A 54,378-nucleotide genomic window follows, 5' to 3' on the forward strand; every position below is an offset into this window, starting at 1 on the left:
GTTGTTCTTTAGTTTGGATTTTAAATAGTGTCATTCGTTGTCATCCAGCGAATGAGTGCGTATTATACGCCAGTTTTATTTAATGTCAAGCATTTTTTTCAATTTTTTTTAAAGTTTTTTTTAAAATGTTTTTGAGAACGATTTTAAGAACTTTAACTTTAAAAACTTTGAATGAAATGGTTAAATCAAAAGTTGCTTAAGTTATTGAATTTAAACAAGTTTTGTTTGCCTGTCTGCTTGAGTGGGGTGTATTATACGCTAATATTTTATTTTGTAAAGGGGGGTTTTATTGATTTTATAAAAATTTTTACAACTCATTGTTTATTTTATATTTTTTATCACTTGCACACGCCTTCGTTCATGGTATTGTTTTAAGTTTTAGGGGTTGTTTGCTCATATCTGACAATCAGATCTTTTTTTTGGTTGGATTATGTATGATATTTTGTTATATTCTATGATGAACACAATGGGTATTTTGGTATTCAATTTTTCATGATGCCAAAGATAATGGCTAACCACGATGAACGATTTTTTATACGACTCACTAAATTTAGAAAATTTAGATTCACAACCCTATTTTATTGGCATGATGAGTGGGACAAGCCTGGATGCACTGGATGCTGTGCTGTGTAGGTTTGACGAACGGCCGGTAGTGATCGCAAGTCATAGCATTTCCTTTCCTAGCAACTTAAAGGCCGCTTTGGCTGCCTTGACCATGCCAAACGGTGTTGATGATTACATAAAACAAGCCGCAGTTGACTTTGAAAGCGAGCTTGATGTGTTTGGCTGGGCAAGTGTTGAATATGGTGAACTTGCAGCCGTAGTGGTGCATGAACTATTAAATAAGGCGGGTGTTGGCAGCGAGTCTGTTTGTGCGATTGGCTGTCATGGTCAGACGGTACGCCATCGCCCACAGTGGCGTTTTAGCTTACAATTATTAGACCCGAATGTCTTAACAGAACGCACCAACATTGCCGTTGTCAGTGATTTTCGTCGTCGAGATATGGCGGTAAATGGGCAGGGGGCACCACTTGCACCTGCATTTCATGAAGCGATTTTTAATAGCGATTATGATGATACCAATCATCGAGCATTACTTAATCTTGGTGGCATCGCCAACATCACGGTATTATCCCATGGCGAGCGTGAGGTGATTGGCTTTGATACTGGCTGCGCCAATCTCTTGCTTGATGGCTGGATAAAGCGGCATACAGGAGCAGATTTTGACAAAAATGGCAACTGGGCAAAATCTGGCCAAATCATCATGCCACTGCTTGAACAATTACTCACTCACCCATTTTTTGAAAAACCTTATCCAAAAAGCACAGGGCGAGAGGAATTTAACTTAGCATGGCTTGATCAGGAGTTGGAAAAATTTAACAAAAATTATAACAGCACTCACACTCCTGCTGATGTTGAGGCGACACTTGTAGAACTGACCAGCGTCAGTGTTGCTCGTGCATTATCAAAAATCATGGCGTTTGGTGATTTGTTCGTTTGTGGAGGTGGGGCATTGAATGGTTATTTAATGACACGCCTTGCTCACAACCTACCAACTTGGCACATTCAATCCACCCAAACCCTTGGCATACCACCCACCCTGGTTGAAAGTTTGGCTTTTGCTTGGCTGGCACAACAAACCATGCTATCCCAACCCAACAATCTACCCAGCGTAACTGGTGCAAAGAAATCAGTCGTTTTAGGGCAAGTTTGTTTTCCTTAATTAATACACCTTAGACACTTTATTAGCGTCTCAATCGTCAATCATGACTAAAGACACATGCTTGATAAGGCATTTTGCCATATTTTAATCAGTTAATCTCAATAAACTGTTGGTTAAATTGGTCAAGTTATCATACAAATGACATGATGAACTGAATGGCGAGTATTTTTAAAACATCTGTAAACTTTTCATCATATAAAAATCATGCTAATATAAGCTAATTTGTAACAAAAAATGAATGGATGTATATCATGCAAAAAATACCGCACTCTGACCGACCAGACCACGCTCGAATTGTCATCACTGGTATGGGGGCAATTACCCCTGTGGGCAACGACTTAGATACCATATGGAACAATCTGATAAATGGCGTTAGCGGCATCACCAAGCTTGAAGGGCTTGATGGTTTACCTTTTGATGAGTTTCGTTCAAAAATTGCAGGGTTGATTAAGGATTTTAATGCCAAAGACTTCTTAAACCCAAGAGAAATCCGTCGTTATGACGAATTCATACATTACGCTCAAGTGGCAGCCGCACAAGCATTGTACTCGGCTGGATTAGTTGAAGATGTGAAAGGCGATAGTCTGCCCATCAATGTCAATGGAGATCGTTTTGGCGTAGTAATGGGATCAGGCATTGGCGGTATTGGAACCATTGAAAACAGTCGGGATATGCTAAAATCATATGGTGCCAAAAAAGTCTCTCCTTTTATCATTCCAGGTGCCATCGTCAATATGTCAGCAGGCTTAATTGCCATCAGACATGGTCTAAAAGGAGCGAACCTTGCCACAGCAACTGCATGCACCACCTCAACCCATGCTATCGGCATCGGAGCGCGACTGATTGCACATGGCGATCTTGATGCCGTCTTGGTAGGTGGTAGTGAAAAAGCCTCCACACCACTTGGCATGGCAGGATTTGGAGCAATGCACGCACTCTCAACCAGAAATGACGAACCAACCAAAGCCAGTCGCCCCTTTGACAAAGATAGAGACGGTTTTGTGTTGGGTGATGGTGCTGGTGCTTTAGTACTTGAAAGCCTAGCCCACGCCAAGGATCGTGGCGCAACAATCCTAGCAGAACTGGTTGGCTTTGGCATGAGTGATGATGCCAGCCATATCACCGCACCCCCCCAAGATGGCGGCGGTGCAAAAAGAGCCATGCAAAACGCCCTAGCAGATGCAGGCATCAGTGCCAATCAAGTAGGGTACATTAACGCACATGGCACCAGCACACCTGCTGGCGATGTCGCCGAAAGTCGGGCGATTGCCGCTTTGTTTGATGATGACATTTTGGTCAGCTCTACCAAGTCCATGACAGGGCATTTGCTTGGGGCTGCTGGGGCGATTGAGGCAATTTTTACCGTACTGGCATTACAAAACCAGACTCTACCACCAACCATTAATTTGGATCATCCAGATGAAAACTGCACCCTAGACTACATTGCCCATAATGCCCGTAAGGTAGAAAATCTCAATTATGCCATCAGTAATAGTTTTGGCTTTGGTGGTACGAATGGCAGTCTTGTTTTTGCACGCTGGCAAGATTGAGCGTTTAAAGCAACTGTTATCAATCAGGATAGGCATGCCTATCCTGATTTTTTACCGCTTACCATGTTCCACATGAAACATCAGACTTTCCAATTGATGAAGTTGTGAAGCAGCCTTAAGCCCGCACGATGGCTTTTTTCTGGGTGAAACTGAGTAGCAAAGATATTATCCTTAATAAGACTGGCACAAAATGACTGTCCGTACTCACAATTTGCAGTTATCAACCCTTGATTACGAACATCCTCTCGGTCAGGTTTGCAATAATAACTGTGTGTAAAATAAAAATATTCATCATTGCAGCCCTGCCACAGTACATGATCGCTGTCGGTATGAACCGCATTCCAGCCAACATGGGGAATCTTAATCAATTCCGAGTTTTGCATCCATGACTCATCAAAACGCTCGACACTGCCTGCCACCACGCCCAAACAAGACACACGACCCCCTTCGGTGGAATAATCAAACAGCGCTTGCATTCCCACACAAATCGCCATAACAGGCTTTGTCAACAATGCTTTTTTTACCGCAATGTCAACACCGCACGCCTGCATGTGATACATGGAATCTCGCATGGCACCAACCCCTGGCAACATGATTTTATCTGCAGCCTCAATGTCTTTTGGATTGTTAGTGATAGTAACTTGAGCCCCTGACACACTCAACGCGTTGGCCACAGAAAATAAATTTCCCACGCCATAATCAAGTAATGCAACCTTAGTCATGACCAACCCCTTATAACATTTCTTTGGTTGAGGGTAATCTGCCGCCAGCACGCTCATCAACTTCACATGCCATACGCAACGCTCGAGCAAATGCCTTAAAGACACTCTCAATTTGATGATGGCTGTTTTTACCTTTTATGTTGTCAATGTGTAGTGTGATGCCCGCATGATTGACCAGACCATAAAAAAATTCACTAAATAAATCCACATCCAATCTGCCCACATAAGCACGGGTAAACGGAACATTCATGTGTAAGCTTGGACGACCTGAAATGTCAACCACCACACGACTAAGACTCTCATCAAGTGGTGCATAAAAATGCCCATAGCGACGAATGCCTTTTTTATCACCCAAAGCAGCTTTTAGTGCCTGACCAATGGCAATGCCTGTATCCTCAACACTGTGATGATCATCTATATGCGTATCACCCACACATTTAACTTTCAAATCAAACAGCCCATGTCTCGTAATCTGCTCCAACATATGATCCAAAAATGGCACACCCGTATCAATATCACCTACCCCCGTACCATCAATGTTGATGGCAATGCTAATTTGAGTCTCGGCGGTATTACGAGTAACCTGAGCGGTGCGTGGTGCGATCATGAGCAATCCTTAATATCAGTCTTTAAATAAACGCTTTATTCTACACAAAAAAAGAATGACTTTGGAAAAAATTTTTTTAAGATGACGACATGTGTTAAAGCGACTTGGATAATTTTTGCCAACCTTGAAGCTTTGGATTATAATAGTTCGATTTTTAATCAACGATTTGAGAGATTTATGGCAACTTTACCAATTTTGCACTATCCAGACCCTCGCTTGCGAACCATCGCCAAAGAGGTTGAGGTTATTAATGATGACATTAAGACACTTATCAATGACATGTTTGAGACCATGTATGCGGCACGCGGTATCGGTCTTGCAGCAACACAGGTGGACAGGCATGTGCAAGTGATCACCATGGACTTGGCAAAAGAAGGAGAAGAGCCTCAGCCAAAAGTCTATATCAACCCAAAAGTCACGCCACTTACCGAAGAACTCACCCCCTATCAAGAAGGTTGCCTCTCCATTCCAGAAGTGTACGACACAGTAGAACGACCTGCTCGTGTGCGTATTGACGCACTTGATGAAAACGGGCAGGCGTTCAGCATTGAGGCGGATGGACTGCTTGCGGTATGCATTCAGCACGAGCTTGATCACTTAAATGGCGTTGTTTTTGTGGATTATTTATCACGCTTAAAACAAGACAGAGCTCGTGATAAAGTGCGTAAGGTCATCGCCAAAAAAAGCTAATATCACACGCATCACCAATAAAAAAACAACTCAACAAAGTGCTTTTGAGTTGTTTTTTATCATCCATCAATCCACCCCAATCAAGTCATCTCACCTAAGAAACCACCAGATTGCCTTGCCCACAACTGAGCGTAAACACCATTTTTGGCAATCAACTCATCATGACTGCCCATCTCAACAATCTTCCCACGATCCATCACCACCAGTCGATCCATTGAAGCAATCGTAGATAATCGATGAGCGATGGCAATGACAGTTTTATCTGACATCATGGCATCAAGACTTTGAGTGATGGCAAATTCCACTTCGCTATCAAGGGCAGAAGTTGCTTCATCCAGTAATAAAATTGGTGCATTTTTTAATATCACTCTTGCAATTGCAATTCGCTGCCTCTGACCACCAGAAAGTTTGACGCCTCGCTCACCCACTTGGGTATCCAAACCTACATTACCATGCTTATCCTGCAAATTCTGAATAAAATCCCATGCGTGAGCAGCTTTGGCTGCCGCAATGATTTCATCATCCGTCGCATTTGGTCTTCCATAAGCAATATTTTCTCGCACAGTACGATGCAGCAGAGAAGTATCTTGGGTAACCATACCAATATTTTGACGCAAAGACTCTTGAGTTACCTTGCTAATATCCCACCCATCAATACAGATTTCACCCCCTTGTATCTCATAAAAACGAAGCAATAAATTAACCAATGTGGATTTGCCTGCACCTGATTTACCCACCAAGCCAACTTTCTCGCCTGCTTTGATGGATAAACAAAATTGATCTAATAACTGACCCTCATCTGCATTGCCGTAATTAAACAACACCTCATCAAATACAATCCGCCCACGACTGACAACCAACACTTTGGCATCGTCATCATCTATGATGGCATGTGGTACTGCCAGCGTATTTAAGCCATCTTGCACCGTACCAATATGTTCAAACAAACTGGCCATTTCCCACATAATCCACTGAATCATGGCTTTAAGACGCAAAGCGATACCAGAGGCGATGGCAATCGCTCCCACCGTTACCTCCCCCACGATCCAAAGATACATACCAATCGCCGTGCTGCCGACAATCATTAGCAAAGAAACCGTCTCGGTGATTGTATTAAGCACAGAGACCCAGCGCATTTGTGCATGTACCGTTACCATAAAGTCCTGCATGGCCGACTTGGCATAACCAAGCTCACGCTGAGAATGACTAAACAGCTTGACCGCACCAATATTTGCATAGGCGTCTGTTACTCTTCCTGTCATCAAAGCTCGTGCGTCCGCTTGGGCACTTGCCGATTGTCTTAATCTTGGTAAAAAAAACCACATCATCAAGCCAACCACCAAAAGCCATGCCAAAAACGGCAAAAATAACCAAAAATCCAACCCAAACAATATCACGCCGCTGGTTACCAGGTACGCCGAAACAAACGCCACCATTTCAACCATCGTCATGATAGTATCACGCACCGACAACGCTGTTTGCATGACTTTTGCCGACACACGACCTGAAAACTCATCATGATAAAATTGCATCGACTGTCCTAGCATATGCTTATGAAACCACCAACGCAACCGCATGGGCATCACACCTTGAAGCACCTGAAATCGCACCAAATTGCCAAACAGCTCTCCAACAATAGACAGCGTGCACACCCCTAGCATCATCATGATTACCGAGCCTTTCATCTGCCAAAGCTCACTCGGCTTATAAATGGTTAGCCAGTCCACAATATCACCCACCCAAGCAAACAACAGTGAACCAAAGACTCCAAGAAATACCGATAATAGCAGACGAATCAAAATCCAAGCCCTAGCTCCTTGTGTACAAGCCCATAAGAACCCCAGCAGCTTTCTGTGTGTCATGGTTGGCATGGAAGTACACGGATAAGGATTGATTTTTCGTTCAAAATAAGAAAATAATGACATATGTACAAGCAGTGATGGAATGATGAAGACATTATAACAGACTTTTTAAATGTCTTTTGTCACATCAACCTTATTTAAAATTCATTCCAAATCACACAGTCATCAGTTAGCAACTTCTGCCCTAAGGCCTCATTCATGATCAAATACCCAGTCCAAAATCTCCCACAAAGACACCAGCTCATATACTAAGTTAGTAAACCCAAAAACCACCCATCAATTCACATGGCACACCCACAACCAACATTCACCATTTACCTCCAAATTCATTCAATACACCTTGTTTTCATCATCAGCATCATATAAAATACCAAGTAAAGTGATGTCGCACTTTTTATGGACAGACAGAGTACAGCATGAAAATCATAATTCTAGGTGGTGGCGTAATTGGCGTTTGTACCGCTTATTACCTCGCCAAAAATGGGGCAAAAGTTACCGTTATTGAGCGTCAAGCGAATGTCAGTGAAGAGACGAGTTTTGGCAATGCAGGGCAAATCTCTCCTGGTTATTCCACACCTTGGGCAGCCCCTTCCATTCCAGCCAAAGCGATGAAATGGTTATTTCAAAAACACGCCCCCCTTGCCATTCGCCCAGATGGCACAAGCTTTCAGATGGCATGGATGCGTCAAATGCTTGCCAACTGTAATTCGGATGCTTACGAGGTCAATAAAGAACGCATGATGCGCATCTCAGAATACAGTCGTGATTGCATTCGTGCATTGCGTGATGAGATCAAGCTTAATTATGAGCATCGCACTGGCGGCACACTTCAGTTATTCAGAAAGCCCGCACAGCTAGAAGCAATGCAACTAGACACCAAAGTACTGGACGAGTGTGGCGTGCCATATGAAGTATTGGATAAAGACGGTCTGGTCAAAGCCGAACCCGCCCTGGCTCATGCAACCGCCAACCTATTAGGTGGTTTACGCCTGCCTAATGATGAGACTGGTGATTGCAATTTGTTTACTAAGCATCTTGCAGAACACTGCAAGGCACTTGGCGTGGAGTTTAAATTCAATACTGTGATTGATGAAATCATTGCTGACAATCAAAAGGTCATCGGTGTTGTTGCTAACGGCGAAACTTTAGAAGCAGACAGTTATGTGTTGGCATTGGGTAGCTATTCTCGTAAACTCGCTCAAAACCTAGGTCTTGACTTGCCCGTCTATCCTGTTAAAGGCTACTCTCTTACAATTGACATCATTGACGAAAGCAGGGCACCCTGCTCCACCGTACTTGATGAAACATATAAGATTGCCATCACTCGCTTTGATAATCGCATACGCGTAGGTGGCATGGCAGAACTTTCTGGATTTGACAAGTCCTTAAGACCAGCACGGCGTAAAACGCTAGAAATGGTTACTCAAGATTTATTCGACGGTGGGGATTTGGCGAATGCTAAGTTTTGGACAGGTCTTCGCCCAATGACTCCAGATGGCACACCAATCATTGGGGCGACTAAATTTAACAACCTATTCATCAATACGGGACATGGCACACTTGGCTGGACAATGGCATGTGGCTCTGGCAAATTGTTAAACGACATCGTTTTGGGCAAAACAGCAGAAATTTCATTGGAAGGCTTAAATCTAAGTCGTTACACAAAAAAATGACATATTTTACATACGGCATGCACGACAAATTTTCAACAATCAAGGTAATAACATGAGCGAAATCAAAAAAATAGACAGTAACGAAACCATTACCGAAATCACCATCCACAATGGCGTAGTCTATTTAGCAGGTCAAGTTCCAGACAATGATGACTTGGATATTATCGGGCAAACACGAGAAGTATTGAACAATATTGATAAGGCACTCGCCAAAGCTGGCACAGACAAGTCAAAACTACTCACCGCCCAAGTATTCATTAAAGACTTGAAAGATTTTGAGCAATTCAACAGTGAATATACGGCATGGATGGCAGGGGTCACACCGCCAACTCGTGCAACAGTACAAGCAAACTTAGTCAATCCAAACTGGCTTGTAGAAATTGTTGTTACTGCTGCCATTTGATAAATAATGAAATTCTGATTGTTTCCGTGGGGGGTGCAATGAATAACATCACAACCCCCTTCTTATTTACCATGTGCAATCTAGCAATTTCTTTTTCACCCCAATCATCAATCATAACATAATCTGAATTTATCACATAGCCAAAACTCATTAGTAAATTCATGGCATGCAATTAAATGACAGTGTGCTTTATATGAAATACCGATTAACACATCATCTCGCCTGCTTTCTTAAAACAACTTGACAGTCAAAATCCTTAATGATAACATATAATAATTATCATTCAAATTAGGGATAACTCATGAAAATCAAAAAAAGCATTCTGACTGGTTGCTTGACTACCGCTCTTTTATTTGGATCAAATATCTCACTAGCAAAAGTTCCAAATGATGCCTCTTTACTCAAGTTAATAAAAATAGTTAATGCAGAACAAAATATTCAAGAAGGAATAAAATTTGGTTTTATCAATTCATTTACGCAGAACAATCTAAACAATCCCATGTTTCGAAGCTTGTCAGCAGACAAGCAGGCACAGCTTGAAGCCCTGACACAAGAATTTGCCGAAAAAGTTTGGGCGGAAGTTGATACCAGTGCTCTACCACAACAAGTGGCAGACAGTTATTTACTGATTGCCAAGAAGTATTACAATCAAGAAGAAGTGGATGCCTTAATCAAATTTTATGACACGCCACTTGGCCAAAGCATCATTGCGAAAGAGGTTCACATTACATCACAATTACTTAATAATGTGATGGCAGATTTTTTGAATGATAAAGAATTGATTCAACTGATAGAGCAAGGGGTGATAAAAAATTCAGCCGAATTTGAAAGTCGTTTAAAAGAAATTTTGCAGCAATAACACCCCCAAACAATAAATCCCCTAGATGTCTTGATAGGGGATTTATTTTAGCCGTTTATCACTCCCACTCAATCGTTGCGGGTGGCTTACTACTCACATCGTAGACCACACGAGACACATCGGTGATTTCATTCATAATTCGAGTTGAGATTTTATCCACCAGTTCATACGGCAAATGGGCAAAACGAGCGGTCATGAAGTCAACTGTTTCGACAGCACGCAGAGCAATCACCCATGCGTAGCGACGACCATCTCCCACAACGCCAACAGATTTAACAGGCTGAAAAACGGCAAATGCCTGTGCAGTCTTATCATACCAGCCAGATGCACGAAGCTCCTGCATAAATATGTCATCTGCCAATCTTAAGATATCAGCATACTCTTTTTTCACCTCACCCAAGATTCTCACACCCAAACCAGGCCCTGGGAATGGATGACGGTAGATCATGTGAGCAGGAATGCCTAAGGCCACACCCAATTGACGCACTTCATCTTTAAACAAGTCTCGCAAAGGCTCAACCAATTCAAATGCCAAATCATCAGGCAGACCACCCACATTATGATGCGACTTAATCACATGTGCCTTACCATGCTTAGATTTGGCAGACTCAATGACATCAGGGTAAATTGTACCTTGAGCTAAAAATTTCACACCATCTAGTTTTCTGGCTTCTTCTGAAAAAACCTCAATGAACTCTCGCCCAATGATTTTGCGCTTTTGTTCTGGGTCGGTAACACCAGCTAAAGCCGTCAGGAAACGATTTTCAGCATCCGCCCTAATAACACGAATGCCCATATTTTCTGCAAACATTTGCATCACCTGATCCCCTTCATTGAGTCGAAGCAGACCATTATCCACAAACACACAAGTCAACTTATCGCCGATCGCTCGGTGAAGTAAGGCTGCCACCACCGAACTGTCCACACCGCCTGACAATCCAAGCAAAACCTGATTATCGCCAATTTGCTCTCGAAGTTGCTTAACTCTTAGCTCAATGATACTTTCTTTATTCCATGCATTGCCACAGCCACAAATGCCATGCACAAAATTAGAAATCAAAACCTCACCTTTATCAGAATGGGTTACCTCTGGATGAAATTGCACACCATAAAATCGGCGATCTTCATCTGACGCTGATGCAAAAGGACAGCTTGGCGTGCTGGAAGTGGTGATGAATCCGTCCGCAAGACGAGAGACTTTATCGCCATGACTCATCCAAACCTGCGACTGGTTCTGTGTGTCCGCCACATCAACAAGCAGCCTGTCTTGTGCCACTATGTCGATTTTTGCATGACCAAATTCCTTGACCGTACCTGCCACTACCTCACCACCCAGTTGGGCGGTCATCGCCTGAAAACCATAACAAATGCCAAGCACAGGCACACCAAGCTCAAAAACACTCTGTGGAATTTTTGGACCATTGTCTGCATAAACACTCTCAGGCCCACCAGATAAAATGATGCCTTTTGGAGCAAAAGCACGAATTTCCTCATCGCTGGCATCATAGGCATACATTTCTGAGTACACGCCTGCCTCACGCACGCGGCGAGTGATGAGCTGGCTGTATTGTGAGCCAAAATCCAAGATAAGAATGCGGTCGGTGGTGATATTGGTCATGATTCATCCTATTAACAATTTTTTAAAGGGGCTTGAATAGTGTTTGTGGTGTTTATCAGACTAAGCAAGCAAATTCTATGCATCAATGTCTGCATTCAAGGCGTTTTCTTCGATAAATATGCGACGCGGTTCGACTTCATCACCCATCAGGCAGTTGAACAGATGATCAGCAGCGATGGCATCTTCAATGGTGATTTTAAGCATTCGGCGATTTTCTGGATCCATTGTGGTCTCCCAAAGCTGATCAGCATTCATCTCGCCCAAGCCCTTGTAGCGTTGAATGGTCATGCCTCGACGAGCATCCGCCATCATATGACTCCATAGGTGATGAAAATCCTGAATCGCCATATCTTTTTCACCACGACGCAAGAAAGCACCATCACCCAGCACCGCATTCCACTCACCAGAGAGTCGATGAAGTCTTGCATATTCAGATGAATTGAGAAATGCCGAATCTAGTAGGTAATCTTGTGGCAGACGATGGATAAAAATCGTAACTTTTGGCAACCATTGTTGCTTATCAGCCTCATCCGAACCAGTTACCTCAATCAACGCCACTTGCGGAGACACATCTTTAGCCAACTCATCAAGCTTTAGTTGCAGTTTATCAGCCCATGCCTGCATGGCAGACTTATCATGAAAACTGGCATTGAATTTTGGCATGAAAGTTAGTGCATCAAGTACCTGTGATGGATATTTATTTTGAAGTCTGGCTTTGATGGTTTGTGATTGATTATAGTCATTAAGCAACTTTTGTAATGCCAAGCCGGTTATCGCAGGCGTATCTTTACTCAAAAACAACTGATTATCATCAATCGTTGCAGACAGCAGATAGGATTTTAAAGCTTCATCATCTTTAAGATACAGCTCGTGCTTGCCTTTCTTAATCTTATACAATGGGGGCTGGGCAATGTAGATATGACCACGCTCAATCAGCTCTGGCATTTGGCGGAAAAAGAAAGTTAGAAGCAGCGTGCGAATGTGCGAACCATCAACATCCGCATCGGTCATGATGATGATCTTATGATAACGAAGTTTGTTGACATCATACTCATCAACACCAATACCCGTACCCAAAGCGGTAATTAAAGTACCAACCTCAGCAGAAGACAACATCTTATCAAATCTGGCTCGCTCAACATTCAAAATCTTACCTTTCAATGGCAAAATCGCCTGCATTTTTCGGTTGCGACCCTGCTTGGCAGAACCTCCTGCTGAATCACCCTCCACAATATAAAGCTCGGATAAGGCAGGGTCTTTTTCTTGGCAGTCTGCCAATTTACCTGGAAGTCCTGCAATGTCCAACGAAGTCTTGCGGCGAGTCATCTCTCTTGCTTTGCGAGCTGCCTCACGAGCTCTGGCAGCATCTATGATTTTACCCGCGATTGCTTTGGCAGCGGCAGGATTTTCTAATAAATACTCACTTAGGCGTTCGTGCATGGTTGTTTCAACCGCAGACTTGACTTCACTAGACACAAGTTTGTCTTTAGTCTGTGAACTAAATTTTGGGTCTGGTACTTTCACCGAGACGATTGCTACCAACCCTTCTCGTGCGTCATCGCCTGTCACCTGCACTTTTTCTTTTTTACCGATGTGTTCACTTTCCATGTAGTGATTAAGACAGCGAGTTAAGGCGGTGCGAAACCCTGATAAATGCGTACCGCCATCTTTTTGAGGAATATTATTGGTAAAGCACAGCACCTTTTCGTTATAGCTGTCCGACCATTGTAAAGCAACCTCAACACCAATGCCATCAGAGCCTTGCGTGGTGAAATGAAAAATATCATTTAAGGTCTGCTTGCCCTCATTAATAAAACTGACAAATTCAGACAAACCACCTTTATGCTCAAAACCCTGAGTCTTGTCATCTCTTTCATCAGTCAGAACGATACGCACGCCAGAATTTAAAAAGGACAGCTCACGCAAACGCTTGGCAAGAATGTCATAATCAAAAATCGTACCACTAAAAATTTCTTCACTGGGATAAAATCGTAATCGTGTTCCTGTTTCGGCAGTAGGCTCAACCTTTTTTAATTCAAAATCAGGCACACCATCAGTATAGTTTTGAGTATGCAAGTAGCCATCACGACAGATGGTTAAAATAAGTTTTTTAGATAAGGCATTGACCACCGAAACCCCAACACCGTGCAGACCGCCAGAGACTTTGTAAGAATTATCATCAAACTTACCACCAGCATGCAGCACCGTCATGATTACCTGTGCTGCCGACACCCCCTCTTCTGGATGGGTATCCACAGGAATGCCACGACCATTATCCATGACCGACACCGACTCGTCTTCATGAATGATGACATTGATCTCATCACAATGGCCAGCCAATGCTTCATCAATGGCATTATCCACCACCTCAAAAACCATGTGATGCAAACCTGTACCATCATCCGTATCGCCAATGTACATGCCTGGGCGAACACGCACCGCTTCAAGCCCACGCAAAACTCGGATGTTTTTTGAGCTGTATTCGCTGTTTTGAGTATTAGAAAGCTCATTATGTTGCGTCTGCTCGGTCATAAAAATTCCTTAAATCATACGCCGCCATGATTGTTGCAATACCTCATCATCAAGCGTCATGAATGGTCAAAATATCCGTTAATTATAGCATTTTATTCAAAAAAAAGCCATGCGTTTGGCAAGCCTACATCATGATCAAAAAGCCCCACAAGTATCCATCAGGCCCAATCCTGCTTTTGAACAGACCCATGCTCCACACGGAACAAGGAAAGCTGGTCCTCTTGCCCAAACTTCGCCATTTTTTTACGCACCCACTCAGCAGTAGATTCTTGCAGGCTGGTGATGAATAGCTGACATGGCAAAGCCAACACCGTTCCTAGCAACACCTCAATCGCTTCACCATCAAGCTCAGCATCCACATCATCAATCAAAACCACTGGCTTCACCTCACTTAGATGCTCACAAATCAGTTGTAATTGAGATAATTTTAATGCAGTGATGAGTAGTTTTTTCTCACCACGAGACAACACATGTGCCGCCTGCTCTCTCACTCCTCTTCCGCAGTCGCTGATATTTTTAAAGACAACCATCAAATCAGCACGATGTGCACCAATACGAGTATGACCCAAATCTTGATCTTGAACCATTCGCTGTCGCAAAGTATCAAAAAGCCCCACCTGCACATCAAAACCTGGCTGATAATTCAAGGAAAGTCTGCCTTGATGGCTAGGAATAAGCTTGCCTATCATCTCCTCAAAAAAGCCCTGCCACCTATCAAAAATTGCTTGGCGACACCCATGCAACACATCAGCGCATTCACAAAGCTCCCTATCCCACGCCAAAAGTTCTTGGGTCGGCAAGACATTAAATTTTAATAAGGCATTTCGATGCTTTAATAGGCGCTGATAAGACAGCCACTTTGGATAAAAATCTGGTTCCACATGAAACGCCAACCAATCAAGAAGCTGTCTGCGATTTGCACTACCCTCTTCTAGCACCGACATACCTGTCGGATCAACAAGCAACATTGGCAACAAAAAAGACAGTGTGCTTTGACCACTTACCACCGACTGATTGACTTTTAATAAAGTATTTGCCAATCCTGATGCACCCAACTGCTTTTGAATGGCGATCGTTTTATGGTTGTCAATGCGTGCCCATACCGCACAGAACTGAGTGCGATGCTGGATATAGCGTCTTGGCTCATGATGACGAAAGCTCTTACCCCGAGAAAGCAAAAACACCGCCTCTAATAGCGATGTTTTGCCACTGCCATTTTTACCAATGATCACATTGCATCGAGTGGGGCAAAGCGACACTTGGCTTAGATTTCGAAAGGCATGAATGCGTAACTCATGAATCATGATGACACACGCTCAAATATTGTCATACACGCATCGGCATGATAACATACTGATGATTCATCTCATCACCCACCTGATAAATCAAAGCAGGCTTCACCGCTTCTGTCATTTCAATGCGAATATCCCCATCCAGCACACGCAACACCGCACGCAAGTACGCCTCATTAAAAGATATCTCCAAAGGCTCACCTTGATAGCTGCCCACCAAGCTCTCTTCGGCAGCGTCTTGCTCACGGTTATTCACACTCACCTTAACTGCACCATTTTGTGAAAAATTGAACAATACGCCTGGTGCATCTTTACTTACCAAGATTGAAAGACGACGCAACACCTCACTCAACTCATCTTTATTAAAAAGCACCGATTTATCATGATTGGAAGGGAATACACGACGATAATCAGGGAATTTGCCTTCAATAAGACGCGCTACCATGCCCACTTGCATGCCACCATACTCACCACTTTCATCAAATTCAAGCGACACCTGCATAAAGTTATCATCAAAACCAACACAAACCTGCTCATCCTCACTATTTTTACCAACCTCGCCCAACAATCGCTCAAGCTCCCCCACTGCTTTTCCTGGCATGGTAACACGACGCTCCTCATGACTTATCCCTAAAGATCGGTGTGCCACTGCCAAACGATGACCGTCCGTCGCCACGGCAGTCAACTGATCACCATTAATTTCAAACAACATGCCTGTCAGATAGTGCCGAACATCTTGGGTTGCCATGGCAAAACGAGTATGAGCAATCAAATCGTGCAGTGTTGTGCGTGAAATCTGCAACCAAGTGGTGATGCTTGGCGATCCAATACTTGGAAAATCTTGGGCTGGTAGGGTTTTTAGGGTATATTTCGCCCTACCACCAATCACCAAGCAACGTGCTTCGCTGGCATCTAGCAACATTACCTCATCAGATACCGTCTTGCAGATGGTGAACAATTTTTCAGCTGGCAAGGTCGTCTCTCCGGCCTCAATGCACGCTCCTTGGGGTAGCTTAACCGTCGCTGTCAGCTCAACCTCCAAGTCAGATGCCACAAGAGTTAATAGTTCTGGCTTCAGGATGAATTTAATATTGGCCAAAATAGGTCCGATGCGATGATGTTTATCGGCAGCTTTTGCAACCAAGCTGATGGCGTTGATTAAAAGATCTCGACTGATGGTAAGTTTCATTGTTATTTTCCCCAATAATTTTTGTGTATGGTACTTAGTTTTTGATGCAAATACAAGCACAATCTTTGGTGCAACAAGGTTGATAATCACTCAAATTCCAAGGTGGCTTTTAAAGCCTGATAAGCTTTCTCCACCTTAATATCCTCATCTCTAAGCTCCTGAATTGCCTTGCACGCATGCATGACGGTGCTATGATCTCGACCTCCAAAAAACTGTCCAATCTCCGGAAAGCTGTCTTGAGTTAACTCACGAATGAGCGCCATCGCCATTTGGCGAGGTCTAGCAATCGCTCTGGCACGCTTTTTACCCATCAAATCCTTAATGGACACACCATAATACTGCGCCACCAAATCTCGGATATTGTCAGCATTAATCGCGCGAGCTCTCGCTTCAACATGATCCTTGATGGCATGACGCACAAGTGATAGCGTTACAGGCTCACCCGACATCGCGTGATTGGCATGAACTTGATTAAGCGCCCCTTCCAATCGACGCACATCTGGTGCAACATTTTGAGCAATAAATAAAGCACATTCTTTTGGTAACATCATGTTCAATAAACTTGCTTTTTTCTCCAAGATTTGCACACGCATGTCAATATCTGGGGGCTCAATAAGTAGATTTAGACCACCTGAGAACCGAGACTTAAACCGTTCATCAAAATTATTGAGCTGGGTTGGGTGCCTATCAGAAGCCAAAATGATGCGATGTTTTTTATCTTTTCCAAATTCACTAAAAATCGTCAAAAGCACATCGGCGACTTTTGGGGCTTGCTTAGCATTAATTAAATGAATATCATCAATGATGAGCAAATCCGCCTTGCAAATTCTTTTAACCAACTGATCCACCTTGCCATCACGAAAAGCCTCTTTGGCGATGCGAAAGAAGTGATCTTTCGTCAGGCAACAAAATTTCAATCCAGCCTTTTGATAGCGGTGTGCCACAGCATGCATCAAATGAGTCTTGCCCAGCCCTGACGAACTGTACAAGAATACCAGTGAATAAGATCCTTCGCCTGCTTTCTTCCCCAATTCATAGCACGCATTATAAGCAAAAGCATTCGACTTCCCCTTGACAAAAGCATCAAAAGTGTGATGCTCTTCGATCTGCTCACTTTCTTCGATCTGCGTACTCACTTTATTTTTTTTGACAGATCTCTCAATACTGACAGGCGTTTCTGTAGATTTGGTCACCTCCAAGCGCACACCAAGCACACCATCTGACGCATGTTTTTTCACCAAGCGCTCAATCAGCTCAATATAGTCTTGATTAATGCGATTGATGAAATACTGATTAATTGCATAAAGCACCAAAAATTCACCCTCAATGCTTGGCTTCAGGGGTGATAACCAACGCACTAAATCAGACTCTGGCACCTCAAAAGCCAAATCTTGTAAGCATTTTTGCCAAACATCAAGGGTGGGGGTAGCGACCTCACCCGTTGCCACTTCATCAAACAATGACATACTCATTCATCCTTCACACCTCAGCTCAAACAACCAAAAAAAAATCAAGTCAATCATGCCACATCATTTCTAACACAGATGGCAACGATTGACTATAAAATTTAGGCAGATATTAACACAAAATTTTAAAATTTAAAACATATTTTTTTGTGGATAACTTTATGGAAAAGGTTGTGGATAAGTCATTATCGTAAATAATTCACAAAATATTCACAGTTATTTAACAAACTTTTCCACAAAATAAGTTTATGATTTTTATATTTTTTTTATACTTATGCACAGACTTTTAAACAAACTATTATTACCATGTTTAAATATAAATACTAGTAAACAAGTCAAGGTAAATCTGTGGATAACTTTTAATTTTTTAAAAAAATGAACGGCGATAGGCACTCCTAAAAAAATCAAGCTTGCTCAATATTTTTTTGAGTTTACCAGCATTTTGTCAATTTCTCCTTGACAAAGACTGACGCATTTGATATGATTCAATATGATTTTCACGACTTTTATAGTGAGAACAACATAAACATAGCATGTTGCTAGACTAAAAAAGCTTTCACTGAATCAAGCTTCTGCAGAGCTTAGTGATGCTTATCAACCTTAAGGTGTATTATGAAACGTACTTTTCAACCAAGCGTTTTAAAACGCAAGCGTACCCATGGTTTTCGTGCTCGTATGGCTACCAAAAAAGGCCGTCAAGTCCTAGCCCGTCGCCGTGCTAAGGGTCGCCATCGCTTAACTGTATGAGTGATGAAGTAAAAGCACCATTATTGGTGCTTTTTTATTGCCCATTTAACGCCATTTACCTTACGAAATAATCGTCATGACCTGCCTTGCATTTTGTTTTGATCGCAATAAGCGACTGTTAAAACCTGCCGACTTTAAAAAAGTCTTTGATGCACCAATAAAAAAAATCCATTCCGAGCATTGCCTGATGTTTGTTGGAAGAGGTAGTGAAAATACGCCAAGAATCGGACTTGCCATTACCAAAAAAAAGCTTAAACATGCTGTCATGCGTAATCAGGTTAAACGCATTACCAAAGAGATCTTCCGTCTAAACCAACATGAAATGGAGTGTGTTGACTTAGTGTTGATTGTTAAGAAAAACTACACAAAAGATCATGACATATCTCCTGAGATCAATCGTATTTTTGAAATTGTTAAAAGTAAATATCCTAATAAATCCTGATAGACGATGTTAAGATGCTATTTATTGCGGTTGATCATGATGTATCAAAAAGTGATCAGTCCTATCATTCCTGCACGCTGTCGTTATTACCCAACTTGTTCGCATTATGCTAGGCAGGCATTGACATGGCATCGTCTTGGACGAGGTTTGGTTTTGGTTTTAAGGCGATTGCTAAGCTGCCATCCTTGGGGTGGTCATGGTGTGGATTTTGTGCCTGTGCCCATGTACGGGTATTACTACGACATTGCGGATGAGGTGTATAAAACTGGCCTTGGAGTGCTCGTCGATGATTTTAGTTATGTTGCGCGCTTGAACTGGCTGATGAGAAAGTAGGTGGCTTGAGGTGTTCTTGAATGAGTGTCAAAAATATTTTCTAGGATTTTGCGTAAAATTTTAGTAGAATAAAAGGTTTATTCATAAAAATTTATTGATGAATTTTGATCATAGCACGCTTTTGAGGTGTGCCTAAACGCATTGTTAGGAATCATTCCATGCAAAAAATTCTTCGGATTTTAATCATCATTGCCATCTTAATCACAACCTACTTGCTCATATTGGCTTGGCGTGATGATATGGCTAACGCCCCTAAGGTTGCTCCTGTTGCCACTCAAACTTCCAGTACTGACATTCCAAACACACTTGTGGGTGATGTGCCTGTTGTAGCCAGCACTGATGGCGACATTTTAAACACATCGACAACCATGCCAAACCAACTCATCAGTGTGTCAACTGATCGTTATGACATTCGCATCAACCCCGTTGGTGGCGATATTGTGCATGTTGGCTTAAAGCAATATGACGCCACATTAAACAGTAAAGAGCCTTTTGTGCTGCTTGAGTCGCAGGCACGAACTTATGTGGCTCAATCTGGGCTGATTGGTCAAAATGGTATTGATACATCAACTGGGCGTGCCATCTATACCACTACAAAAACTCACTATGAGATGGGTGCGTCTGATGTGCTTGAAGTGCCTTTGGTACATCAGGAAAATGGAGTAACCATCACCAAGACTTATACTTTTAAGTCAGGTCAATACCCCATCAAGCTAAGCTATAACATTAATAACGCGTCAGCATCAACATGGCAAGGTCAGATGTACGCTCAGTTGAAGCGTGATGACAGTGCAGATCCTGGTGTTGAAAATAAAGGCATGATGAGCATGGCGACTTATTTAGGCGGTGCTTGGGGTACGCCTAATGATCCATACAATAAGCTAAAATTCAATAACTTTAATGATGGTAAGCTTAATGTTGTCAGTCGTGATGGCTGGGTGGGCATTGTTCAGCATTATTTTGTCTCCGCGTGGACGCCAGGGGGTTTTGATGCACAATTTTATAGTCGCAATAGTGGTAAAGACCACTTCATTGGTTTTAATAGTCCCATCATCAATGTTGGTGCGGGCAAGCAAATTACGATGGATGCCACTTTGTATGCTGGTCCAAAAGTTCAAAAAGAGCTGGCTCCTGTGGCAGAAGGTCTTGAAAAAACCGTTGATTATGGATTGCTTTGGCCGATTTCTAAGACTTTGTTTGCTGTACTAGAGGCGTTGCACAAGGTATTTGGCAATTGGGGTTGGGCAATCATCGGCCTGACCATTTTGGTGAAAATGGCACTGTTTTGGCTATCCAATAAAAGCTATGTATCAATGGCAAAAATGCGAGCGATAGCACCTAAACTACATGCTTTAAAAGAAAAACATGGCGATGATCGCATGGCAATGAGTCAAGAGATGATGCAGCTTTACCGTGATGAAAAAGTTAATCCAATGGCAGGCTGCTTGCCAATTTTGATTCAGATGCCGATTTTTCTAGGGTTATACTGGTGTTTGGTTGAGTCGGTAGAGTTACGCCATGCTCCTTGGATTCTATGGATTAAAGACTTATCATCAATGGATCCTTGGTTCATTTTGCCCATCATCATGGGGGCAACGATGTTTATTCAGCAGTTGCTAAATCCACAACCGACCGACCCAATGCAGGCAAAAGTGATGAAAGTCATGCCGTTGATTTTTGCAGCTTTCATGCTGTTTTTCCCAGCGGGTCTCGTGCTTTATTGGACGGTTAATAATTTGTTTAGTATGGCACACCAACACTGGGTAAATAAGCGTATTGAGAAACAAACCCAAGCATTGTCTTAGACGCCTTTAATCATCAATAACAATCCTGCCTTGAGGCAGGATTTTTTGTGTTTAATTTCTCGCCCATATTGCCCATAAAAATGCTACAATACAAGGTTAATGATTAAGATCTACATTAAGTGAGTTGTGCCATGTCAGAGTTTATCGCCAGTATGCAGCCGACCATCGCCGCAATCGCCACCCCAATTGGGCAAGGTGGTGTGGGCGTGATTCGCCTATCTGGTCGTGATGCTTATCGCATAGGCTGTCAAATCAGTCAAAAAACAGAACTTGGGGTGCGACATGCCCACTTTGCCAAATTTTTTGGCGACCGAGGGTTGATAGATGAAGGTGTGATTATTTATTTTAAAGCTCCCCATTCATTCACAGGAGAGGATGTGGTGGAGATTCAGGGGCATGGTGGTGTGGTGCTACAAAACATGCTACTTTCTCGCTGTTTTGAGCTGGGTGCAAGGCAAGCACAGGCTGGAGAATTTTCCATGCGTGCTTTTGAAAATGATAAGATTGATTTGGTTCAGGCGGAAGCGATTTCGGATGCCATCGTTGCCACCTCTGTGGCCCAAGCCACGAGTGCCATACGCTCTCTTTCTGGAGAGTTTTCAGATAAAATCAATGGACTGGTTGATCAGCTGACCACATTGCGTCTTTATGTTGAGGCAAGTATTGACTTTCCTGATGAAGAGGATGTGGATTTTTTATCTGACGGAGTGATTGAAGACAGGCTTGATGATATCTTAAATCAACTAAATGCCATTTTAGCAACTGCTGAACAAGGTCAGTTACTTCGAGATGGTGTGAATGTGGTGCTTGTCGGTAAGCCAAATGCTGGCAAGTCTAGCCTTTTGAATCAACTGGCAGGAACTGATCGTGCGATTGTTACAGATGTGGCAGGGACAACTCGTGATACACTAGAAGAGCGGATTAATCTTGATGGTTTGACCATACATTTGACAGATACGGCAGGCATTCGCCAGACCGATGATAAGGTTGAGCAACTTGGTATTCGTCGTGCCAAAGATGCCATTCATCGTGCCGATGTGTTGGTAATGATGTATGATGCACAGGCGGAGAATGATCCAGTAAGCCTGATTAAGGACTTGTGTGAGTTTAATGAACTGGGTGAGCTTGATGCTGTTTTAGATAAGTTGATTGTCGTGGCTAATAAAGCAGACTTGCTAGAAAGTGTTCCATGTGAAACCTTATATCTGCATTCCCAAGCACTAAAACCACAGTATGTTTCATGTGAAACGGGCGATGGACTGGCAGAGTTCATAGATCACCTTAAAGATAAAGTTGGGTTTCACCCACCTGAAAATAGCTTGATTGCCCGCACTCGCCATATCGATGCTCTAAAGCGTTCAAAAAATCATTTGCTTGATGCCAAAGAGCAGCTGACCACTTTTTTTGCTGGAGAGCTGGTTGCAGAGAGTTTGAGATTGTCGCAACAAACATTGGGTGAGATCACTGGTCAGGTAACAGCTGATGAGCTGCTGGGTAAGATTTTTTCAAGTTTTTGTATAGGAAAGTGAAGAATAATAATGTACTGTCCTTATTGTAGTGCGATTGATACCAAAGTCATTGACTCTCGATTGGCAGCTGCTGGTGCACAAGTACGCCGCCGCCGCCAATGTACTGAGTGTGGTGAGCGGTTTACAACTTTTGAGGTGGTTGAGGTGGTCATGCCACGCATCATAAAATCGAATGGACGGATTGAGCCTTATGATCAGAATAAGCTGCGTCGCTCCATTTCGTTGCCATTACAAAAACGCCCAACCACAACGGATGAGATAGATGCCACAATCAGTCGTATTGAGCAACATCTGCGTAATATGGGTGAGCGTGAGGTGTCAAGTAAAACACTGGGTGAGGTGGTGATGCTTGAATTAAAATCCTTAGACGATGTTGCTTATGTGCGTTTTGCCAGTATTTATCGAGATTTTCAGGACATTGAGGCATTTCAAGCTGAGCTTGCCAACATTCATGCTGGTATGACAACTGGGGAGTGAGATGGGGTCAATCATCAATCATCATACTTCGGCTGATGTGTATTACATGAGCTTGGCAATCAGTGAAGCGAAAAAGGGCTGTTTTACCACCAGGCCGAATCCAAATGTTGGGTGTGTCATTGTTAAGAATAACTTAATAATAGGCCGTGGGTTTCATCCAAAATCTGGCCTTCCTCATGCGGAAGTTTACGCTCTTAAAGATGCACAAGATCAGGACCATGATGTTACTGGTGCAACCGTGTATGTTACACTTGAGCCGTGTAGCCATGTTGGAAGAACACCGCCTTGTGCTGATGCTCTCATAAAATCAGGAGTTGCTCGTGTGGTCATTGCTTGCATGGATGCTAATTTGCTTGTCTGTGGTAACGGCGTGAAAAAATTGGTGGATGCAGGCATTGATGTCAGCGTCGGTGTTTGTCAGGAAGAAGCGTATGCGTTGAATGTGGGTTTTTTGACAGCCATGAAGAGAGGTCGGCCCTATGTTCGTCTAAAAATGGCGATGAGCCTGGATGGTCGTATTGCCATGCAAGGTGGTGAATCTCAATGGATTACAGGTGATGATGCTCGTGAAGATGTGCAAAGGTTGCGTGCTAGAAGTGGGGCGATCATTACAGGTTCGGGGACAGTCATTGCGGATAATCCCAGCTTAAATGTGCGTTCAGCCACACTCGGTCTGGACTTGAGTAGTTTTTCCCAGCCAAGAATCGTCATTGTTGATCGAAGAAATAGATTAGACCGTGGCGATTACAAGGTGCTGCAGCGTGAAGATACTTTGATTTGGCGTAAGGATTTGCACGAATTATTAAGGTGGCTGCATCACGATCAGTGCTATGATGTTCTGATTGAGGCTGGGGGTCGGCTGGCAGGTGCGTTCATTGAAGAGGATTTGGTGGATGAGCTGGTCATTTATCAAGCACCCTGTGTTTTGGGTGTAAAGACGCATGCTGCTTTTGAAATGTGCTTGACGCAACTGTCTGAGCAAAAGCGTTTTAGGTTGGTAAGTCATGAGCGACTTGGCATGGACTTAAAGTTGGTGTTGGTGAGGTCTTAAAGAGCCTTGATATTTTCTTTGTGGATAACTCAACAACCTATCTGGAAAATTCATCAGTTATTTATCGTAAAATACTCATTTTATTAGGTTTTTTATCATTTATTCGTAAAATTACCATTGGTATCATACAAAAAATACTGTGGATAAAGTGTGCTTTTAATCATCATATTAAAAGTGCGGTCGTGGCAATTTGTCGTTCATCACAGATCTTTTACGACAGATTTTAATAAAGAGAGAAGTTATGTTTACAGGCATTATTGAGGCGACAGGCACCTTGACGGACATCACGCCAATGGGGGGTGATGTGCGATTAACTGTTCATGCACCAAATCTTGATGTTAGCGATGTGAAATTGGGTGATTCGATTGCTTCCAATGGTATTTGCTTGACTGTGGTGGCAATAGATGGCAGTAGCTATGCTGTTGATGTTTCAAGAGAGACTTTATCCATCACGGCACTCAATGAGTGGCGTGTGGGCGATACTTTAAATCTTGAGAAAGCCATGTTGCCGACCACTCGCTTTGGTGGGCATATTGTGGCAGGTCATGTAGATGGTGTGGGTAAGATTGTCAAGATTGCCAAAGATGCTCGCTCGGCATACATTGAGATTGCCATGCCCTCTGAGTTGATGAAATATACGGCAGATAAAGGCTCTATCACGGTAGATGGTATCAGTCTGACCACCAATCGCATTCAGCCATCTAGGAATGTTGTTTGCTTGAACATCATTCCACACACCGTTGCCATGACGAACATTGCTCGCCATTGGTCTATTGGTCGGTGTGTGAATATTGAAGTTGATTTGGTGGCACGCTATTTGGAGCGACTGATTGGCGTGGGTAGTCAGTCGTCTCAAAGTCGGATCACCAAAGAGCTTTTAATGAACAGCGGTTTTTACTAATCATTAATCAATGTGGACTAATTAAAAAAGATGACACAAAATCATAAATTAAGAGTTATTTTTGCAGGCACGCCAGAATTTGCTAAGGTTGCCCTGCAGCGACTTTTGGACGATAAAGAGCGTCTAAATTTGGACATTGTGGCGGTTTATACTCAGCCTGATCGTAAAGCAGGGCGTGGTCAAAAACTTACTGCAAGTCCTGTTAAACAGCTGGCAATGATGCATGACATTCCTGTGGAGCAGCCTGTCAGTTTTAGCTTGAAGCATGAGTACGGCACGGCCGCTCGTGAAACACTGGCAAATTATCAGCCAGATGTGATGATTGTCGCGGCTTACGGTCTGATTTTACCATTAGGTGTCCTAAATACGCCAAAGTTTGGCTGTCTGAACATTCATGGTTCGCTGTTGCCAAGATGGCGTGGTGCAGCACCCATTCATCGAGCGATTTTGGCAGGTGATGATGAGACGGGTATTACCATCATGCAGATGGCACAAGGACTTGATACGGGCGACATGCTTTATAAGTTGGCCTGCGAAATTAGGTCTGTGGACACAACCCAAACACTGCATGACACATTGGCTGATTTGGGTGCTAAAGCCATTGTAAAAGTGCTTGAAAATTTGGCAGAATATCAAGCTGGCAGAGTGGTGCAAGATGATGCTTTGGCGAACTATGCTGATAAGGTGGGGGCTGATGAAGGATTGATCGATTGGAATGGATCGGCTTGTTTTATTCATCGTCAAATCCGTGCGTTGAATGCCTATGCTTTTATTGATGGTGTTCGTGTCAAAATTCTTGAGTGCTTACCAATCAAAGAAAACCAAACCACCACAGAGCCTGCTGGTAGGATTGTGAGTGTGGGTCGGCGTGCCATCTTGGTTGCCTGCGGTGCTGATGAGGGTGTGCAACATCTGATCAACATCACAAAAATGCAGTGGGCGGGTGGTAAACCCTTGACAGCTGAGCAAATCGCTGTGGGAGATAAATTACAAGACGGTCAAATGTTTGATGTTGGTGGAGTAGATGGTGGACGATAATCCAAATCTTTGCACTCGTGCTAATGTGATCTTGACTCTTGAAAAGATTCATCAAGGAGAGTCTTTGGCTTGGATGTTAGATGGGTTTTTAAATGACATTCGGGGTCGTGAGCGTGCTTTTGCTCATGAATTGTTGCTTGGTGTATTGCGTCATTGGCATGCGGTCAGTCGTATTGGCGAAAGCTTGATGAAAACACCGTTAACAGACATCAGTGTTCTTTGTGCATTGAATATGGGGGTTTATGAACTGTTGTATATGAATACGCCAGGTTATGCCGTCATTAATGAAACGCTCAATGCGTTAAAGTCGATCAATAAAAACCATGGCGTTGGACTGACCAATGCCATTTTGCGTAAAGTGGCAATCCACCAACAAAAATACCTAAAAAAAGTCAATAAAAACCACAGTCTGCCCAACTGGCTTGCAAAAAAAATCAAGCAAGATTGGGGTGCGGAGGGTGAGAATTATTATGAAATTTTAGGACAAAATCTGCGAAAAAATGCCCCTATTTTTTTAAGGGTCAATCCAAAATTCATCACTGTTGATGAGTATGCCAATCTATTAACACAAGCCCAAATTGATTTTAAAATACTGCCGCTTGGTGTTGCTGATCAGCAAGTAATTTGCCTGAATGATAGGGTTAAAATCCAAGACTTACCCTATTTTTCTGATGGCTGGGTCAGTGTGCAAGACCGCCATGCACAGCTGTGTGGCCATATTCTTGGTCAGCTGGATTTGCCAACCTCCTTATCTTGGCTGGACGCCTGTACTGCCCCTGGTGGCAAACTGGCACAGATGCTTGAGTTATCAGAATCAGGTGTGTTTCACATGAAACACATCACAGCATTTGATAGTGATGAGCGTCGCCTTGGCCGTGTTCATGAGAATTTGGCTCGTCTGCACTTATCTGACCAAGCCAAAATCATCTGTGCAGATGGACGCACTTATCAAGCGGCAATGCCTTTTGATGTGATTGTGCTGGACGCTCCGTGTACAGCAACTGGCGTGGTGCGTCGCCATCCTGACATCGCCTTGTTACGCAAGGAACAAGATGTTGAGCAGACGGTGTGTTTGCAAGCAGATATTTTAGCAAACATGTGGCGAAATTTAGCGGTCAATGGTTATCTGATGTATGTTACTTGCTCACTATTAAAAGTGGAAAATGAGCAGCAAATATTGGATTTTTTGGCGAAGAATGCAGATGCTAAAGTGGCGGATTTTCATCTTACCCTGCCCAATCAAATTAAGCGGTCAATCGGTTACCAGTGCTTGCCTTTGAATGAATATGATGGCGATGGCTTTTACTATGCTGTATTGCAAAAAGGGTGTGTATGATCAAGAGTGATAAAATTTCTTTTTTGGTTGAAAACTGTGCTAAAATCTGAGTGGTTGGTTTTTATTACTGGATGAAATGAATGAAGTATATCAGTACTCGTGGACGAACTTTACCCATGTCATTTGGCGATGTTCTTTTAATGGGACTTGCTCCAGATGGTGGCTTGATGTTGCCAGAGAGTTATCCTGTTATTGAGCGTGCTACTTTGGATGCTTGGCGATCATTGTCGTATTCGGATTTGGCGTTCGAAATCATGAGTTTGTTCGCTACTGACATTGATGCAGGCGATTTAAAAAATATCATTGACCGCACTTATACCAAAGAGATTTTTAATCACGAAGACATTACGCCCATCAGGAATCTGTATGATGACTTGCTGTTGCTTGAATTATCTAATGGTCCAACCCTCGCCTTTAAGGATGTGGCAATGCAGTTTTTGGGCAATGCCTTTGAGTATGTATTACAAAAAAAGGGTGAGCGATTGACCGTCATTGGTGCGACTTCAGGAGACACAGGTTCAGCTGCTGAGTATGCCTTGAGGGGCAAGGATAACATTGAGGTGTTTATGATGTCGCCTCATGGTAAGATGAGTGCTTTTCAGCGAGCACAGATGTACAGCTTGAATGATGACAACATTCATAATATCGCCATTAAGGGGGTGTTTGACGACTGTCAAGACATTGTCAAGACGCTGCAAGAAGATGCTGATTTTAAAGCCAGGTACAGCCTAGGGACAGTCAACTCCATTAACTGGGGTCGCATATTGGCACAGATAGTCTACTATTTTAAAGGTTATTTTGAGGCGACACACAGTAGCGATGAGCAGGTGAGCTTTTGTGTGCCATCTGGTAATTTTGGCAACATCTGTGCAGGGCACATTGCACGCGAGATGGGTCTGCCGATAGACCGCTTAATTGTGGCAACCAATGAGAATGATGTTTTAAATGAGTTTTTTAATACAGGGAGTTACATGCCTCGTCAAGCAAGCGATACATACATCACTTCCAGCCCTTCGATGGACATTTCCAAAGCATCGAATTTTGAGAGATTTGTGTATTTATTGCTGGATAAGGATGCTGAATTGGTGAGTAAGTTTTTCAGTGATGTGAAGCTGGGTAAGGGCTTTGATGTGAAAGATAAGCTTGGTGATGTTCAAGGAAGATTCGGTTTTGTGGCAGGTAAATCAACTCATGATGACCGCCTAAATACCATCAAAAAAGTTTACGCTGACACAGGTCATCTCATCGATCCGCACACTGCCGATGGTGTCAAAGTGGCACTTGATGTTCAAAAGGAAGGTGAGAAAATCATCGTCGCTGAGACTGCACTGCCAATCAAATTTGAAGAAACGATGACTGAAGCTTTGGGGCAAATTGACTTGCCAAGACCTGCTCACACGGTTGGTATTGAGAGCCGTGAACAATTTGTTACCGTACTTGATAATGACGCCAAACTTGTGGCCAGGCATATTCAACAATTCGTTTCTCCAAAGTGAATCACTGATTTAAAAAAGCCAATTTCATGGGAGGTTGGCTTTTTTTAATTAACCAAGATGGTAATTACCATGTCTTATGAAAAGCTTAATGATCGCCATGCCATCATCGCCATGTGGTATGTCGTCAATACTTCATTGATATCTTATTATAAACTGATTGATGCCTTTGGTGATGCACGCTCGGCATTATTGGCGACGCCTGATGAGTGGCGTATGCTTGGCATTCATACAGCTCATGTCAGGCGTTTTAAAGACAATCAAGATGTGCTTGCCTTCATTTCTCGTGTGCTAGAGTGCGTTGCTCGTGGAGCTTATGATTTGCTGGTGATGGGCGATGAGAATTATCCAGTCCAGTTGAATGGCATTTATGACCCACCGCCAGTATTGTTCTATCAAGGCGATGCCGCCAGGCTTAAAGATAAGCAAATCGCCATCGTTGGCAGTCGCAACCCCACGCCACAAGCTAAGCAGATCACTTTTGATATGGCACAATATTTGGTGCAGTCAGGATTTAGCATCACCAGTGGTCTTGCACAGGGGGTGGATCGGCAGGCACATTTGGGTGCTTTGACTCAGTCACCCCCGTTATTAGGGCGTACGGTGGGTGTGTTGGGTACAGGTATTGATGTGTGTTATCCTAAGAACCATCATGCCTTATTTGCACAAATCATTGATGAAGGCGGAGTGTTGATTACTGAGTTGTTGCCAGGCACGCCTGCCAGTAAGCATACTTTCCCTCGCCGCAATCGCCTGGTGGCAGGACTGTCATTGACCACCATCGTTACCGAAGCAGCTTTACAAAGTGGATCGCTCATCACGGCTCGCTTGGCTGCTGAGCAGGGCAAGCAAGTATTTGCCATACCGAGTCATATTCACAACAAAAATGCCGAGGGTTGTCATCACCTGATCCGTGAAGGGGCAACTTTGGTCTATCATCCAGCTCAGATCATCGAAGAGCTGAGTGAAGAGGTGATTTATGGTGCCTTGCCCCAAACCTTCTCTCAGGGTGTGTCGGTGTTTAATGATGATTCTGCACTGGCAACACCGAACCCATCAAAAGCCACGCAGTCCATAGACTCGATACCAATGCAGTCAATGACGATACCAGAGCATCTGCAAGGCGTTTGGGACAAGGTGACTGAGCAGCCCAAAGATTTAGATGTGCTTGTCACACAAACAATGATGGATGCAGGAGTGCTTATTGCTAAGCTGATGGAGCTGGAATTGCTTGGTTTGGTGGTGCAGGCTGGAGGAAGATATGTCAGATCTTGAAATTTTTGGACGGCATGAAACAAAAAATGTGGCTGACTTTCTCAAATCAGGAGGTGTGCTGGCATATCCAAGCGAGAGCGTTTGGGGGCTTGGTTGTGATGCTTTTGATGACAGGGCGATTGAGCGAATTTTTACCTTAAAAGCCCGTCCAGTGCATAAGGGGCTGATCGTACTGACTGATGAGGTGGATAGACTCGTACCTTTGTTGGTAGATTTGCCAAAATTCTTGCAAGATGAATTATTACAAAGAATGCGTGCTTTATATAACGATCATGACATCAAAACGACCGTGCAAGCACAGACTTGGCTCATTCCTGTGGCAAAGTCGGCTTGTCCGCCTAAGATATTGATGGGGGGGTTTGATACATTGGCGGTGCGTGTTACGCATCATAAAATCTTAAAAAGTATCTGCCAGGCACTTGTTTGCGACAAGAACCCCTATGGTTTTTTGGTATCTACCAGCTGCAACCCAAGTGGCGAGCCGTCTGCTACCAACCTAGGACAGGCACAGGCGTACTTTGGCGATAAAATTGCCTATCTAGATGCACAAACCTTAGGTTTTGATAAGCCCAGTCAAATCATTGATGTGATGACAGGGGCTGCAGTTCGCTAATCTGGCTCACCATGAAGCGGACGATGAATTAACACTCATTCACAAAACCGACTGATAGCCACAATGGTTAAGTAAATGCCATTGCGTTTATGAACATTAATGTTATAATATTGCCATTTTTTGACTTGGAATTTTACTTATGATGAAGACAACAAACAGCGTGCTGTATGTGGCGATGATGGCGGCTTTCGCTAGCCATTCTATGACGGTGTATGCTGACGATGAACCAAGCACCAAGCTTGATACACTGGTAGTAACGGTCAAGGGTGATCGCACACAGACCAACTTGCTTGGGCGTAGGACAAATGTCTCTGATATGATGATTCGTGCCAAGGAATTAAAACAGCGACCAACCACACTGGGCGATGCTTTAGATGGCGAGCTTGGCATTCATTCCAATCAATTTGGTGGCGGTGCATCAGCCCCCATCATTCGTGGACAAGAAGGCAAACGCATCACCATTTTGCAAAATAATGCCGATGTCATTGATATGGCCCATCTGTCTCCAGACCATGCTGTGATGGTGGATACAGTGCTTGCCAAGCAAGCTGAGGTGGTGCGTGGAGTTAGTACTTTACTCTACAAATCTGGTAATTCGGCAGGGGCGGTTAATATTATTGACAACAAAATCCCCACTCAAATGCCTGACAAGCCCATCGTAGGTGAGGTGGGTGTTCGCTTTAATACGGGTAATCATGAAAAACTTGGTACGGGGGCGGTTACTTTTAGTGCAGGGAGTCATGTTGCTGTGCATTTGGAGGGATTGCACAAATCAGCAGGGGATTATCGCACACCCAACTATACTTACACCACCTTTGATAATGAAAATCAGATTGATCGCTATGTCAAAGCGCCAGAACGCTTGGCTGCCTTAGAAAAAGAATGGCAGGCGATTCAAAGTGGTACGCCGTTGTCTTGGCGAGATAAGACCTACTTCATCAGTGATGAAGCTGGCTATTTAAAACAAAAGGCTATTTTGGATCAGGATTTATCCACCATTCAAAACCATGCTTTTAATCATCTGCCCGAGAGCTGGGCGAATTCAAAATCAGGAAGTGTGGGTGTATCTTGGATAGGCAGTCAGGGTCATCTGGGTGTGGCCGTCAGCGAGAGAAAAGATAAGTATGGCTTGCCTGCTCACAATGCCATCTATGAAGGCTGTGGAGTGATTTCTATTTTTGACAGCCTGTGGGACAGACCTTATTTGGCTACCTATCCGCAACTCATCAACGAAGATGATGTCAACTACATCAATCCACGCCCTGACTGTGCTGACCATGCCGTCGATAATTTCAATCATTCACACGGCGTGCATAAAAAACACGATAAGCACGGCAAACCCTATGTGGATTTGACCACTCGCCGTTATGATTTGCGAGGGGAGTGGAATAAGCCTACCTCCTTTGTGGATAAGGTGCGCGCTAATGTCGGCTATGTGGATTATAAGCATGATGAAAAAGAAGGCGATGTTGTCAATACTTCTTTTATGAATAAAGGTAAGGTTGCACGCATTGAACTGACGCACACACCCACCAATCAGCTTAAAGCCTTGTGGGGTATGCAATACACCAAACAAGATAACAGTGCCTTATCTCCGCAGACAGAATGGCGAAAGCGCCAGCTTTTAACACAAAATAAACTGACCAATACCGCTTTATTCGCGATGGGTCAGTATCATGCTGGTAATGTCGAGCTGGAGCTTGGCACTCGTCTAGAAAAGCAAAAAGTAGCAATGGATTATGATACCAATCACATCATAGAGACGATGAAAGAGCGTAGTCGTTTGCGACTTGACCCTGATAAATTGCAACAGGCGATAGATTATGCCATAGATGCCACCAAGCCATATCAGAACACCGCTCATTCATATGCACTGGGTGTGCATTGGAAATTCCTGCCGCAATATACGCTGTCTTTCAACGCATCACGCCAAGAACGCTTACCAAATAGTCAGGAGCTGTACACGCATGGCATGCATCTTGCCACCAACTCATTTGAAATTGGTAATCGACATCTGACCAAAGAAAAGTCCAACAATTATGAGCTGGGATTAAGGTTTGCTGGCGATAAATTGGATTATAAACTGGCAGGCTATGTGTACGATTTTGATAACTACATTTACCTATCCACAATCAATGAGTATTTGGGAACAGCACGAGTCAATCATCTAAAAAAACTACGCATCAACCGCTACGACCAAAGTCCTGCCAGATTCTATGGGCTAGAAGCCAGTGCAGGCTATCAGTTTAATGATACCTATTATGCATCCATCTTTGGAGATTACATCAGGGGTAAATTGCATGATATGCCACCGATTATCAGCGACTATACGGCCGCATCATGGGGCAGACCTGCCGTCAAAACTTATACAGCCCAAGAAGACCGTACCACACCACGCCTACCACCCATGCGATTGGGCATGAAAGTGAAGGCTGATTTTGATGACAGATGGTCTGGTAATTTTGAGTATGTTCGCACTTTTGACCAAAATAAAGTGTCTAAATTTGAAGCACCAACCAAAGGTCATCATTTATTGAATGTGGGTGTGAATTACCAAAACCATCAGGGGAATCTTGACTACTCAATGTTCTTTAATGCCAACAATCTTTTGAACCAAAAAATATATGCTCATGAAACATTTTTGTCTTATATTCCGCAGATGGGGCGCAACTTTAATGTGGGGGTGAGTGTGAAGTTTTAATCGCTAAAACCATAAAAAGTTAGGCATTTAGCTTTTGCTATATTGTAACTTTATTTTTCATTATGTTATAATATTATCTTTTTATGGTTATTAATGGAAGATTGCGATGACGACTTACAGATATTTGCCTTTGGCCATTTCACTGGTGTTAAGTCAAATGGCCTTTGCGGATTCGTCCAAAGAAGAGCCGAGTGTGTTGCTTGATAACATGTCTGTCATGCTATCAACAACGCCACAGAGTTTGGCTTTTTCTGATGCCACTAAGGCGAGTGATCTGACGATCAAAAAAGATAAGCTGCAACACCGTTCTGCCACACTGGGTAATGCTTTATCATCACAAGGTGGCATTCATTCCAATCCTTTTGGTGGTGGAGCTTCCGCCCCTGTGGTGCGTGGTCAAGAAGGCGTGCGTGTTAAGGTGTTGCAAAACGGCATGGGCGTGTCCGACATGTCAACCGTCAGTCCTGATCATGCGGTGGCGGTCGATACGCTGCTTGCCAGCCGTGTTGAGGTGGTGCGTGGGGCTTCTACGCTCATGTATGCCAATGCTTCTACCGCTGGGGTTGTCAATGTCATTGATGAGCGTATCTTAGATACAATGCCAAACGCCATCACAGGCGAGCTGATGCTGCGCACGAATGATGGCAGTGATGAGAAGCTGGCAACTGCAGGTGTATCTTTGCCAGTTGGTGAAAAGATTGCCGTACGCATTGAGGGCATGAGTCGAGCTGCTAATCCCTATAATGTCCCTGCGATTAATTTTGGTGAAGTCTTAAATTATTTGCCTGATTCTCATAACAAATCAGTTGTTGGTACGCTTGGAGTGTCGTATATTGGTAATCAAGGCCATCTGGGCGTGGCATACAGCCAACGCAAGGACGACTATGGCTTAGTGGGGCATAATCACAAATTTGATAATTGTGCAGGGCATGTGCTTGATACCAGTCGTGGTTGGTTTGGTCCTGAACGCAAATATCTCATTCCTTATCCGCACTTGATGACTGATGAGGACATGGTTGGTCGCCTGCATTTTCACTGCGGATCGGACTATGATCTTGATCATGGACATAGTCATGATAATGTGTATGGGCATCGACATGACCCCAGTCAAAAAGGTCCTTGGGTGGAGCTGAGTTCAAAAACCTTTTCGCTACAAGGTGAGCTGAACAGCCCAACACCAAGCATTGACAAAGTCCGATTATCTGCTAGCCATAGCGACTACCATCACCAAGAATACGATGAAGGTAAGCACATTCCTGACCCATCGACAGGCACAAGATTTGTTAAAGGCAACACTGCTTATTGGGCTAATAAAGGCTTGGCTGCCAAAATGTCGGTGCATCAATCTCCCACTGATCGACTGTCTTTGGTGTGGGGTGTTGAAACTGCCAGTAATAAAACCCATGCTCTCATCCCAAGTCATGATGAGAAAGCAGCCAATCGTCGACCATTGGTTGAGAACACTCAAAAGACAGGCAGTGTGTTTGCTCTTGGGGAATACCAGTTTGGCAAGACCAAGTGGCATGTTGGTGTACGCCATGAAAAAACAAGCATTCCTGTACATTATAATATCGCTGAGATTGACGCTCAGTTCAATAATGCCATTGATGTTCAAGAAAAGCCTGATTTGACGCCTTATCGCAATAATGCGACTTCTTACGCAGTAGGTGCGATGTGGGATATTTCACCAAAACTTCGTCTTGATGCCACTTTATCGCATAATGAACGCATCCCCACTCCTATGGAGTTATATTACCATGGGAAGCACCTGGCGACCAATTCTTTCTTGTATGGTAATAATGCACTCAAAAAAGAAAAATCAGATAATGGTGAGTTGGGCGTAACTTTTACAGGGGATAAATGGCATCTAAAAGGCAGTGTCTACGCCAATCATTTTGGCAACTTTATTCACCCAGAAAACCTATATAAAAATGGTAACCTGACAATGCGACGCTTTACTCAATCAAAGGCAAAATTGCGTGGGGCGGAGCTTGAATTGAGCTATCAGTTCTCACCCAATTTGACCGTGAGTGTTTTTGGCGATACCGTGCGTGGCAAGCTGTACAGGTTTTCTCCGATTGTGGGCAATGGGATTTACGAAGATGTGACCGTTTATGTAGACCCAAAAGAATGTGGCGTAGATAGGGACGATCCGAATTACGAAGATTGGTGCAAAGACACTGAGCGAAAGCTGGTTGGTCAAGACATCATCATACGCCCTGATCGCAATCCACCACGACTCTCCCCTGATCGCTTCGGCTTACGCATCAATGGCGAATATGGTAGATTTTCACCCTCATTAGAGTATGTGCGAGTGGCAGCTCAAAATCGCACCTCGCAATCAATCGCCAGTAAGTATTATAGTGAATGCCCACATCATGATCATGCTGACAGTCGCTTATGCCCAATTTACATTAATGAAGATGCAACTTTGGGGTATCATTTGCTCAACTTGGGTTTAGACCATCACCGCCGTATCGGAAACACAGACACTACTTGGTCGCTTCGTGCCAACAACCTTTTGAACGAAAAAATCTATGTACACAACTCATTCTTACCTTTTGTCCCACAGCAAGGGCGTAATGTGAGCTTATCGGTGAATGTGAAGTTTTAAAGACTGTTGATGTTAATGCTAACGCTTGATGATGTCTTGGTCTTTGGCTCATCGGATTTTTATGTGCCGACACTGATATGGCGGCTTTAGTCTGATCAATAAAAAAGCAGAAAAATGGTTTTTCTGCTTTTTTATTAAAAATCAATGTCTTGTGCGTCCAGCAATCAATTCATAGACAAATAAGACGATGATTGCCCCAATGACTGAAATGAGGAGTCCGCCAATACCGCCATTGGTGTAAATGCCAAGAGCATTGGCAATGAAGTTACCTACGGCACCACCCACCATACCTAAAATGATGGTGAGAATCCAGCCCATACTGTCTGCACCAGGCTTGATGGCACGAGCCAATAAGCCAACGACCAAGCCGATGATGATAGACCAAATCATGATAATCCCCTTTGTTTTTACCTAGTTAATATCAATGACCAAAATCTCTTTTGGCGATTGATATTGATTGTACAGTATTTGGCAAAAATTTTGGGTTAAGCTTGGCAAACATTTGTATGAAGTCTGTCGTTAAATATGCCAAAGCACGCAAAACATCACGGCATTGTTGATTTTGTGTGAGTGCTTAAAGTCATGTCGTTATTTTGGAGCACTGATAGACTCAACAATGTTCAAGTCAAAACCAGAAACATTGAATTTGGCAGGGCTTGATAGCAGGCGCATGTCTGTTACCCCAAGCAGTTTTAGAATCTGAGCGCCAACACCAATGGTGCGATAAGGCTCGCTTTCTTCATGAATGCTGCTGTGTTGGCATTTGTCCAAGGCGGTGCTGATGTCTACCGTTCGGTCGTCAGCGATCCATAAAAACACACCCTGTTCGCTATCGGCGATGGTCTGCAATGCCAGACGCATGTCCCAGCCGCCTTTGATGTTGGCTGAGAATAAGTCTTTTAGTGGATTTAAGCTATGGACTCGTACGGTGCTGATGCCATTTTTGGGATTGCCTTTGACCAAAGCGATGTGAGTTTCTTTGGCGCCGTATTCTTTAAAACGATACAGATCAAAAGTACCAAATGCGGTATCTAGCGTACTTTTATCAATCAGCTCAACCGTCTGCTCATGAGTCATGCGATAGTGAATTAAATCGGCGATCGTGCCAATTTTTAGACCATGTTCTTTAGCAAAGATTTCCAAATCATCACGGCGAGCCATTTCGCCATTTGGTTTGATGATTTCACATATCACCGCTGATGGTTCTAATCCAGCCAATCGTGCCAAGTCACAACCTGCTTCGGTATGACCTGCTCGATGCAACACCCCGCCTTTTTTAGCGATGATGGGGAATATGTGCCCTGGGCTGACGATGTCGGTTGGCTTGGCATAAGGTGCGATGGCTCGTTGCACGGTTAAGGCACGATCAGCGGCAGAGATGCCTGTGGTAACGCCACTTGCAGCCTCAATGGAAACCGTGAAATTGGTGCTAAATTGGGAGCCGTTTTTGTCGCTCATCAGACCCAAATTAAGCTGATTAGCTCGCTCTTCGGTGATGGTTAAGCAGACCAGGCCTCGTGCATGCGTAATCATAAAATTGATTGCCTCAGGCGTGATATGGCTTGATGCGATGACGATGTCGCCTTCATTTTCTCGGTCTTCATCATCCATTAAAATGACCATTTTGCCTGCCTTGATGTCTTCGATGATTTCGGCAGTGTTGTTTAGTGCCATGATTGCCCTACCTAAGATTAAAAAATTGTGAATGATATGGGGGTTGTTTTAATAATTATAAAGTATGATGGTGAAATAGTCTATTGCAAAAGGGGTGGTGATTGATGAAGGTGGTTTGTCAAAAGTATTGACTGATATTTTTTATTATGAATGTTTGACATATTCAATGATGATGGCTGTCGGTTAGTATGGATTTATTGAGAACATAAGGTATGCCATGATGTTTCATGTGAAACATGCTGATGTTGAGGCATCATTTTTGGGATTTTAGCCAGTTGATGAAAGCGAAGCTGGCTTGCTCTTTTTGGTTGTCTGCAAATTCGTAAAATCGTCTTCCGACCAGCATGTCGGGTAAGTATTGTTGTGGGTGGTAGTGATTGGGGTGGTCGTGTGGGTAAATGTATGCCAGTCCGTAGCCTTGAGCTTTCATCAGTTCGGTGGTGCCATTTCTTAAGTGTAATGGTACGCTAAGGGCATCATTTTTAACAAAAGCCAAAGCATCATTGATGGCTTTATAAGTGCTGTTTGACTTGGCAGAAGTAGCCAAATAAACGGTAACTTGAGCTAAAATGATGCGAGCTTCTGGCATGCCAATTGACTGCACTGATCGTAGGGCAGTATCAGCAAGTAACAGCGCGTTAGGGTTGGCAAGGCCGATGTCTTCGCTGGCTAAAATCACCAATCGGCGAGCGATAAAGGCTGGATCTTCACCTGCATTGAGCATTCTAGCCAGCCAATAAATAGAGGCGTCAGGGTCGAGCCACGCACCGATTTGATGAATGCACTGATCACATCATAGTGCATGTCTCCTACTTTGTCATGGTGTGGCAGTACGGTCTGGGCAATGCTTTGAATGAGTGCTTCATTAATGATGAGTGTGTCATCATCGACATGCTGGCAAGCGATTTCAAGTAAGTTTAGGGCCTTTCGGGCATCGCCAGCAGCAAGTGATGCAAGTTTGGTTAAGCTACCTTGAAGCTTAATGCCGCACAGCACATGGTCTTTTTGTAAGGCTTGTTGTAATACTTGTACCAACTCATCGGTGCTTAGAGGATTTAAGCGGTAGGTTTGACAGCGAGACAGCAGAGCATTGTTGATGCTAAATGATGGGTTTTCGGTGGTGGCACCAATGAGGGTGATTTTGCCAGACTCTACTGCACCAAGTAGTGCATCCTGTTGCGCTTTATTAAAACGATGAATCTCATCAATAAAAATCACAGGAGAGCCAAAATTCAGACCACTCCCCATGCGTCCGCTATTGTCAATGAGTTCTCTTAACTCTTTTATGCTTAGGTCAAGGGCGGATAAAAGATGGAATTCACGCCCTGTCGCATGAGCCAGCAGGCGTGCCAGTGTCGTCTTACCAATACCTGCTTCGCCGTATAAAATCAGACTTGGTAAATGTCCGCTTGCAATCATGCGAGCAATTGGAGCGTTGCGGCCTAAAAGATGCGTCTGCCCAATAAAGTCACTTAAAAACTTTGGACGCATGCGTTCAGCAAGTGGGGCGTGTTGATTGATCATGTTAATATAAAAATTTGCGAAAAATTGCTAAAATATCCGTCATTATACACGGTATTGCTATGATTTTGGATCAATATGACGCGAAATTCCATGACGCCCCCTAAGACAGTGCGTCCCTTAACACAGGGTGAAAAAATCATCGCTCGTTCAGTGTTTGGCGATTCACTCTTTTTGGATGACATTCGCCTAGCGACGGCATGGTGGGTCCTAAAAGGTTATGCAGTCTCGCCAAATGGCTGGGTTTATTTTCATGCTGATGATTTTTGTGCTGATTTTAGTGATAAACCCTTGCATATTCGAGCATGGTTGGTGCATGAACTGACTCATGTTTGGCAAATTCAGCAGGGAGTGGCGGTGCTTTGGCGTGCAATGTTCAACCGAAAATACCACTATGACTTTAGCAAAGATAAGGTGTTTTTTGATTATGGCGTAGAACAGCAAGCCAAAATGATAGAGGACTTTTATGTACAAAGAGAGCTGGGTAGGGATTGTCGTGCATGGTATGCATGCGTACCATTTTTAGCTTAATATTTTAAGCATTGCATGATCTGGTATTGCCATATCAGGGGGCTTGGCATGATTTACCATTTAGATTGCAGTGTTTTTTGACCAGTCTGATTGTATTTTTTTTTGATGTTTTTATCGACCGCTTTACCAATTCTATGGATTGAAAATTTAAGATCAGGCTCATGTGTCTGCTCTCAAAGTTGTTGCGGTAATAAAAAGTAAGGCGGTCTTTGAAAACTGCATCACACTTTTGTTGCCATCGTGATGGTATAAGTTTTGCCCTGTTTTAGCTTGTCGGCATTGCCAAAAACTTCGGTAAATGAGCGTTTCATGAAATCTCTGAGCCCATTAATTGTAACCACATAAAAGCGACCACCTGCCTCCATACGGTCGTAGGCATCTAGCAAATATAAGTAGTGCTGTTCTTTACTGGCCTTGGCAGGCAGATTACTCATTACTAGGTTAAATCGTCGGTCTTTTGGCACATGGGCGAAACCATTAGAAAGCATGATTTGGGTATTGGTCAGGCCATTGTTTTGGCAGTTTAATTTGGCGTATTCCACCGCCACAAAATCCTTGTCAATGAGCAGATGCTCGCCATTTGGGCATTCACGCGCCGCTGTCATGCCTAGCACACCATAACCACAGCCTAAGTCGATTGAGTCATCATCGGCTTTAAAGTCAATATGATCAAGCAGCATCAGACTGCCATCGTCTAATTTCTCTGGACTAAAAATCCCCCAAGTGGTACGAAAATCAAAAGGCTTACCAAGTACTTCTTGGCTAAAACTGATGTCATCTCGCCAAAATTTGGCTTTGTGTTGTAGGTCGGTCAGGGTGGTTTTACTCATCTTTGCTATGCTCAATCAGTGAAAATGACTATGATACAATAACCAAGACCATCTGACAAATCTGCCATGATGATTCATTCTATTCGTTGTCATGATAAGTCTTGGTCTTGAAGCTTGATTAATAGTTACCCTCTGGGGTGATGTTCGCTGTGCAGTGCTTGCAGGCGTGCCGTCGCCACATGTGTGTAGATCTGTGTGGTTGATAAATCTTTGTGTCCAAGCAGCAGCTGAACACTTCGTAAATCCGCACCATGATTAACCAAATGCGTAGCAAAAGCATGACGAAGTGTGTGTGGAGATATGTCGGTTCTGATGTCTGCCAAAAGGGCGTATTTTTTGATCATGTGCCAAAAGTTATGTCGTGTCATGTAGCCGCCTTGCTCTGTTAGGAAAACTGCTTGGCAGTCAGATTTTCCTATCAGTAATTGGTTTCTTTGACTCAGATATGCCTGTAGGGCGTTTTGGGCGTACTCTCCCATTGGTATGAGTCGAGTTTTATTACCCTTGCCTGTGATTTGCAGCCAGCCTGCATTGAGATTGACCTGTTCAAAAGACAAATTGACCAATTCGCTGACTCGCAGACCGCATGAATACATGATTTCTAGCATTGCTTGGTCGCGTGTGCCTAATAGGCTGCTATCGGGTGCGTCAAGCAGGCGGGTAACAGCGTCTTCTGAGAGTGTCTTTGGTAAGGGTTTGATGACTTTAGGGTTTTTAATGTCTTCACAGGGGTTGTCTTTGCGTGCGTCATTGCTAAGTTGCCATAAAAAAAACTGGCGTAAACTGGCAAGTAGGCGTGCAATGGTGCGAGGATTTTTACCTTGGTTTTGATGATGATGTAGGCAATCTAGCACATCGGCTTGACACCATGTTGTTAAAGGCTTTTGATTGACGCTCATGCACAACCGTAAATCTTGAATGTAGGCATTTCTGGTGCGTACCGACAGACCGCGTGCCAACATGGCCATGCGAAATTCATCAAGATAGACGGGGTCGTTGCTGCTGTGATTGACCTTGGGTGTGCGTGGTGTGCGAGCACGAGTCTTACTCATGGGTCAAGCCAGCTTTTTTGTCAAGACATAGCGATAGCTGCCGTCATCAAGGACTTCTTGGCTTTCAAGCGAGTGTCCAAGGTGGCGACAAAAATTGGGAATGTCACGAGTGGTTGCAGGGTCGGTGGCTAAAATTTCAATGCGTTCACCGCCTTGGATTTGCCTGATCATCTTGTGTAGCAGCATGATGGGTTCGGGGCAGATGAGACCTTTTGTGTCTAAAATGTGGCTCATTGTGTCATCTCTTGGTTGGTTGTTGGGGTGTTTGATGGGGTTTGCTGTAAAAAATTTAAAAACTTTTTCAGATTCACACGAAAAACATAAGGCATGGCAAACCATGCTACCATTGCCAAAAACACCGCCATAAAAAAGTTTTTTGTGCTGCCGTAGATGGCGTAATTGATCAAGGAAAATAGCGTCAAGCTCATTGCGGTCAGTAGCATCAGTATTAAAATACCGCCTTGCATGATGCGATATCGACCCAAAAAAAACACATGAAATAGGCTGATTGGAATACTCAACCCCACTAGTGCGTACGGTAAGTAGTGAAAAGCACGGTAGATGACCATGTTGTCTTTAAAGTGTGCCATGCTTGCCAAAGTACCAAATGCCGCAAAGCAAGCAATGGCTGCCATGCCTAGATAAATGCTGATGTTGGCAAGGCGTAAGCCTTCTTTGGTGCGTGTGATGAGTGTGTCGTGATGATTCATGATGCTGTGATGATTTGTGGTTGGGTGTGGTGTTTGGTGGCTATGTTTTGTCTTTATGAGTATTGTCATGATAGTTGCTAACATACTTAGCAAGACTGGGAGCGTAAAAATAACCATCGATCAAAATGCACGCGCAGATGTTGTCAATCGGTTCTCTTTCATGGGTAATCCAGCCACGCTCCCATGCCAGCTGTCTGGCTTCTTTTGAGGTCAGTCGCTCGTCATACATGAATACCTTGGTGGTAGAATGCCTTTCTCCTAGGCGATGCGACAGACGCCGAGCGAATTTGGCCGCTCGTTTAGAAAGCATTGAGTCTGTGCCGTCCATGTTTAGAGGCAGACCAACCAGCACTTCATCAATTTCCCAAGTATCAATGATGCCAAGCAGATTCTCCCAGTCTGGCTGACCATTATTCATCGCTAAAATGTCAAAAGGGCGTGCGTCTTTGGTAAGGCTATTTCCTAACGCCATGCCCATCTTTTTGACACCGAAATCTAGAGCAAGAATTAAAGTGGGTTTATCATCAATCATTAAGCAGACCCTGTGCTAAGGACGAATGTGTGCGGATTGACACCTATTTTATCATACGCCTTACTAAGACGCTCGTCAAATGAGATGCCAAATAGTATTTCTAAATCAGGCGGACATAAAAGCCAATCACCCGCCACCAACTCACGCTCTAACCGCCCTTTATGCCAACTACAAAAGCCCATGCATACCAAATAATGTGCCAAACTGTCAGCGGATAAATGTTCCAAAATGTCCTTGCTGGTTGTCAAGCAAACATTCTCACCGATGGCGAAGGATGAACCGTAGTCAGGAAGTCCTGTGTGTAAAACAAAGCCTGCCTCAGGGCGTATGGGTCCGCCATCTAGGGCTGGCGTGTTCATGGCACGCTGTGAACTGGGTAAGCCCAGCTCATTTAGCAGTCCGCCTACTGAAGTGGATAGGGGTTGATTGATGATAAAACCCCATGCACCTTCAAGAGTATGCCGGCAGACATAGATGAGTTTTCCTAAAAAACGCTCATCATCTAAACTTGGACTGGCAATCAAGAACTGGTGAGCAAGATTTTTAATTGGTTTGTTCATAATCAAAATTACTTATTTACAGTGGCTCTCATGACTTTTGGTTAAGCTGTTTTGAATGTCTCATCTGATGCGAATGTTGTCAACCAACCGCTGTCTGTATCATTTTATTGTGATGTTTTTGTTAGAATGGGGTGCGGTGCTGGCATGGGTGATGTCATGAAGTAGGCTTTTAACATGTGCTCGGGTTGCTTCGGTAATATTGACCCCTCCAGACATTCTGGCAAGCTCATCAATCTGATGCTCTCCTGTGATGACGCTTAGCTTACTTGTGGTCTGTTCGCCATGATCTTTATGTACCAAAATGTGGCGATGAGCGGCGGCGGCGACTTGGGCTTGATGTGTGATGGCCAGCAGCTGTTGATGCTTACCTAGGCTGCGAAGCAGCTCTCCTACCACTTGTGCCGTACCACCACTGATGCCCACATCCACCTCATCAAATACCAGTATGGGTCGATTGCTCAAATCGCCACCACCTGCCACCATCACTTGCATGACAAGTGCCATGCGAGACAGCTCGCCCCCTGAGGCGACCTTATGTAGTTGTTGTAAGGGTGTGCCAATATTGGCACTAAATAATAAGGCAATGTCGTATTTGCCATGCATGCCATATTGACTGGGGTCTTTGGCATCAAAGGTAAATTCACAGCGGGCATTGGGCAACGCCAACGGCATCAAACGAGATTGCAGTTGTTTGCAAATGGTTGGAGCGATGTTCATGCGAGCGTCGTTTAATACTTCTGCAGCATCAAGATAGTACTCATAAGCCTCTTGGACTTGAGCATCTAACATGTCATCATCGGGTAGGGCTTGTAGTGCGTCAAGCTCTTTTTGCCAGCTGTCAGCATCACTTAGTAGCTTGGTGATTGGTGTGTGATATTTGTTTGATAATCTGTGAGCCAAAGTCAATAGACCATTTAATTCGTGCAGGCGCTCTTCATCTGGCAAGGACTGTTCGGCATAATCAGCAAGTTTTGCACCAGCATCCATGATCTGCTCTTGGGCCAGTGCTAATAATTGACTGCATTCGTTAAATGCTTTGCTTTTATCGGCATTGTTGTCACAGATGCGTATGGCACGACCCAGCAGGCTGAGTACACTGGGGTTATTACCATCACCATCTAAGCAGTTGACTGCTGCAACCGCCTGTCCCATCAGCGTTTCTAGATTGGAGAGTTCATCATATTCGCTTTCAAGCTCTGCAAAATTGACAGTCAATAATGGTTCAATATCAGTCAGTTTGGCGGATAGCAGTGCCATGCGATCAGCCCTCTGCGTCGATACGGATTTGACCTCATCGGCATGTTTTTTGATGCTCTGCCATGCGTGATAGGCATCTTTGGTAGCGATTTTTAAGTGATTGAGATTGCCAATTTTATCCAGCCAGTCAACCACAAATTGAGATTTTAGCAGTTCTAAGCCTGCGTGTTGTGAGTGAATATTGACTAAAATTTGCCCAAGGGATTTTAACTCACTGATGCTTGCTGGCACACCGTTAATCCATGATTTTGACCGACCTTGCGCACTGATTTTTCGGCGAATGAGTAGGGTATCTTCTTCAAGCTCTCGCTCGTGCTTGGCAAACCATGCCACAACTTCGTCATTACCAGTGATGTCAAATTCTCCAAATACACTTGCTTCATCGCAGCCATGTCGGACAACGCCACTGTCGGCACGCCCCCCTGCACACAATGATAGGGCGTCTAGTACCAGCGACTTACCAGCACCCGTTTCACCTGTGATGACATTGAATCGTCCGTCGAAGTCCACTTCTTGTTTTTCGACGAGGGCAAAGTTATTTAGGCTTAAAGAGACCAGCATGATGGTGTGTTTTCCATAAAAAAGCAATGGGTTATGATAATAAATTTATGCGAATTTGGCAATTTATACAAGCGTTTATGGGTAAAATTTTCGTTCAAAAGTAATCGTATGAAACCATGGGTGGGTTGCTGGGTGTTTTGACAATTTGGCATAAATTTGCCACAATAACAACGATTTTTCTAACAATAGGCATGCTCATGTCAAAACCAAAAAAAGCCCCTTATCATGCACATCAGCCATCTCCTAAAAAAGGCAAGGCCGCCAAAGATCGTCTGGCACACTTTTATGGTGTGCATGCGGTAATGGCGTTGTTAAAACATCGTCCACAAGATGCGTTGACTTTATTTGTACAGTTAAAAGAAACAGGTGTTAGCCAGACGCACGAAGAACTCATCACTTTTGCCAAGAGTAATGGTGTGAGTGTGCAAATGGCACACAAAGATAAATTGACCAAGCTGTGCGACAGTCATCAGCATCAAGGCGTGGTTGTGGCAGCACGATTACCCAAAATGTATGATGAGGGTGAGATCGAGAATCTGGTGGATAATCCCAATGCGTTGTTTTTGGTGCTGGATCAAATCACCGATGCTCACAATTTGGGAGCTTGTTTGCGTTCGGCGAGTGCGATGGGCGTGGATGCGGTCATCATTCCTAAGCATCAAAGTGTGTCGATTACTCCAACCGTCGCTAAGGTCTCTGTGGGTGCAGCAGAGGTGATTCCTGTGATTGCTGTTACCAATTTGGCACGCAGTCTAGAAAAGCTCAAAAAGGCAGGTGTGTTTGTCTTTGGTACGGCACTTGATGAGACGGCCGCGCCACTTCATGAGTGTGATTTTGGCGGAAAAGTCGCCATCATCATGGGGTCAGAGGGTGATGGTATGCGTAGGCTTACTCAAGAGTACTGTGACACATTGGTTTATATCCCCATGTCTGACAATCCAAATCGTCCGCAAAGCCTCAATGTCAGCGTGGCTACAGGCATGGTGCTGTATGAGGTGGCAAGACAAAGAGTGAGCAGAGGCTAACTCTTTTGTCTGGGAATGTCGCATAAGTTACCGTATGTTCCATGTGAAACATGAGTATGAAGAATGGCAGATGTGCCAGACTTAAAAAGATGAGTAATGTCATTAAGATGGCTGGCACATGATGACTGTCAACCGTTCCAAAAAACCTACCAAAGGCAAATTTAGCGTTTTCTTCCTACTTCATCGCTTGTTGCCCTTGCCATTTGGCGCAGGTCTTACATAAGCTCCATAGGCATTTTAAAATTGGGGATAGAACTTACCCGCCAAGGTTTTTGTTAAGATAAGGTTAAAACCTTATCCGCTTTGTGTAAAATGTTGATACTGGCGTTAATATCCCTGTCGTGATTGGTTTGACAATTGGGGCAAGTCCAGTTTCTAACAGATAAAGGTAATTCATATAACTTAACACCACAACAAGAGCAGGTTTTGCTTGATGGATAAAATCTGTCCAATTCTTTGAGTGTCTTGCCCCATTGATTTGCTTTGTAGATGAGTTGCCTTTTAAGTTCGTAAAACCCTAAATCATTGATAGCACGGCTTAGTTTGCGATTTTTTACCATACTTTTGATATTTAGGTTTTCAAGACAAATCACATCAAATCGTTTTACCAAATCAGTGGTGAGTTTGTGCAAAAAGTCTTTTCTGATACAGCTGATTTTGTAATGCAATCGTGAGAGCTTGGTTTTTGCCTTTTCACGATTGTTGGAGCCTTTTTGTTTACGGCTAAGTTGTTTTGATAATCTTTGAAGTTTTTTAAGTTTATTCTTTAAAGGTTTTGGTGCTTGTATCTTTTCTCCTGTTGAAAGTGTGGCAAGGTCGGTAATGCCTAAATCAATGCCAACAGATTTATTCGTTTTTTCTTTGAGTAAAAGATGATTGGGTAAATCTTGTAATTCCACCGCAATGGATACAAACCATTTACCACCTTTGGTAAAGACTTTGGCGGATAGGATTTTGCCATCAAAGCGTAAGTTTTACGCATTTTAACAAGTCCCAAATTGGGAATTTGAATGAAAGGTTTGTCTTTTTTAAGTTTTAATTTAAATTGGTCGTTGGAAAGACTAAAACGGTCATTTATGCCTTTCTTTCTAAACTGTGGATAACCACTTTCACCCTTAAAAAAGCGTTTGAATGCGTCTCCTAGTTGCATAATGGCAAGTTGGGGAGAGCATTTGGTAACTTCTAGTATAAAGGGGAATTGGGTGCGTTTGATGGCATTAAGCTGTTTTCTTAATTTGCCTTGTGTGGGTTTGTTGAGTTTGCTTTCGTCAATTTGTATGCCTTTGGCTAGGCAATCATCACGATATTGTTTATCTTGTTCGTATTGCTTTTTCCACGCCGCCAATCCCCAATTATAAGCAAATCTGGCAACACCGCAAGCCTTTTTAAAATAAGTGGCTTGTTTGTGATTGGGTTTTAGTTCAATGATGTGTCCACGAATGGCGGTCATTCTAACACCGCCTTAACAGCTTCTAACACTTTTTTATTTTTCTTACTGCGTGAACCATACAGACGAGCGGAAAATACGGTGATGATTTCTAACACATCTTGAGCCAACTCTTCTTCAAAGGATAGGTTTTCGCTTTGACTGATAATGACAACTTCCACATTCTTTCTTTCGCATAGAGCGAAGATAAGTTCCGAACCAAAGCGTAATAGGCGGTCTTTGTGGGTTAAAACCAAACGCCCAATTTCATCATTTAAGATGCCGTCAAGCAGTTGTTTTAAGCCTTTTTTGTGGTAGTTCATACCAGAGCCTAAATCATTCACGATTTCAAATGTTCAGCCTTGACTGGCATAGTATAGTTCAAGCACACCTATCTGACGGTCTAAATCATCTTTTTGGTCGTGGCTGGATACTCGTGCGTAGCGAACCGTTTTGCGGTTTGGCATTGGTAGATTATGGTAAAAATTAGGGCGTAGCTTATTAGTATCGTACCTGCGATGACCTTTGGGTGCGTTCTGCGACAAGCACGCCAGTTTCGTCCCGCCTCCGCAAAGTGGAAATAGATACGCCAAGTCGTTTTGAAGCTTCGTTAATAACAATCAATCTATTCATAATTACACATTATAGAGTAGATTTCAATTAGCTGTTTTTTTGCCCTTAGGCTTTTTTGGCAAGTTTGTCCAAAGTGGTCTTATTAGCGAGCATGACCTTTTTATCCTCTTCGGTCAGGCTGTCGCATTTGTTGGGGTCATTGCCACAGAATTGACAATACTCATCGCCCATCAATGTGGCAACACCGCCGCAAGAGCCCTTAAGAGGTTGCTTTTTTATCATGTATCCTACGCCCATGAATAAAAAAAACAAAACAAACACGCCAAAGCTCACAAAAAATATGGGAAGAAATTGATGAACGAAATCAGACATGATTGACCTCTTTGTCAATGATGGGTTTGACACAGTATTATAAAGACTTTTTTTAAAAAAGCCAGCCGTATTGGGTTTGTTGCCAGTATCTTTGCATCAACTAACAATAGTATGATATAGTAAATTTAAATGTATTTTACCATTATGATGAAATACAAAATATCCGAATACGCTAAAATCAAAAAAAGTACAGTATTGCACCGTTTGGAACGGGGTCAAGGCTGGTAAAGTCAAATCCGAACGCACCGAAACAGGCGGTGTGCTTATCATTGATGACATACAAGATGAACTTGTACAGACTAATGTTTGTATCTACTGCCGTGTGTCATCAAGTGAAAATAAGGTAAACCTAGACAGTCAAGCTGACCGCCTTATTGCCTACGCCAATGCTCGTGGTTACCAAGTTGGCAAAGTGGTTAAGGAAGTGGGTAGTGGTTTAAATGGTAATCGCCCCAAACTTGTTGCCCTGCTCAAAGACCCAAGTTTAAACCTTATCATTGTTGAGTATAAAGACCGCTTAACTCGTTTTGGTTTTAATTATCTTGATTATCTTGAAACATTGCTTGCCATGCAAAACAGAAACATTGAAGTGGTTAATAATGTGGAAGGTCCAAGAGATGATTTAATGGTGGATTTTACTGCCATCATCACTCCATTTTGTGCAAGGCTTTATGGATTAAGATGCACCATAAGAAAAACCGAACAGTTTATCAAAGAACTGCAAAAGGCAAACGACTAATGCACCTAACTACAAGCATTTTTATCAAACACCCAATCCATTATTAAAGTGATTGATGACTATGCGTTTTTGTGCAAAAATCTTAAAAACTCTGCTTTGTATGCTTATCGCCAAACATTCTTTAATGACAATAAGATCCTAAATGACTTTGTCTTAATTAACAACTTTACTCAAAATAAGTAAGCCGATTATGTTGCCATTCCAAGAAAGGTAAACCAGCAAACCAAACATTCCCAAATACCTTGATAAACAAAAGGTCGTGCCAACATCATCTTTACCAAACAAGCCGTCAGTAGGGCAGATTTAAGACAAGGCATTTTAACCCTTAGTCCTTTTGACAGAACAAAACCCATTTCTACCAATTTTGACAAACTAAAAGACAAAATGACTTATGATAATCTACAAGAAGTCAAAAGTGGCTAATGGTTATGATGTTAAGATTGTTTATAAAACAAAAGATTTGCAAATCAAGAATGTAGACCCATTCGCATTCTTTCGGTGGATTTTGGTATTCAAGTGATTGCTAGTGAAGAAAGCTACACCAGTAAATGTGGCTTTTGGATAATGAATCACTTGCAAAACAAAGCACTTATTTGGACAAGCGAGTTTGTAGGGGCTTATTCAAATCCGCACAAAGTAAACTTATTAATGTTGATGTTAATGGAGCATTGAACATTTTAAGAAAAGTAATTGGGGATTTAAAATTTGACCCAATACAGGTGTGTAGTACGCCAAAGACGGTTAATGTCTTGAAATATTAATGATGGTAAATTGACTATATTTTTATTGTTTTTGTAACTATGACAACAATCATCTGTGCTGAATTCATGATTGATGGACAAACGAATTGGTGTGTCAATATCCCACATTATCCCACATTATCCCACATTATCCCACATTATCCCACATTATCCCACATTATCCCACATTATCCCACATTATCCCACATTAAAAATCAAAACCAGCATTCACCCCAATGACGGTTTCTTTTTTTATGAAGGTGGGCGTCTTAATGCTTTTACCAATAAATAGGTCTAGATAGGCTGTGGCAGGTTGATTATTTAAATCGATACTTGCTGATGGATGCAGTTGATTACCTTTAAAACCAAAACCTTGATTTTGTTTGTTTGGCATTGTATTTCGTTGAAAATAATACCTTAATCCGATGGCACCAGCCAGCATGTAGCGTTGGTTCTTAATGGTATTTTGCCCATAGACATAACCTTGGTCAATGCTGGCGTATGGTTGTATGTTATGAGAACTCATTCCCAACTTTTGACTGATGATGTACGATGGTCGCCAGGCGATTTCTTGAGACAAGCTAAATCCGTGTTCACCTGATAAATAATTTCCCTCTTTGACGCCCTTAATGCTATTTCTACCACCCAAATAGAATAGATCAGATGGCACGGGAGTTTGTTTGGCATATTGTGCTTGCACTTTAGCGGTATAGGATAGGAGGATGGGTGTTTGACTAAGGGATCTTGTTTGATGCGTGTTTTGGTTAAAATCTTGAATATGTCCCTTGTGTTTTACGGTGATGTTAAATGGCTTTTGGAAGCTGGTGTGTAGTGACCAGATAGGAGCTTTGGCATGTCCTTCGCTAGGCATCTGTCGCCCAAAAGCATCATGAATGCTCTCTTCGGGGGCAGGCATTGCTTTTAGTGCTCCGACCCCATGCTTGTAGTCTAGATTGGCATAAAGATAGCCTCCTTTAAAAAGGTGGTGCTGATAAATGATGCCAAGATTATAGCCTGTCGTGCGTCGATTTTGAACTTCGATATTAACATCATCAATATAATTGGCACTTCTTTTATGATTGGCTTTGATATACCCTTCGGTTTTTTGATGACTATTACGATGCATTAAGCGTGATAAACCAATGGTACTGGTTTGACTGGTGCCATGATAGGTTAAAGGGGCGTTAAGTCCTTCAATAAAGTGCTTATACTGATGGTGGCTGTGCGCAATGGAGAATTTGTAAAGGCCATGAGTGCTTGATAAGGATGCGTGATAATTGGTTTGTCTGTCCTTATTTATCTGTGTGCCAAGATTATTTTGGATCATGTCTGCAAGCCTTACCAATGGGTAATTAACAGAAATTTGCCACTCATCATTGATGCGCAACAGATTATTAGCACGAATATTGGCAGTAGTGAGATATTTGCCATAACTTTTTGATAAACTGTTATCAATACTGACACCAAAAACCGCACTTTGATGACGATTCATGTTGATGACAAGATCGCTTAGTCCAGGAGAGCTTTTATTGCTGTGAGTGATGTCACTGGTAAATCGGTTAGAGTCGCTTGGCATGATCTGTGCTGTTGCTTTTGGATCGATGCGTTTGAGTGTGTCCAAGCCTTGCTCTAAATCCGATAAGCGAAGGGCTTGGTTGGGCTTGATGGGGATGGCACTATAAATGTAAAAAGGCGTCTTTTGTGAATCGGTCAGCACAATATCTTGAATTTTACCTAATTTAACTGTCAAGATGAGTTTTTGTGTGAGTAAATCTTGGTCATCAACAGTGATGCTGCTGGTTAAATAACCGCGTTTTAATAGTTCGTTATGTGCAATGTCAATGATGATGGATAGGTTGTGATTGTTAATACAGCGCCCAAGAGCATAAGTTGGTTTTTGCCAATCAAGTAAAGGTGTTAATAAATTGCTCAAATTGCCACGCATCATTTTGGGATCATCAATCACAAAATCAATCTCATTAACCACAAAGCATGGACCATCATCTTTGGAGGTGTGCCAGTCTGGATGAGAGATGTTGGTTGGCTTGATGTGGTCGGCATTGAAGTCAATGCTGTTGCTGGAAGCTTGTAAATTCTGCTGCGATAAGTGTACTGATGCTGCTTGACGCAGATCATCAGTGAGTGTGAATGTGTTTGGTTTGATGGTGTGAGTCTGAGCCCATGCATCACTAAAATGTATCGCATGGATGATTGTCAAAGAAGCAATAGTAAAAGTTGTGATTCGCATGAGCCAGAATTACCCAGTTTGCTTAAAATGATAATAAACAGTTAGAATAATACAATAACATCAAACTAATTGCAATTTTATAGCAATGAATTTATAATTTGACAAACAACACAGTAACATTAAAAACGGATTTTTATGTCACAGTCAAACAAACTTTTTAGCTTCTCATCACTCCATGTCGGCATCTTACTTACTTTGTCAGCGAACCATTCCGCCTTCGCCACCATCAACACAGACCCCACTTCTCCCAGTGCTCAAAAACCCATCATCGCAGTTTCTCATGCCAATGGGCAACACATACCGATTGTTCAGATTCAAACTCCCAAGCACGGCATCTCTCACAATAAATACACACAGTTTGATGTGGATATGCAAGGTGTGGTATTAAACAACTCAAGACAAGGTGCTTACACTCAACTGGCAGGTGTGGTGAGGGCCAATCCTTTTTTAAAGCAAGGTGAGGCTCATACCATCATCAATGAGGTACGCAGCAATCAGCCTAGCCAGCTTGATGGTGTACTTGAAGTTGCTGGACAAAAGGCCAATCTCATCATTGCCAACCCATCAGGCATCAATGTTGCTGGTGCTGGGTTCATCAATGTGCATGAGGCAACCCTCTCTACAGGAAGCATACATAACGACCAAGGCCAACTGACTCATCACATCACCCAAGGAACAATCCAAATACAATCCCCCAAGGGCATCAGCACTGCTGCTGTTGGTTTGGGTGGTGCCAATAAAAATGCTGACTTGGTTAATTTGTACAGCAAAACCGCCAACATCAACGCACAAATTCAAGCAGATCATGCCATCACCACAGTAACAGGGTCCAACCAAATCACAGACACAGCAAAGATCACCCGCATCAATGACGATGAAAGCACAAGTCCCATCAGTCAGCCTGCTCAGATTGCCATTGATGTCAAAGAGTTGGGTGGCATGTCTGCAGGTAGCATCAGTCTGATCGGCACAGACAAGGGGCTGGGTGTGAACCAAGCGGGTCATCTGACTGCCAAGCATCACCTTGTCATCACCACCGATGGTAAAATCACTCATACGGGTCAAAGTGATGCTAAGCTGGGTGTGATTCGCTTGGGCAGTCATGCCAGTATTGAGCTTGGTGATGAACAATCAGATAAAAGCACCAACATACAGGCAAAGCAAGGCGTACAACTTGATGCCAATCAAATCATCACTCATCACGCCACTCTCACCAGCGACAACAATCTTTTGCTCACCGCCAAACAAAAACTTGCGATTAATGGCAGTAGCTTGACAGCTGGTGGCGATATTCAAGCGGTGGTTACTGGCAATGTAGAGGCGACCCATCGCCGCTCATCAGCCATATTCAAAGACAGCACCTTAACTGCCAAAGGCAGATTGACGATTGCCAACCTGCAAGGTTCTCTTAGCTATGATAATACCAACATGTCAGCCATGGGTAATCTGTCAAGTTTCGCCCAACACAACCAACGCCTAAGAAATA

General features: G+C 43.2%; 45 protein-coding genes and 3 pseudogenes. 25 read left to right on the forward strand and 23 right to left on the reverse strand.

Annotated features, from left to right (window positions below; all coding sequences use genetic code 11):
- Positions 1–520: 520 nt before the first annotated feature.
- Together M2R47_RS06895 and fabF are read left to right on the forward strand one after the other, a co-directional pair.
- Positions 521–1,723 (forward strand): anhydro-N-acetylmuramic acid kinase, encoded by a 1,203-nt coding sequence (locus M2R47_RS06895; RefSeq protein ID WP_249100869.1) that lies wholly within the window; start codon positions 521–523, stop codon positions 1,721–1,723.
- 251 nt (positions 1,724–1,974) lie between these two features.
- The gene (fabF, locus tag M2R47_RS06900; RefSeq protein WP_418001189.1) at positions 1,975–3,273 is read left to right on the forward strand and encodes a beta-ketoacyl-ACP synthase II; all 1,299 of its coding nucleotides are present in this window, start codon (positions 1,975–1,977) and stop codon (positions 3,271–3,273) included.
- Positions 3,274–3,353: 80 nt separating this feature from the next.
- Here the strand turns inward: fabF and hisH are convergent, their stop codons facing one another.
- Positions 3,354–3,995, reverse strand: coding sequence for an imidazole glycerol phosphate synthase subunit HisH (gene hisH, locus M2R47_RS06905; protein WP_249100875.1), 642 nt, complete (start codon positions 3,993–3,995; stop codon positions 3,354–3,356).
- Positions 3,996–4,005: 10 nt separating this feature from the next.
- A complete protein-coding gene (hisB, locus tag M2R47_RS06910) occupies positions 4,006–4,602 on the reverse strand; it encodes an imidazoleglycerol-phosphate dehydratase HisB (protein ID WP_249100878.1) in 597 nt (198 codons plus the stop codon).
- Between the two features lie 177 nt (positions 4,603–4,779).
- Here hisB and def point away from each other — a divergent pair, with 177 nt between their 5' ends.
- A complete protein-coding gene (def, locus tag M2R47_RS06915; RefSeq protein WP_249100881.1) occupies positions 4,780–5,292 on the forward strand; it encodes a peptide deformylase in 513 nt (170 codons plus the stop codon).
- 80 nt (positions 5,293–5,372) lie between these two features.
- Here def and M2R47_RS06920 read toward each other — a convergent pair whose 3' ends face one another.
- The gene (locus tag M2R47_RS06920; RefSeq protein WP_249100884.1) at positions 5,373–7,217 is read right to left on the reverse strand and encodes an ABC transporter ATP-binding protein; all 1,845 of its coding nucleotides are present in this window, start codon (positions 7,215–7,217) and stop codon (positions 5,373–5,375) included.
- 353 nt (positions 7,218–7,570) lie between these two features.
- Here M2R47_RS06920 and M2R47_RS06925 point away from each other — a divergent pair, with 353 nt between their 5' ends.
- From M2R47_RS06925 to M2R47_RS06935, 3 genes are all read left to right on the forward strand, one after another.
- Positions 7,571–8,827, forward strand: a complete 1,257-nt coding sequence (locus M2R47_RS06925; protein ID WP_249100887.1) for a D-amino acid dehydrogenase — start codon at positions 7,571–7,573, stop codon at positions 8,825–8,827.
- A 52-nt stretch (positions 8,828–8,879) separates the two neighbouring features.
- Entirely contained in the window at positions 8,880–9,230 is a 351-nt protein-coding gene (locus M2R47_RS06930; protein ID WP_249100889.1) for a RidA family protein, read from the forward strand.
- A 301-nt stretch (positions 9,231–9,531) separates the two neighbouring features.
- Positions 9,532–10,089, forward strand: coding sequence for a DUF2059 domain-containing protein (locus M2R47_RS06935; RefSeq protein ID WP_249100892.1), 558 nt, complete (start codon positions 9,532–9,534; stop codon positions 10,087–10,089).
- A 58-nt stretch (positions 10,090–10,147) separates the two neighbouring features.
- Here the strand turns inward: M2R47_RS06935 and guaA are convergent, their stop codons facing one another.
- From guaA to dnaA, 5 genes are all read right to left on the reverse strand, one after another.
- A complete protein-coding gene (gene guaA / locus M2R47_RS06940) occupies positions 10,148–11,707 on the reverse strand; it encodes a glutamine-hydrolyzing GMP synthase (protein ID WP_283162929.1) in 1,560 nt (519 codons plus the stop codon).
- A 75-nt stretch (positions 11,708–11,782) separates the two neighbouring features.
- Positions 11,783–14,239 carry a DNA topoisomerase (ATP-hydrolyzing) subunit B gene (gene gyrB, locus M2R47_RS06945; protein WP_249100897.1) on the reverse strand — a complete coding sequence of 819 codons (2,457 nt, stop codon included), beginning with the start codon at positions 14,237–14,239 and terminating at the stop codon, positions 11,783–11,785.
- 158 nt (positions 14,240–14,397) lie between these two features.
- On the reverse strand, positions 14,398–15,543 hold the full coding sequence (gene recF, locus M2R47_RS06950) for a DNA replication/repair protein RecF (RefSeq protein ID WP_249100901.1): 1,146 nt from the start codon (positions 15,541–15,543) through the stop codon (positions 14,398–14,400).
- Positions 15,544–15,565: 22 nt separating this feature from the next.
- Positions 15,566–16,720: a DNA polymerase III subunit beta gene (gene dnaN, locus M2R47_RS06955; RefSeq protein ID WP_249100904.1), complete on the reverse strand. Its 1,155-nt coding sequence runs from the start codon at positions 16,718–16,720 to the stop codon at positions 15,566–15,568.
- An 86-nt stretch (positions 16,721–16,806) separates the two neighbouring features.
- A complete protein-coding gene (dnaA, locus tag M2R47_RS06960; protein ID WP_249100906.1) occupies positions 16,807–18,192 on the reverse strand; it encodes a chromosomal replication initiator protein DnaA in 1,386 nt (461 codons plus the stop codon).
- A 606-nt stretch (positions 18,193–18,798) separates the two neighbouring features.
- Between dnaA and rpmH the strand changes: the two genes are divergently transcribed.
- The 15 genes from rpmH to M2R47_RS07035 all read left to right on the forward strand — a co-directional run bounded on the left by rpmH (position 18,799) and on the right by M2R47_RS07035 (position 36,541).
- Positions 18,799–18,933: a 50S ribosomal protein L34 gene (gene rpmH / locus M2R47_RS06965; RefSeq protein WP_003662232.1), complete on the forward strand. Its 135-nt coding sequence runs from the start codon at positions 18,799–18,801 to the stop codon at positions 18,931–18,933.
- A gap of 76 nt (positions 18,934–19,009) precedes the next feature.
- Entirely contained in the window at positions 19,010–19,375 is a 366-nt protein-coding gene (gene rnpA, locus M2R47_RS06970; RefSeq protein WP_249100908.1) for a ribonuclease P protein component, read from the forward strand.
- 6 nt (positions 19,376–19,381) lie between these two features.
- The gene (yidD, locus tag M2R47_RS06975) at positions 19,382–19,708 is read left to right on the forward strand and encodes a membrane protein insertion efficiency factor YidD (protein WP_283162930.1); all 327 of its coding nucleotides are present in this window, start codon (positions 19,382–19,384) and stop codon (positions 19,706–19,708) included.
- Positions 19,709–19,866: 158 nt separating this feature from the next.
- The gene (gene yidC / locus M2R47_RS06980; RefSeq protein ID WP_249100914.1) at positions 19,867–21,513 is read left to right on the forward strand and encodes a membrane protein insertase YidC; all 1,647 of its coding nucleotides are present in this window, start codon (positions 19,867–19,869) and stop codon (positions 21,511–21,513) included.
- A gap of 131 nt (positions 21,514–21,644) precedes the next feature.
- On the forward strand, positions 21,645–23,042 hold the full coding sequence (mnmE, locus tag M2R47_RS06985; RefSeq protein WP_249100917.1) for a tRNA uridine-5-carboxymethylaminomethyl(34) synthesis GTPase MnmE: 1,398 nt from the start codon (positions 21,645–21,647) through the stop codon (positions 23,040–23,042).
- A gap of 9 nt (positions 23,043–23,051) precedes the next feature.
- The gene (gene nrdR, locus M2R47_RS06990) at positions 23,052–23,519 is read left to right on the forward strand and encodes a transcriptional regulator NrdR (RefSeq protein WP_249100920.1); all 468 of its coding nucleotides are present in this window, start codon (positions 23,052–23,054) and stop codon (positions 23,517–23,519) included.
- Between the two features lies 1 nt (position 23,520).
- Complete coding sequence (gene ribD, locus M2R47_RS06995) at positions 23,521–24,570, forward strand: bifunctional diaminohydroxyphosphoribosylaminopyrimidine deaminase/5-amino-6-(5-phosphoribosylamino)uracil reductase RibD (RefSeq protein WP_249100923.1); 1,050 nt, start codon at positions 23,521–23,523, stop codon at positions 24,568–24,570.
- 241 nt (positions 24,571–24,811) lie between these two features.
- A complete protein-coding gene (locus M2R47_RS07000; RefSeq protein ID WP_249100925.1) occupies positions 24,812–25,471 on the forward strand; it encodes a riboflavin synthase in 660 nt (219 codons plus the stop codon).
- Between the two features lie 30 nt (positions 25,472–25,501).
- Positions 25,502–26,509: a methionyl-tRNA formyltransferase gene (gene fmt / locus M2R47_RS07005; RefSeq protein ID WP_249100929.1), complete on the forward strand. Its 1,008-nt coding sequence runs from the start codon at positions 25,502–25,504 to the stop codon at positions 26,507–26,509.
- Complete coding sequence (rsmB, locus tag M2R47_RS07010; RefSeq protein ID WP_249100933.1) at positions 26,496–27,845, forward strand: 16S rRNA (cytosine(967)-C(5))-methyltransferase RsmB; 1,350 nt, start codon at positions 26,496–26,498, stop codon at positions 27,843–27,845. Before fmt ends, rsmB begins: the two co-directional genes overlap by 14 nt.
- An 80-nt stretch (positions 27,846–27,925) precedes the next feature.
- Positions 27,926–29,341: a threonine synthase gene (gene thrC / locus M2R47_RS07015; protein WP_249100936.1), complete on the forward strand. Its 1,416-nt coding sequence runs from the start codon at positions 27,926–27,928 to the stop codon at positions 29,339–29,341.
- 69 nt (positions 29,342–29,410) lie between these two features.
- The gene (gene dprA, locus M2R47_RS07020; RefSeq protein WP_249100940.1) at positions 29,411–30,613 is read left to right on the forward strand and encodes a DNA-processing protein DprA; all 1,203 of its coding nucleotides are present in this window, start codon (positions 29,411–29,413) and stop codon (positions 30,611–30,613) included.
- Positions 30,600–31,226: an L-threonylcarbamoyladenylate synthase gene (locus M2R47_RS07025; protein WP_249100942.1), complete on the forward strand. Its 627-nt coding sequence runs from the start codon at positions 30,600–30,602 to the stop codon at positions 31,224–31,226. The genes dprA and M2R47_RS07025 overlap by 14 nt, the downstream gene beginning before the upstream one ends.
- Before the next feature lie 139 nt (positions 31,227–31,365).
- Complete coding sequence (locus M2R47_RS07030) at positions 31,366–33,927, forward strand: TonB-dependent receptor (protein ID WP_249100945.1); 2,562 nt, start codon at positions 31,366–31,368, stop codon at positions 33,925–33,927.
- 106 nt (positions 33,928–34,033) lie between these two features.
- Positions 34,034–36,541 (forward strand): TonB-dependent receptor, encoded by a 2,508-nt coding sequence (locus tag M2R47_RS07035; protein WP_249100947.1) that lies wholly within the window; start codon positions 34,034–34,036, stop codon positions 36,539–36,541.
- Between the two features lie 141 nt (positions 36,542–36,682).
- Here the strand turns inward: M2R47_RS07035 and M2R47_RS07040 are convergent, their stop codons facing one another.
- From M2R47_RS07040 to M2R47_RS07050, 3 genes and pseudogenes are all read right to left on the reverse strand, one after another.
- Entirely contained in the window at positions 36,683–36,931 is a 249-nt protein-coding gene (locus M2R47_RS07040; RefSeq protein ID WP_249100949.1) for a GlsB/YeaQ/YmgE family stress response membrane protein, read from the reverse strand.
- A 198-nt stretch (positions 36,932–37,129) separates the two neighbouring features.
- Complete coding sequence (gene ribB, locus M2R47_RS07045; RefSeq protein ID WP_249100952.1) at positions 37,130–38,215, reverse strand: 3,4-dihydroxy-2-butanone-4-phosphate synthase; 1,086 nt, start codon at positions 38,213–38,215, stop codon at positions 37,130–37,132.
- A 253-nt stretch (positions 38,216–38,468) separates the two neighbouring features.
- Positions 38,469–39,739: pseudogene (locus tag M2R47_RS07050) on the reverse strand (replication-associated recombination protein A).
- Positions 39,740–39,814: 75 nt separating this feature from the next.
- Between M2R47_RS07050 and M2R47_RS07055 the strand changes: the two are divergent.
- Positions 39,815–40,267, forward strand: a complete 453-nt coding sequence (locus M2R47_RS07055) for a type IV secretion protein Rhs (RefSeq protein WP_249100954.1) — start codon at positions 39,815–39,817, stop codon at positions 40,265–40,267.
- A 221-nt stretch (positions 40,268–40,488) separates the two neighbouring features.
- Here the strand turns inward: M2R47_RS07055 and M2R47_RS07060 are convergent, their stop codons facing one another.
- From M2R47_RS07060 to recN, 7 genes are all read right to left on the reverse strand, one after another.
- Positions 40,489–41,097 carry a class I SAM-dependent methyltransferase gene (locus M2R47_RS07060; RefSeq protein WP_249100957.1) on the reverse strand — a complete coding sequence of 203 codons (609 nt, stop codon included), beginning with the start codon at positions 41,095–41,097 and terminating at the stop codon, positions 40,489–40,491.
- A gap of 125 nt (positions 41,098–41,222) precedes the next feature.
- On the reverse strand, positions 41,223–42,149 hold the full coding sequence (gene xerD / locus M2R47_RS07065; RefSeq protein ID WP_249100960.1) for a site-specific tyrosine recombinase XerD: 927 nt from the start codon (positions 42,147–42,149) through the stop codon (positions 41,223–41,225).
- 3 nt (positions 42,150–42,152) lie between these two features.
- Positions 42,153–42,383, reverse strand: a complete 231-nt coding sequence (gene tusA, locus M2R47_RS07070) for a sulfurtransferase TusA (protein ID WP_249100963.1) — start codon at positions 42,381–42,383, stop codon at positions 42,153–42,155.
- Complete coding sequence (locus M2R47_RS07075; protein WP_249100965.1) at positions 42,380–42,928, reverse strand: hypothetical protein; 549 nt, start codon at positions 42,926–42,928, stop codon at positions 42,380–42,382. The genes tusA and M2R47_RS07075 overlap by 4 nt, the downstream gene beginning before the upstream one ends.
- Entirely contained in the window at positions 42,900–43,391 is a 492-nt protein-coding gene (gene ruvX / locus M2R47_RS07080; RefSeq protein WP_249100968.1) for a Holliday junction resolvase RuvX, read from the reverse strand. The genes M2R47_RS07075 and ruvX overlap by 29 nt, the downstream gene beginning before the upstream one ends.
- Complete coding sequence (locus M2R47_RS07085) at positions 43,391–43,951, reverse strand: YqgE/AlgH family protein (protein ID WP_249100971.1); 561 nt, start codon at positions 43,949–43,951, stop codon at positions 43,391–43,393. The genes ruvX and M2R47_RS07085 overlap by 1 nt, the downstream gene beginning before the upstream one ends.
- Before the next feature lie 99 nt (positions 43,952–44,050).
- Positions 44,051–45,769, reverse strand: a complete 1,719-nt coding sequence (gene recN, locus M2R47_RS07090) for a DNA repair protein RecN (protein ID WP_249100975.1) — start codon at positions 45,767–45,769, stop codon at positions 44,051–44,053.
- A 197-nt stretch (positions 45,770–45,966) separates the two neighbouring features.
- Between recN and rlmB the strand changes: the two genes are divergently transcribed.
- Complete coding sequence (rlmB, locus tag M2R47_RS07095) at positions 45,967–46,794, forward strand: 23S rRNA (guanosine(2251)-2'-O)-methyltransferase RlmB (protein WP_283162931.1); 828 nt, start codon at positions 45,967–45,969, stop codon at positions 46,792–46,794.
- Positions 46,795–47,069: 275 nt separating this feature from the next.
- On the opposite strand, the gene M2R47_RS07100 is transcribed toward rlmB, so the two are convergent.
- The 4 genes and pseudogenes from M2R47_RS07100 to nqrM all read right to left on the reverse strand — a co-directional run bounded on the left by M2R47_RS07100 (position 47,070) and on the right by nqrM (position 49,165).
- Complete coding sequence (locus M2R47_RS07100) at positions 47,070–47,693, reverse strand: RNA-guided endonuclease InsQ/TnpB family protein (protein WP_249100978.1); 624 nt, start codon at positions 47,691–47,693, stop codon at positions 47,070–47,072.
- Positions 47,621–48,244: a helix-turn-helix domain-containing protein gene (locus M2R47_RS07105; RefSeq protein ID WP_249100981.1), complete on the reverse strand. Its 624-nt coding sequence runs from the start codon at positions 48,242–48,244 to the stop codon at positions 47,621–47,623. The genes M2R47_RS07100 and M2R47_RS07105 overlap by 73 nt, the downstream gene beginning before the upstream one ends.
- Positions 48,241–48,853: pseudogene (locus M2R47_RS07110) on the reverse strand (IS607 family transposase). Before M2R47_RS07110 ends, M2R47_RS07105 begins: the two are co-directional and overlap by 4 nt.
- Positions 48,854–48,898: 45 nt before the next feature.
- Complete coding sequence (gene nqrM / locus M2R47_RS07115; protein WP_249100984.1) at positions 48,899–49,165, reverse strand: (Na+)-NQR maturation NqrM; 267 nt, start codon at positions 49,163–49,165, stop codon at positions 48,899–48,901.
- A gap of 187 nt (positions 49,166–49,352) precedes the next feature.
- Between nqrM and M2R47_RS07120 the strand changes: the two are divergent.
- Positions 49,353–49,904: pseudogene (locus M2R47_RS07120) on the forward strand (IS607 family transposase); the annotation flags it as partial.
- A gap of 948 nt (positions 49,905–50,852) precedes the next feature.
- On the opposite strand, the gene M2R47_RS07125 reads toward M2R47_RS07120, so the two are convergent.
- On the reverse strand, positions 50,853–52,892 hold the full coding sequence (locus tag M2R47_RS07125; protein ID WP_249100987.1) for a ShlB/FhaC/HecB family hemolysin secretion/activation protein: 2,040 nt from the start codon (positions 52,890–52,892) through the stop codon (positions 50,853–50,855).
- Between the two features lie 135 nt (positions 52,893–53,027).
- On the opposite strand from M2R47_RS07125, the gene M2R47_RS07130 reads away from it, so the two are divergent.
- Positions 53,028–54,378 (forward strand): filamentous hemagglutinin N-terminal domain-containing protein (locus M2R47_RS07130; protein WP_249100989.1); only part of this gene is annotated, 1,351 nt, incomplete at its 3' end.

The sequence above is a fragment of the Moraxella oculi genome, assembly GCF_023336735.1.
In the GTDB taxonomy this organism is placed as follows: domain Bacteria; phylum Pseudomonadota; class Gammaproteobacteria; order Pseudomonadales; family Moraxellaceae; genus Moraxella; species Moraxella oculi.

Excerpts from the sequence above, each read along its gene's own strand:
- dnaA (WP_249100906.1), bottom strand. The coding sequence starts at position 18,192 with ATGAGTATGTCATTGTTTGATGAAGTGGCAACGGGTGAGGTCGCTACC.
- tusA (WP_249100963.1), bottom strand. The coding sequence starts at position 42,383 with ATGAGCCACATTTTAGACACAAAAGGTCTCATCTGCCCCGAACCCATC.
- gyrB (WP_249100897.1), bottom strand. The coding sequence starts at position 14,239 with ATGACCGAGCAGACGCAACATAATGAGCTTTCTAATACTCAAAACAGC.
- ribB (WP_249100952.1), bottom strand. The coding sequence starts at position 38,215 with ATGGCACTAAACAACACTGCCGAAATCATCGAAGACATCAAGGCAGGC.
- rlmB (WP_283162931.1), top strand. The coding sequence starts at position 45,967 with ATGTCAAAACCAAAAAAAGCCCCTTATCATGCACATCAGCCATCTCCT.
- M2R47_RS07025 (WP_249100942.1), top strand. The coding sequence starts at position 30,600 with ATGTCAGATCTTGAAATTTTTGGACGGCATGAAACAAAAAATGTGGCT.
- ruvX (WP_249100968.1), bottom strand. The coding sequence starts at position 43,391 with ATGATTGATGATAAACCCACTTTAATTCTTGCTCTAGATTTCGGTGTC.
- rpmH (WP_003662232.1), top strand. The coding sequence starts at position 18,799 with ATGAAACGTACTTTTCAACCAAGCGTTTTAAAACGCAAGCGTACCCAT.
- dprA (WP_249100940.1), top strand. The coding sequence starts at position 29,411 with ATGTCTTATGAAAAGCTTAATGATCGCCATGCCATCATCGCCATGTGG.
- M2R47_RS06895 (WP_249100869.1), top strand. The coding sequence starts at position 521 with ATGAACGATTTTTTATACGACTCACTAAATTTAGAAAATTTAGATTCA.
- ribD (WP_249100923.1), top strand. The coding sequence starts at position 23,521 with ATGGGGTCAATCATCAATCATCATACTTCGGCTGATGTGTATTACATG.
- nqrM (WP_249100984.1), bottom strand. The coding sequence starts at position 49,165 with ATGTCTGATTTCGTTCATCAATTTCTTCCCATATTTTTTGTGAGCTTT.
- fmt (WP_249100929.1), top strand. The coding sequence starts at position 25,502 with ATGACACAAAATCATAAATTAAGAGTTATTTTTGCAGGCACGCCAGAA.
- fabF (WP_418001189.1), top strand. The coding sequence starts at position 1,975 with ATGCAAAAAATACCGCACTCTGACCGACCAGACCACGCTCGAATTGTC.
- M2R47_RS07085 (WP_249100971.1), bottom strand. The coding sequence starts at position 43,951 with ATGAACAAACCAATTAAAAATCTTGCTCACCAGTTCTTGATTGCCAGT.
- dnaN (WP_249100904.1), bottom strand. The coding sequence starts at position 16,720 with ATGAAACTTACCATCAGTCGAGATCTTTTAATCAACGCCATCAGCTTG.
- nrdR (WP_249100920.1), top strand. The coding sequence starts at position 23,052 with ATGTACTGTCCTTATTGTAGTGCGATTGATACCAAAGTCATTGACTCT.
- M2R47_RS06920 (WP_249100884.1), bottom strand. The coding sequence starts at position 7,217 with ATGTCATTATTTTCTTATTTTGAACGAAAAATCAATCCTTATCCGTGT.
- yidD (WP_283162930.1), top strand. The coding sequence starts at position 19,382 with ATGTTAAGATGCTATTTATTGCGGTTGATCATGATGTATCAAAAAGTG.
- def (WP_249100881.1), top strand. The coding sequence starts at position 4,780 with ATGGCAACTTTACCAATTTTGCACTATCCAGACCCTCGCTTGCGAACC.
- guaA (WP_283162929.1), bottom strand. The coding sequence starts at position 11,707 with ATGACCAATATCACCACCGACCGCATTCTTATCTTGGATTTTGGCTCA.
- thrC (WP_249100936.1), top strand. The coding sequence starts at position 27,926 with ATGAAGTATATCAGTACTCGTGGACGAACTTTACCCATGTCATTTGGC.
- M2R47_RS07055 (WP_249100954.1), top strand. The coding sequence starts at position 39,815 with ATGACGCGAAATTCCATGACGCCCCCTAAGACAGTGCGTCCCTTAACA.
- rnpA (WP_249100908.1), top strand. The coding sequence starts at position 19,010 with ATGACCTGCCTTGCATTTTGTTTTGATCGCAATAAGCGACTGTTAAAA.
- yidC (WP_249100914.1), top strand. The coding sequence starts at position 19,867 with ATGCAAAAAATTCTTCGGATTTTAATCATCATTGCCATCTTAATCACA.
- M2R47_RS07000 (WP_249100925.1), top strand. The coding sequence starts at position 24,812 with ATGTTTACAGGCATTATTGAGGCGACAGGCACCTTGACGGACATCACG.
- M2R47_RS07040 (WP_249100949.1), bottom strand. The coding sequence starts at position 36,931 with ATGATTTGGTCTATCATCATCGGCTTGGTCGTTGGCTTATTGGCTCGT.
- xerD (WP_249100960.1), bottom strand. The coding sequence starts at position 42,149 with ATGAGTAAGACTCGTGCTCGCACACCACGCACACCCAAGGTCAATCAC.
- M2R47_RS07030 (WP_249100945.1), top strand. The coding sequence starts at position 31,366 with ATGATGAAGACAACAAACAGCGTGCTGTATGTGGCGATGATGGCGGCT.
- M2R47_RS06925 (WP_249100887.1), top strand. The coding sequence starts at position 7,571 with ATGAAAATCATAATTCTAGGTGGTGGCGTAATTGGCGTTTGTACCGCT.
- M2R47_RS07035 (WP_249100947.1), top strand. The coding sequence starts at position 34,034 with ATGACGACTTACAGATATTTGCCTTTGGCCATTTCACTGGTGTTAAGT.
- recF (WP_249100901.1), bottom strand. The coding sequence starts at position 15,543 with ATGATTCATGAGTTACGCATTCATGCCTTTCGAAATCTAAGCCAAGTG.
- M2R47_RS07125 (WP_249100987.1), bottom strand. The coding sequence starts at position 52,892 with ATGCGAATCACAACTTTTACTATTGCTTCTTTGACAATCATCCATGCG.
- M2R47_RS06930 (WP_249100889.1), top strand. The coding sequence starts at position 8,880 with ATGAGCGAAATCAAAAAAATAGACAGTAACGAAACCATTACCGAAATC.
- hisB (WP_249100878.1), bottom strand. The coding sequence starts at position 4,602 with ATGATCGCACCACGCACCGCTCAGGTTACTCGTAATACCGCCGAGACT.
- recN (WP_249100975.1), bottom strand. The coding sequence starts at position 45,769 with ATGCTGGTCTCTTTAAGCCTAAATAACTTTGCCCTCGTCGAAAAACAA.
- hisH (WP_249100875.1), bottom strand. The coding sequence starts at position 3,995 with ATGACTAAGGTTGCATTACTTGATTATGGCGTGGGAAATTTATTTTCT.
- M2R47_RS07105 (WP_249100981.1), bottom strand. The coding sequence starts at position 48,244 with ATGACCGCCATTCGTGGACACATCATTGAACTAAAACCCAATCACAAA.
- M2R47_RS06935 (WP_249100892.1), top strand. The coding sequence starts at position 9,532 with ATGAAAATCAAAAAAAGCATTCTGACTGGTTGCTTGACTACCGCTCTT.
- rsmB (WP_249100933.1), top strand. The coding sequence starts at position 26,496 with ATGGTGGACGATAATCCAAATCTTTGCACTCGTGCTAATGTGATCTTG.
- mnmE (WP_249100917.1), top strand. The coding sequence starts at position 21,645 with ATGTCAGAGTTTATCGCCAGTATGCAGCCGACCATCGCCGCAATCGCC.
- M2R47_RS07075 (WP_249100965.1), bottom strand. The coding sequence starts at position 42,928 with ATGACAATACTCATAAAGACAAAACATAGCCACCAAACACCACACCCA.
- M2R47_RS07060 (WP_249100957.1), bottom strand. The coding sequence starts at position 41,097 with ATGAGTAAAACCACCCTGACCGACCTACAACACAAAGCCAAATTTTGG.